At 54.3% G+C, this 57,671-nt stretch carries 47 protein-coding genes (2 of these 47 running past the window's edge); 29 read left to right on the forward strand and 18 right to left on the reverse strand.

Features of this window, described 5'->3' with window-relative positions; genetic code table 11:
- The 7 genes from AC6I8A_RS07180 to AC6I8A_RS07210 form a co-directional block, all read left to right on the forward strand.
- Window positions 1-1,186 carry the 3' portion of a DNA internalization-related competence protein ComEC/Rec2 gene (locus tag AC6I8A_RS07180; protein ID WP_497818249.1) on the forward strand. Its footprint begins 1,073 nt before the window's first position, so only the last 1,186 of its 2,259 coding nucleotides appear in the window; its start codon lies off the left edge, out of view; the stop codon is at window positions 1,184-1,186.
- Between the two features lie 34 nt (window positions 1,187-1,220).
- A complete protein-coding gene (gene msbA, locus AC6I8A_RS07185) occupies window positions 1,221-2,969 on the forward strand; it encodes a lipid A ABC transporter ATP-binding protein/permease MsbA (RefSeq protein ID WP_256696095.1) in 1,749 nt (582 codons plus the stop codon).
- Window positions 2,966-3,967: a tetraacyldisaccharide 4'-kinase gene (gene lpxK, locus AC6I8A_RS07190; protein ID WP_293795957.1), complete on the forward strand. Its 1,002-nt coding sequence runs from the start codon at window positions 2,966-2,968 to the stop codon at window positions 3,965-3,967. The genes msbA and lpxK overlap by 4 nt, the downstream gene beginning before the upstream one ends.
- Before the next feature lie 22 nt (window positions 3,968-3,989).
- A complete protein-coding gene (locus tag AC6I8A_RS07195) occupies window positions 3,990-5,207 on the forward strand; it encodes a winged helix-turn-helix domain-containing protein (protein ID WP_256696097.1) in 1,218 nt (405 codons plus the stop codon).
- Window positions 5,208-5,297: 90 nt separating this feature from the next.
- On the forward strand, window positions 5,298-5,480 hold the full coding sequence (locus tag AC6I8A_RS07200) for a Trm112 family protein (RefSeq protein WP_007887424.1): 183 nt from the start codon (window positions 5,298-5,300) through the stop codon (window positions 5,478-5,480).
- On the forward strand, window positions 5,477-6,226 hold the full coding sequence (gene kdsB / locus AC6I8A_RS07205; RefSeq protein WP_154153026.1) for a 3-deoxy-manno-octulosonate cytidylyltransferase: 750 nt from the start codon (window positions 5,477-5,479) through the stop codon (window positions 6,224-6,226). Before AC6I8A_RS07200 ends, kdsB begins: the two co-directional genes overlap by 4 nt.
- A 110-nt stretch (window positions 6,227-6,336) precedes the next feature.
- Window positions 6,337-7,230 carry a YcbJ family phosphotransferase gene (locus AC6I8A_RS07210; protein WP_256696099.1) on the forward strand — a complete coding sequence of 298 codons (894 nt, stop codon included), beginning with the start codon at window positions 6,337-6,339 and terminating at the stop codon, window positions 7,228-7,230.
- On the opposite strand, the gene elyC is transcribed toward AC6I8A_RS07210, so the two are convergent.
- Window positions 7,210-7,995, reverse strand: coding sequence for an envelope biogenesis factor ElyC (gene elyC, locus AC6I8A_RS07215; protein ID WP_256696100.1), 786 nt, complete (start codon window positions 7,993-7,995; stop codon window positions 7,210-7,212). The genes AC6I8A_RS07210 and elyC overlap by 21 nt on opposite strands.
- Window positions 7,996-8,119: 124 nt before the next feature.
- On the opposite strand from elyC, the gene cmoM reads away from it, so the two are divergent.
- From cmoM to AC6I8A_RS07250, 7 genes are all read left to right on the forward strand, one after another.
- Window positions 8,120-8,890 (forward strand): tRNA uridine 5-oxyacetic acid(34) methyltransferase CmoM, encoded by a 771-nt coding sequence (cmoM, locus tag AC6I8A_RS07220; protein ID WP_497818250.1) that lies wholly within the window; start codon window positions 8,120-8,122, stop codon window positions 8,888-8,890.
- A gap of 11 nt (window positions 8,891-8,901) precedes the next feature.
- Window positions 8,902-10,224, forward strand: coding sequence for a chromosome partition protein MukF (gene mukF, locus AC6I8A_RS07225; RefSeq protein WP_007887410.1), 1,323 nt, complete (start codon window positions 8,902-8,904; stop codon window positions 10,222-10,224).
- Entirely contained in the window at window positions 10,205-10,939 is a 735-nt protein-coding gene (mukE, locus tag AC6I8A_RS07230; RefSeq protein ID WP_256696101.1) for a chromosome partition protein MukE, read from the forward strand. The genes mukF and mukE overlap by 20 nt, the downstream gene beginning before the upstream one ends.
- Window positions 10,936-15,402, forward strand: a complete 4,467-nt coding sequence (gene mukB / locus AC6I8A_RS07235) for a chromosome partition protein MukB (RefSeq protein ID WP_436332274.1) — start codon at window positions 10,936-10,938, stop codon at window positions 15,400-15,402. The genes mukE and mukB overlap by 4 nt, the downstream gene beginning before the upstream one ends.
- Window positions 15,403-15,558: 156 nt before the next feature.
- Complete coding sequence (ldtD, locus tag AC6I8A_RS07240) at window positions 15,559-17,388, forward strand: L,D-transpeptidase (protein ID WP_256696103.1); 1,830 nt, start codon at window positions 15,559-15,561, stop codon at window positions 17,386-17,388.
- Between the two features lie 187 nt (window positions 17,389-17,575).
- The gene (mepK, locus tag AC6I8A_RS07245; protein WP_008102370.1) at window positions 17,576-18,127 is read left to right on the forward strand and encodes a peptidoglycan L,D-endopeptidase MepK; all 552 of its coding nucleotides are present in this window, start codon (window positions 17,576-17,578) and stop codon (window positions 18,125-18,127) included.
- A 36-nt stretch (window positions 18,128-18,163) separates the two neighbouring features.
- On the forward strand, window positions 18,164-18,796 hold the full coding sequence (locus AC6I8A_RS07250; protein WP_497818251.1) for an MBL fold metallo-hydrolase: 633 nt from the start codon (window positions 18,164-18,166) through the stop codon (window positions 18,794-18,796).
- 44 nt (window positions 18,797-18,840) lie between these two features.
- Here the strand turns inward: AC6I8A_RS07250 and AC6I8A_RS07255 are convergent, their stop codons facing one another.
- The 4 genes from AC6I8A_RS07255 to pncB form a co-directional block, all read right to left on the reverse strand.
- Entirely contained in the window at window positions 18,841-20,031 is a 1,191-nt protein-coding gene (locus tag AC6I8A_RS07255; protein ID WP_179451358.1) for an amino acid aminotransferase, read from the reverse strand.
- 199 nt (window positions 20,032-20,230) lie between these two features.
- Complete coding sequence (ompC, locus tag AC6I8A_RS07260) at window positions 20,231-21,352, reverse strand: porin OmpC (protein WP_305961170.1); 1,122 nt, start codon at window positions 21,350-21,352, stop codon at window positions 20,231-20,233.
- 299 nt (window positions 21,353-21,651) lie between these two features.
- Entirely contained in the window at window positions 21,652-23,052 is a 1,401-nt protein-coding gene (gene asnS, locus AC6I8A_RS07265) for an asparagine--tRNA ligase (protein WP_256696105.1), read from the reverse strand.
- A gap of 152 nt (window positions 23,053-23,204) precedes the next feature.
- Entirely contained in the window at window positions 23,205-24,410 is a 1,206-nt protein-coding gene (pncB, locus tag AC6I8A_RS07270) for a nicotinate phosphoribosyltransferase (protein WP_265297439.1), read from the reverse strand.
- A 252-nt stretch (window positions 24,411-24,662) separates the two neighbouring features.
- Here pncB and pepN point away from each other — a divergent pair, with 252 nt between their 5' ends.
- The gene (pepN, locus tag AC6I8A_RS07275) at window positions 24,663-27,278 is read left to right on the forward strand and encodes an aminopeptidase N (RefSeq protein WP_497818252.1); all 2,616 of its coding nucleotides are present in this window, start codon (window positions 24,663-24,665) and stop codon (window positions 27,276-27,278) included.
- Window positions 27,279-27,317: 39 nt separating this feature from the next.
- On the opposite strand, the gene ssuB is transcribed toward pepN, so the two are convergent.
- Genes ssuB through ssuE form a run of 5 tightly spaced genes read right to left on the reverse strand, consistent with a single transcriptional unit; the run spans window position 27,318 to window position 31,584 of the window.
- Window positions 27,318-28,109 (reverse strand): aliphatic sulfonates ABC transporter ATP-binding protein, encoded by a 792-nt coding sequence (ssuB, locus tag AC6I8A_RS07280; protein ID WP_312180809.1) that lies wholly within the window; start codon window positions 28,107-28,109, stop codon window positions 27,318-27,320.
- Window positions 28,106-28,894: an aliphatic sulfonate ABC transporter permease SsuC gene (gene ssuC / locus AC6I8A_RS07285; protein WP_256696108.1), complete on the reverse strand. Its 789-nt coding sequence runs from the start codon at window positions 28,892-28,894 to the stop codon at window positions 28,106-28,108. The genes ssuB and ssuC overlap by 4 nt, the downstream gene beginning before the upstream one ends.
- An 11-nt stretch (window positions 28,895-28,905) precedes the next feature.
- Window positions 28,906-30,051 carry an FMNH2-dependent alkanesulfonate monooxygenase gene (gene ssuD / locus AC6I8A_RS07290; protein WP_008102354.1) on the reverse strand — a complete coding sequence of 382 codons (1,146 nt, stop codon included), beginning with the start codon at window positions 30,049-30,051 and terminating at the stop codon, window positions 28,906-28,908.
- Between the two features lie 2 nt (window positions 30,052-30,053).
- Entirely contained in the window at window positions 30,054-31,022 is a 969-nt protein-coding gene (locus tag AC6I8A_RS07295; protein WP_061717113.1) for a sulfonate ABC transporter substrate-binding protein, read from the reverse strand.
- A 10-nt stretch (window positions 31,023-31,032) separates the two neighbouring features.
- Window positions 31,033-31,584, reverse strand: coding sequence for an NADPH-dependent FMN reductase (gene ssuE, locus AC6I8A_RS07300; protein WP_497818253.1), 552 nt, complete (start codon window positions 31,582-31,584; stop codon window positions 31,033-31,035).
- Between the two features lie 753 nt (window positions 31,585-32,337).
- Between ssuE and AC6I8A_RS07305 the strand changes: the two genes are divergently transcribed.
- From AC6I8A_RS07305 to AC6I8A_RS07325, 5 genes are all read left to right on the forward strand, one after another.
- Complete coding sequence (locus tag AC6I8A_RS07305; protein WP_497818254.1) at window positions 32,338-33,165, forward strand: hypothetical protein; 828 nt, start codon at window positions 32,338-32,340, stop codon at window positions 33,163-33,165.
- A 97-nt stretch (window positions 33,166-33,262) separates the two neighbouring features.
- Window positions 33,263-34,780, forward strand: a complete 1,518-nt coding sequence (locus tag AC6I8A_RS07310) for a lipopolysaccharide biosynthesis protein (protein WP_256696111.1) — start codon at window positions 33,263-33,265, stop codon at window positions 34,778-34,780.
- Window positions 34,781-34,782: 2 nt separating this feature from the next.
- On the forward strand, window positions 34,783-35,784 hold the full coding sequence (locus tag AC6I8A_RS07315) for a glycosyltransferase (RefSeq protein WP_256696112.1): 1,002 nt from the start codon (window positions 34,783-34,785) through the stop codon (window positions 35,782-35,784).
- Window positions 35,785-35,903: 119 nt separating this feature from the next.
- Window positions 35,904-36,914: a quinone-dependent dihydroorotate dehydrogenase gene (gene pyrD / locus AC6I8A_RS07320; RefSeq protein ID WP_256696113.1), complete on the forward strand. Its 1,011-nt coding sequence runs from the start codon at window positions 35,904-35,906 to the stop codon at window positions 36,912-36,914.
- Window positions 36,915-37,061: 147 nt separating this feature from the next.
- Window positions 37,062-37,604 (forward strand): cell division protein ZapC, encoded by a 543-nt coding sequence (locus tag AC6I8A_RS07325; RefSeq protein WP_256696114.1) that lies wholly within the window; start codon window positions 37,062-37,064, stop codon window positions 37,602-37,604.
- Window positions 37,605-37,609: 5 nt separating this feature from the next.
- Here AC6I8A_RS07325 and AC6I8A_RS07330 read toward each other — a convergent pair whose 3' ends face one another.
- Window positions 37,610-38,719, reverse strand: coding sequence for a YcbX family protein (locus AC6I8A_RS07330; RefSeq protein WP_256696115.1), 1,110 nt, complete (start codon window positions 38,717-38,719; stop codon window positions 37,610-37,612).
- Window positions 38,720-38,827: 108 nt separating this feature from the next.
- Here AC6I8A_RS07330 and rlmKL point away from each other — a divergent pair, with 108 nt between their 5' ends.
- The 6 genes from rlmKL to rmf all read left to right on the forward strand — a co-directional run bounded on the left by rlmKL (window position 38,828) and on the right by rmf (window position 46,777).
- Window positions 38,828-40,945, forward strand: a complete 2,118-nt coding sequence (gene rlmKL / locus AC6I8A_RS07335) for a bifunctional 23S rRNA (guanine(2069)-N(7))-methyltransferase RlmK/23S rRNA (guanine(2445)-N(2))-methyltransferase RlmL (RefSeq protein WP_061717099.1) — start codon at window positions 38,828-38,830, stop codon at window positions 40,943-40,945.
- 5 nt (window positions 40,946-40,950) lie between these two features.
- Window positions 40,951-42,861, forward strand: a complete 1,911-nt coding sequence (locus AC6I8A_RS07340; RefSeq protein WP_256696116.1) for an ABC transporter ATP-binding protein — start codon at window positions 40,951-40,953, stop codon at window positions 42,859-42,861.
- A gap of 15 nt (window positions 42,862-42,876) precedes the next feature.
- Window positions 42,877-44,160 (forward strand): membrane integrity-associated transporter subunit PqiA, encoded by a 1,284-nt coding sequence (pqiA, locus tag AC6I8A_RS07345; RefSeq protein WP_256696117.1) that lies wholly within the window; start codon window positions 42,877-42,879, stop codon window positions 44,158-44,160.
- Window positions 44,132-45,775 carry an intermembrane transport protein PqiB gene (pqiB, locus tag AC6I8A_RS07350; protein ID WP_497818255.1) on the forward strand — a complete coding sequence of 548 codons (1,644 nt, stop codon included), beginning with the start codon at window positions 44,132-44,134 and terminating at the stop codon, window positions 45,773-45,775. Before pqiA ends, pqiB begins: the two co-directional genes overlap by 29 nt.
- Window positions 45,772-46,338 (forward strand): membrane integrity-associated transporter subunit PqiC, encoded by a 567-nt coding sequence (gene pqiC / locus AC6I8A_RS07355; RefSeq protein ID WP_497818256.1) that lies wholly within the window; start codon window positions 45,772-45,774, stop codon window positions 46,336-46,338. Before pqiB ends, pqiC begins: the two co-directional genes overlap by 4 nt.
- Window positions 46,339-46,609: 271 nt before the next feature.
- Entirely contained in the window at window positions 46,610-46,777 is a 168-nt protein-coding gene (rmf, locus tag AC6I8A_RS07360; RefSeq protein WP_071531634.1) for a ribosome modulation factor, read from the forward strand.
- Window positions 46,778-46,843: 66 nt separating this feature from the next.
- Here the strand turns inward: rmf and fabA are convergent, their stop codons facing one another.
- A complete protein-coding gene (gene fabA, locus AC6I8A_RS07365) occupies window positions 46,844-47,362 on the reverse strand; it encodes a bifunctional 3-hydroxydecanoyl-ACP dehydratase/trans-2-decenoyl-ACP isomerase (RefSeq protein WP_007887361.1) in 519 nt (172 codons plus the stop codon).
- A 67-nt stretch (window positions 47,363-47,429) separates the two neighbouring features.
- A complete protein-coding gene (locus tag AC6I8A_RS07370) occupies window positions 47,430-49,292 on the reverse strand; it encodes an AAA family ATPase (RefSeq protein WP_256696120.1) in 1,863 nt (620 codons plus the stop codon).
- A 53-nt stretch (window positions 49,293-49,345) separates the two neighbouring features.
- Between AC6I8A_RS07370 and matP the strand changes: the two genes are divergently transcribed.
- Entirely contained in the window at window positions 49,346-49,813 is a 468-nt protein-coding gene (gene matP / locus AC6I8A_RS07375) for a macrodomain Ter protein MatP (RefSeq protein WP_256696121.1), read from the forward strand.
- A gap of 73 nt (window positions 49,814-49,886) precedes the next feature.
- On the opposite strand, the gene ompA is transcribed toward matP, so the two are convergent.
- On the reverse strand, window positions 49,887-50,954 hold the full coding sequence (ompA, locus tag AC6I8A_RS07380) for a porin OmpA (protein WP_256696122.1): 1,068 nt from the start codon (window positions 50,952-50,954) through the stop codon (window positions 49,887-49,889).
- A gap of 350 nt (window positions 50,955-51,304) precedes the next feature.
- Complete coding sequence (sulA, locus tag AC6I8A_RS07385) at window positions 51,305-51,796, reverse strand: SOS-induced cell division inhibitor SulA (protein ID WP_256696123.1); 492 nt, start codon at window positions 51,794-51,796, stop codon at window positions 51,305-51,307.
- Between the two features lie 222 nt (window positions 51,797-52,018).
- Here sulA and AC6I8A_RS07390 point away from each other — a divergent pair, with 222 nt between their 5' ends.
- On the forward strand, window positions 52,019-52,645 hold the full coding sequence (locus AC6I8A_RS07390; protein ID WP_256698391.1) for a TfoX/Sxy family DNA transformation protein: 627 nt from the start codon (window positions 52,019-52,021) through the stop codon (window positions 52,643-52,645).
- Here AC6I8A_RS07390 and yccS read toward each other — a convergent pair.
- Together yccS and AC6I8A_RS07400 are read right to left on the reverse strand one after the other, a co-directional pair.
- Window positions 52,642-54,780, reverse strand: coding sequence for a YccS family putative transporter (yccS, locus tag AC6I8A_RS07395; RefSeq protein ID WP_497818257.1), 2,139 nt, complete (start codon window positions 54,778-54,780; stop codon window positions 52,642-52,644). The two genes, AC6I8A_RS07390 and yccS, sit on opposite strands and share 4 nt — an antisense overlap.
- 9 nt (window positions 54,781-54,789) lie before the next feature.
- The gene (locus AC6I8A_RS07400) at window positions 54,790-55,233 is read right to left on the reverse strand and encodes a YccF domain-containing protein (protein WP_008101434.1); all 444 of its coding nucleotides are present in this window, start codon (window positions 55,231-55,233) and stop codon (window positions 54,790-54,792) included.
- A 123-nt stretch (window positions 55,234-55,356) separates the two neighbouring features.
- On the opposite strand from AC6I8A_RS07400, the gene helD reads away from it, so the two are divergent.
- A complete protein-coding gene (helD, locus tag AC6I8A_RS07405; protein WP_497818258.1) occupies window positions 55,357-57,411 on the forward strand; it encodes a DNA helicase IV in 2,055 nt (684 codons plus the stop codon).
- 3 nt (window positions 57,412-57,414) lie between these two features.
- Here helD and AC6I8A_RS07410 read toward each other — a convergent pair whose 3' ends face one another.
- A protein-coding gene (locus AC6I8A_RS07410) for a methylglyoxal synthase (protein ID WP_497818259.1) crosses the window boundary here: on the reverse strand, window positions 57,415-57,671 show its 3' portion. Its footprint extends 205 nt past the window's final position; the window shows 257 of its 462 coding nt (coding positions 206-462); its start codon lies off the right edge, out of view; its stop codon occupies window positions 57,415-57,417.

Raw genomic sequence — 57,671 nt, forward strand, 5'->3', positions numbered from 1 at the left:
ATGGCTGCTATTGCAATTGCTGCATCTGCAGCTCGGCATGATGATCCTCATGGCTCCGCTACAAATCTTCCTGTTTCAGGGAATAAGCCTGAGTGCTGTATTGGCAAATCTTATTGCGGTGCCGGTTGTGTCATTTGTCACGGTGCCGCTGATATTGCTGGCAATGCTCTTGCCTGTGCCGCCGATTTCAGTGGGATTGTGGTATCTGGCGGACCTTTCTATAGACAAAGTATTGCTGGTGCTGCAGTGGTTACCCGCTGGCTGGTGGGCATGGAGTGATACCTTACCCGCGATCGTGCTGCTTTGGGTGGGATTACTTCTTTGGCGCAGCAAGCTGATTTATTACAGCCTGATGCCGTGTTGTAGCCTGGTACTCGCGATTACCCTCTGGCGGAGTTCTACGCAGCGTGATGACTGGCAAATCGACATGATTGATGTGGGGCACGGACTGGCCGTTGCCATCACTCAGGGCAAAGAAGTGGTGCTCTATGACGTTGGACCCGGCTGGAAGCAGGATGATGCCGGTTCACGCGTCATCCTGCCATGGTTGCGGTATCACAGCAGAAGCCTTCATTCTCTGATCTTAAGCCACAAGCATCTTGATCACCGTGGTGGACTACACTCATTGCTCAAAATTAATCCAGCGGTAGTAATCCGTAGTGCCTTAGCGGAAAAGGGTCATCTGCCATGCTTCCGTGGCCAGCAGTGGCATTGGGGCAAATTGCAATTTACCGCCTTGTGGCCGCCGGAGAGTCAGACCCAGGGACAAAATAACGATTCGTGTGTGGTGCGAGTCGATGATGGGCAATTTAGCGTTTTGCTAACAGGTGATATTGAGTTAGAAGCCGAGAGAAAAATTGTCGCGCTGGAAAAAGATGCACTCAACGCGACGATTTTGCAGGTGCCGCACCACGGCAGCAGGACATCGTCAGGCGCGTTACTGTTACGTAATGTTGCTGGAAAAGCAGCATTTGCTTCGGTGGCGCGATATAACACCTGGCGTATGCCGGCACCAGCCGTAGTACAGCGCTATCGTCAGCAAGGCTATATGTGGTACGACACGGCTCAATCGGGGCAGATTCATGTGGGTATCAGACAAGGTCATTGGCAAATTAAGGGCTTAAGAGAGCAAATAAAGCCTCGCTGGTACCATCAGTGGTTTGGCGTCAAACGCGATTCCAGGTAGAATGAGCGGCTATTTCAAACAGCGTGAATAAATAATGCATCAAGATAAAGATCTCTCAACGTGGCAGACATTCCGTCGACTCTGGCCGATGATTGCGCCCCATAAGGCTGGTCTGTATGTGTCAGCGGTGGCGCTGATACTCAATGCGGCAGGCGATACCCTGATGCTCTCTCTGTTGAAACCTTTACTGGATGATGGCTTCGGTAAAGCTGACAGATCCGTAATGCTGTGGATGCCGCTGGTGGTAATCGGCCTGATGCTGGTGCGCGGCGTAACCAGCTATGTCTCCAGTTACTGCATCTCATGGGTTTCCGGCAACGTGGTCATGAACATGCGTCGCCGTCTGTTCGGCCATATGATGGGCATGCCGGTTACCTTCTTCGATCAACAGTCAACGGGAACGCTGCTATCACGCATCACCTACGATTCTGAGCAGGTTGCCTCTTCTTCTTCAAGCGCACTGGTTACCGTGGTGCGTGAAGGGGCCTCGATCATTGGCCTGTTCATCATGATGTTCTATTACAGCTGGCAGCTGTCTCTGATTCTCATTGTGCTGGCGCCGATCGTCTCTTTTGCCATTCGTACCGTTTCAAAGCGCTTCCGCAGCATCAGTAAGAACATGCAGAACACTATGGGACAGGTGACAACCAGCGCCGAACAGATGCTAAAAGGGCATAAAGAAGTGCTGATCTTTGGTGGCCAGGACGTCGAAGCGAAGCGCTTTTCTCAGGTTAGCAACAAGATGCGTCAACAGGGCATGAAACTGGTGTCAGCGTCCTCCATTTCTGATCCGGTGATTCAGTTAATTGCCTCACTGGCACTGGCATTCGTGCTTTATGCCGCGAGCTTCCCAAGCGTGATGGATACGCTCACAGCCGGTACCATCACTGTGGTCTTCTCTTCAATGATCGCCCTGATGCGTCCGCTGAAGTCACTGACCAACGTCAATGCGCAGTTCCAGCGCGGTATGGCGGCATGTCAGACGCTGTTCTCGATTCTCGACAGTGAGCAGGAAGTGGATAACGGCAAGCGTGAGATGGATCGCGCCAAAGGTGATGTTGAATTCCGTAACGTGACCTTTACCTATCCCGGCCGTGAAATCCCTGCGCTGCGCGATATTAACCTGTCGCTGCCAGCCGGTAAAACGGTTGCACTGGTCGGTCGTTCCGGCTCGGGTAAGTCCACCATGGCCAGTTTGTTGACGCGCTTCTACGACATCGACAGCGGTGAAATATTGCTGGATGGTCACGATTTACGTGAATACACTCTGCGCTCGCTACGTAACCAGGTCGCGCTGGTTTCCCAAAACGTGCACCTTTTCAACGACACCATCGCCAACAACATTGCGTATGCCCGCAATGGCCAGTACACGCGTGAACAAATCGAGCAGGCTGCGACCATGGCGCATGCGATGGACTTTATCCAGAAGATGGATAATGGCCTCGATACCGTGATTGGTGAGAATGGCGTGCTGCTTTCCGGTGGTCAGCGTCAGCGAATTGCGATTGCGCGCGCGTTACTGCGTGACTGCCCAATCTTGATTCTCGATGAAGCCACATCAGCGCTGGATACCGAATCTGAGCGTGCGATTCAGGCCGCACTTGATGAGCTGCAGAAAAACCGTACTTCACTGGTGATTGCGCACCGTCTGTCGACCATTGAAAAAGCTGATGAGATCGTCGTGGTTGAAGATGGTCGCATTGTCGAACGCGGTACTCACAGCGTGCTGCTGGAACAGAAGGGCGCTTATGCGCAGCTTCACAAGCTGCAGTTCGGTCAATGATTGAACGCATCTGGAGCGGGCGCTCGCCGTTGTGGCTATTGCTATGGCCGCTGAGTTTGCTTTATGGGGCGATCACCTGGCTGATTCGCCTCAGCTTCCAGCGCGGGTGGCGAAAAAGCTGGCGCGCACCTTGCCCGGTGATTGTGGTGGGGAATCTCACCGCAGGCGGGAATGGTAAAACGCCCGTAGTGATCTGGTTGGTGCAGGCGCTGCAACAACGCGGCTTACGCGCTGGTGTGGTGTCGCGGGGTTATGGCGGTAAAGCTGAACGTTATCCGCTACTGGTTACCGCTGAAACGCCCACGGCGCAGGCTGGCGATGAACCTGTTTTAATCGCTCAGCGCACGCAGGTGCCGGTCGCGGTTGCGCCGCAGCGGCGTCTGGCGGTAGAAGGCCTACTCGCTGCGCACGATCTGGATGTGATCATTACCGATGATGGCCTGCAGCACTACGCGCTGCAGCGCGATCGTGAAATCGTGGTGGTGGATGGGATGCGTCGTTTTGGCAATGGCTGGTGGTTACCGGCTGGGCCAATGCGTGAACGTGCTTCGCGACTTCAGACGGTGAATGCGGTGATCGTTAATGGCGGTGATGCGCAGGCGGACGAAATTGCGATGACATTGCAGCCCGGTCTGGCGGTAAACCTGATCAGCGGCGCAACCGTAGCGTTAGAACAGCTGCCGGAAATCGTCGCCATGGCCGGTATTGGTCATCCGCCGCGCTTCTTTAACACGCTCAAACAGCAAGGTATTCAGCCAGTGGCAGAAATTGCCTTCGCCGATCACCATGCTTACAGCGAAGACGAATTGCAACGTCTGACTCAGGCACAACAGTGCTTACTGATGACGGAAAAAGATGCGGTGAAATGCCGTGGCTTTGCTCGCCCAAACTGGTGGTATCTGCCGGTAGATGCGCATCTGCAAGGCACGGCGGTGGCAACCTTGTTAGACGATATCACTCATCTCTGCACCAACGCGTGCGACGCCCGTTCGCGCTAACCACCGAAAGGGGAATTGAGTCATGAACCTCGCCGCTTCCCTCTCGTTACAAACTGCTCGTCACCTTCATCTGGCTGCTCAGGGACTGTTACGTCCTTTGGGCCGTCGGGCGCGCTTTACCGATATTCACGCCACTGTGCGTCAAATGTCTTTGCTGCAAATCGATACCATCAATGTGGTGGCTCGCAGTCCTTATCTGGTGCTGTTTAGTCGCCTTGGCGCATACCAGTCCAATTGGCTGGAACAGGCGCTGGCATCTGGCGCGTTATTTGAGTATTGGGCGCATGAAGCCTGTTTTATTCCTGTCGAAGATTACCCACTGCTGCGTCATCGCATGCTGGAACCGCAGCGACTTGGCTGGAAGTACAACCAACAGTGGGTTGAGGAACACCAACAAGAAATCACTGATCTTCTGCAACATATCTCCGCCAATGGTCCGGTACGTGCTGCCGATTTCAGCAATGATAAACAGACCAAACCAGGCTGGTGGGCGTGGAAGCCGCATAAGCGTCATCTGGAGAATTTGTTCAGTGCCGGTCAATTGATGGTGGTGGAGCGGCGCAACTTCCAGCGGGTTTACGATCTGCACAGCCGCGTAATGCCGGACTGGATTGATGAACAGCATGCACTGAGTGAAGATGAAGCAGTGATACAGATGTTGAGTCACAGCGCGCGCAGCCTCGGCATTTTTCGTGACAGTTGGCTAGCAGACTACTATCGCCTCAAACGTGCACCACTCAAGTCGTGGCTCGCGGATGCCGCCGCACGCGGAGAGATAGTTCGCGTTGAGGTCGAGCAACTGGGTGAAATGTGGCTGCACCACGCGTTATTGCCGCTGCTGGAAAAGCCACTCTCGGCCACGCATACCACGCTGTTGTCACCCTTTGATCCGGTGGTTTGGGATCGTCGTCGCGCGCTGGAGCTGTTTAATTTTGATTACCGCATTGAGTGCTACACGCCAGCGGAGAAGCGCAAATATGGTTATTTTGTCTTGCCAGTGCTGCATCGCGGATTATTGAAAGCGCGCATCGACGCCAAAATGGAGCGTCAGGCCCAGCAATTGGTCATTCGTGCATTCTGGCTGGAAGAAGGCACACGCGTCAGTAATGCTTTCCTTAATGACGTACATAAAGCCATTAATCACTTTGCTGCGTGGCAAGGTGCCAACGAAGTGATTATCGAAAATGCGCCTGCAGAACTGTTGGCGGCCTGGTCAAATCGCTGGTCAATGGTTGAATAACACCGCCACTTGTCTGGCTTGAGTGCGCCATTCCTGCGCACGCTATTATGATATGCTAACCGTCTGAATCGGTCCTGAATGGAGAAGATTATGGATCACCGTTTACTCGAAATCGTTGCCTGCCCGGTATGCAACGGAAAACTCTATTTCAACAAAGAGCAGCAAGAGCTGATCTGTAAACCAGATGGCCTGGCTTATCCGGTACGAGACGGTATTCCAGTGTTGCTGGAAGTGGAAGCGCGTACGCTGTCTGTTGAAGAGATCCATCCATGAGTTTTGTTGCCATTATTCCTGCGCGTTACGCTTCAACGCGTCTGCCCGGCAAACCGCTGGTGGATATTCAGGGTAAACCGATGGTGCTGCACGTCATGGAACGCGCGCGTGAATCGGGTGCCGATCGTGTGATTGTCGCCACCGATCATCCGGATGTGGCGGCGGCGGTAACTGCAGCGGGCGGCGAAGTGTGCATGACGCGAGTCGATCATCAGTCCGGCACCGAGCGTTTGGCAGAAGTTGTCGAGAAGTATCAGTTTGCCGACGACACCATCATCGTTAACGTGCAGGGCGATGAGCCGATGATCCCGGCGGAGATTGTACGTCAGGTGGCAGGCAATCTGGCGCAGTCTGAAGCCGGAATGGCGACGCTGGCGGTGCCGATCACCGATGCAGAAGAAGCCTTTAACCCGAACGCGGTGAAAGTGGTGATGGACGCCAAAGGTTATGCGCTTTACTTCTCACGGGCCACCATTCCCTGGGATCGCGAGCGTTATGCTCAATCGCGCGAGCAGATTGGCGACACGCTGCTGCGCCACATTGGTATCTACGCTTATCGCGCCGGTTTTATCCGTCGCTATATCGCGTGGGAACCTTGCCCGCTGGAGCATATTGAGCTGCTCGAACAGCTGCGCGTGCTGTGGTACGGTGAAAAGATTCACGTCGCGGTGGCAAAAGCTATCCCAAGTGTTGGGGTGGATACGCCGGAAGACCTTGAGCGGGTTCGTCTCGCTATGCAGGGTTAATCTCCGACCGGCCAGCGGCTCTCGCTGGCCTTAAAGTTTGATCTGGCGCTAAGCTTTGCGCCGCCATCACCTCCAGCATATTCCAGCCCTTTGACTTCGGAGGATATTGTATGGAACAGCTCCGTTCAGAACTCGCGTTGGTGCTCGGTGAAAGCATCAGCCGTCTCGAAACCATTAGCGAGCAGACGCACACGCGGCTATATGCGCTTTACGATAACGCCGGTAAACCGATGCCGCTGGTGGCAAAGTATTTTCGTCATCAGGGACGCGCGGCGCTGGAAGCCAAAAAGCTGACCATGCTCGGGCATGATGGCTTGATCGCCGTGCCCGCTGTGTTTGGCCTGGTGCTCAGCCAGCAAAAGCCGGTACATGAAATGTTGCTGATGGCGCGCTTTAACGGCGTCTCGGCGGAAGCTCCGGCACGCAGCGCAGCACGCTGGGAACAGCTGTGCGAGCAGATCGTCGAAGGCGTATTGGCGTGGCATCGCATCGACAGTCATGGCTTAGTTGGCAGCGTGGATAGCGTGCAGGAAAATAGCTGGCCCGCATGGTATCGCCAGCGGGTGGATGTGCTGTGGTCAACGCTGGGTTATCTGTCGCCGCCCTTTTTCACGCTGGAAGATCGTCAGATTCTATTTCGCAGCCGTCAGCTATTAGCGCGTCTTTTCAACGGCTTTGACGATCCCTGCGTGCTGACGCACGGCAATTTGCGCTTAGCCAGTATGCTGAAAGATGCGCACAGCGATCAGTTGATTGCGATGATGCAGCCGGGCAACATTCTCTGGGCACCACGCGAATACGATCTGATGCGCCTGGCAGATAGCGGCGCAGAAGCATCACTCCTGCAACACTATCTGCAGCGTGCGCCTGTGGCGGAAGGTTTTCTTTGGCGACGCTGGTTGTATCAGTTGTGGGATTGCGTCGACACGCTGGTCAGCAGCGGACAGTTTGACCGTCCGCGTTTCGATCACGCCCGCGCGCAATTACTCCCCTGGCTGACTTGAGGTGAGATCGTCACCGCGCAGCTTCTGCCAGATCTGACCCAGCGTTTCATAAATCGCGCGCTCACTGTGACCGAGCCACAGCGGTGACGGAATCGCACGTTCCCACCAATTGAGCGGCGATGTCACCGCCAGCTGGTTCGCCGGTGCGGCTAGCGGATTCATGCCGGCACTTTGGAAGAATTGCATCGCACGTGGCAGATGGTTAGCGGAGGTCACCAGTAAAAACGGATGTTCGCCAATCGTCTTTTTCACCGCGCGTGCTTCACCAATCGTATCCCGCGGTTGATCCAACTGAATAATCGCTTTTGAGGGTACGCCCAGACTTTCCGCCACTTCGGCCGCCACGCTGGCGCTGCTGCGTGGGTTTTCGCCTGCCGCTGCGCCCGTAAAGATCATTTTCGCCTGCGGATAGCGCCGCCACTGACGCACGCCTTCGGCCACGCGCGGCAAACTGTTACTGATTAAATTCGAACTCGGCGCCCAATTCGGATTGAAGGTATAGCCGCCGCCGAGCACCACGATATAATCGACCGGCTCGTTACCGTTCCAGGTGGGATAATGATTTTCCAGCGGTGACAGCAGGCGATCCGCAACCGGCTGCAGGCTTAACACCAGCAGCAGCAGCCAACTGCAAGAGATAAGGATTTTGCCGCTTTTTTGCCAGCGGCTGAACCAGAGCAGTAAAAGTCCTGCCGCCATCAGCAATAACAGCAGCGGCAAGGGGAGCAACATCCCGCCAATGACTTTTTTAAATGCGAAAAACATCGAATATGGCCTCTTTTGTCCAAAAAAACAGCTGCCAGACGGTTACTGCGGCATGAAAGGTTCATTCTTGTTGAGCCTGTGACAAAATAGCACAAGTTGAATGCAGCAAAGCGGAGCCATCATCATGCAGGATCGTAACTTTGACGATCTGGCGGACAAATTTTCACAGAACATTTATGGCACGCGCAAAGGGCAAGTGCGCCAGGCGATTGTCTGGGACGAGCTGGAAGCCCTGTTACCGACACTGCCTGCCGGACCTTTACAGGTGCTGGATGCCGGCGGCGGCGTGGGACAAATCTCAAGCGGGCTGGCGGCACGCGGTCATCAGGTGGTGCTGTGCGATCTCTCTGCTGAGATGCTGAAGCTGGCGGAAGCCCATGCGCTCGCCGCAGGTGTGAGCCACAACATGCAATTCAAACAAATTAGCGCCCAGCAGGTGGGCGAACATTTGGATACGCAGGTTGATCTGGTATTGTTTCACGCGGTGTTGGAATGGGTCGCGCATCCGGAAGAGGTGCTCCAAGCGCTGTGGCACACACTCAAGCCCGGCGGCGTGCTGTCGTTGATGTTTTACAACGCGCACGGCTTAACCTTCCGCACCCTGACGCTCGGCAATTTCGGCTATATGCGCGCCAATATGAGCAAACGTAAAAAGCGCACGCTGTCGCCCGATTTCCCGCGCGATCCCGACGATGTGACGCGCTGGCTGACAAACTGTGGATTTGAAATTGAACGGTGTGCGGGCATTCGCGTCTTCTGTGATTACATGAAGCCGCAACCCGGCGCAGGGAAGAGCGTTGAGGAAATCATTGAGATGGAACGGCGTTTCTGTCGCCAGGAGCCCTTTTTGAGTTTAGGGCGCTATATCCACGTGACCGCGCGCAAACCCAGCTAGAAGGATCAACTATGAGCGAATTTTCCCAGACGGTCCCCGAATTGGTGGCATGGGCGCGCAAGAACGATTTTTCGCTTGCGCTGCCGGTAGAACGTCTGGCCTTTTTGCTGGCCATCGCCACCTTAAACGGTGAACGCATGGACGGCGAGATGAGTGAAGGCGAGCTGATTGACGCGTTTCGTCACGTTAGCAAAGCATTCGAACAAACCCACGAAACCGTGCAGGTCCGTGCCAATAACGCCATCAATGACATGGTGCGTCAGCGCTTGCTTAATCGCTTTACCAGCGAGCTGACGGAAGGCCACGCCATCTATCGTCTGACACCGCTCGCCATCGGCATTACCGACTATTACATCCGTCAGCGCGAGTTCTCCACGCTGCGCCTGTCGATGCAGTTGTCGATTGTGGCACAAGAGTTAAAACGTGCCGCAGACGCCGCTGAAGAAGACGGTGACGAATTCCACTGGCATCGCAACGTATTTGCACCGCTGAAATATTCGGTGGCGGAAATCTTCGATAGCATCGACATGACGCAGCGCCTGATGGATGAACAGCAGCAAGCGGTGAAAACCGATATTGCCGATCTGCTCAACAAAGACTGGCGCGCGGCGATCTCCAGCTGTGAAATGTTGCTGTCGGAAACCTCCGGTACGCTACGTGAACTGCAGGATACGCTGGAAGCGGCGGGCGATAAGCTGCAGGCCAATTTACTGCGCATTCAGGATGCGACGCTAAGCAGCCCGGATCTGGGCTTTGTCGATAAGCTGGTGTTTGACCTGCAAAACAAGCTCGATCGCATCATCAGCTGGGGCCAGCAGGCTATCGATCTGTGGATCGGCTACGACCGCCACGTACACAAGTTTATTCGTACCGCCATCGACATGGATAAGAACCGCGTGTTTGCGCAGCGTTTACGCCTGTCGGTGCAAAACTATTTCGATCAGCCGTGGGCGCTGACCTACGCCAATGCCGATCGTCTTTACGATATGCGTGATGAAGAGATGACGCTGCGTAATGACGAGGTAATGGGCGAGCTGCCGCCGGAAATGGAATACGAAGAGTTTAATGAGATTCGTGAGCAGCTGGCCGCGATGATCGAAGAGGCGCTGCAAATTTATAAGCAGGAGCAGAAGCCGCTCCATCTTGCCACGGTGATGCGCGACTATCTGTCGCAGTATCCGCGCGCGCGCCACTTTGATCTGGCGCGTATCGTCATCGATCAAGCGGTGCGACTCGGCGTGGCCGAAGCTGATTTAGCCGGTCTGCCTGCGCAATGGCAGGCCATTAATGATTACGGAGCCAAGGTGCAGGCACATGTCATCGACAAATATTGAACAAGTGATGCCAGTTAAACTGGCATTGGCTCTGGCAAACCCGATTTTCCCGGCGCTCGATAGCCAGTTACGCGCGGGTCGCCACATTGGCATTGAAGAGCTGGATAATCACGCCTTCCTGATGGATTACCAGGAGTATCTCGAAGAGTTTTACGCGCGTTACAACGTTGAGCTGATCCGCGCGCCGGAAGGCTTCTTCTATTTGCGTCCGCGTTCAACCACCTTGATCCCGCGCTCGGTGCTGTCCGAGCTGGATATGATGGTGGGCAAAATTCTTTGCTATCTCTATCTCAGCCCGGAACGTCTGGCGAATGAGGGGATTTTTACCCAACAAGAGCTGTATGACGAACTGCTGTCGCTGGCCGATGAGAGCAAACTGCTCAAGCTGGTCAATCAGCGTTCCACCGGTTCCGATCTTGACCGCGCCAAGCTGCAGGAAAAAATGCGTGCGTCGCTGAGCCGCCTGCGCCGTCTTGGCATGGTGTGGTTTATGGGCAACGACAGCAGCAAATTCCGCATCACCGAATCGGTGTTCCGCTTTGGCGCCGACGTGCGCAGCGGTGACGATGCGCGTGAAGCACAGCTGCGCCTGATTCGTGACGGTGAAGCGATGACGCTGGAAAGCGCGCCAGCTGCGGCAGAAAACGATGAAGCAGATAACGATTTTGACGCTGAAAGCGACGCGAGTGATAACGCGGAGGATGAACAAGCATGATTGAACGCGGTAAATTTCGTTCGCTAACGCTGATCAATTGGAACGGCTTCTTTGCCCGTACTTTTGATCTTGATGAACTGGTCACCACGCTTTCGGGCGGTAACGGTGCGGGTAAATCCACCACCATGGCCGCCTTTGTGACGGCGATGATCCCTGACTTAACCTTGCTGCACTTCCGTAACACCACCGAAGCGGGTGCAACTTCCGGTTCGCGCGATAAAGGCCTGCACGGCAAGCTGCGCGCCGGTGTCTGCTATTCGGTGCTGGATGTGGTTAACTCACGCCATCAACGCGTGATTGTTGGCGTACGTCTGCAGCAGGTGGCGGGACGCGATAAAAAAGTCGATATCAAGCCATTCAGTATTCACGGCTTGCCGAGCGATTCGCAGGCTACCGATATGCTGACCGAAATCCTTAATAACCGTCAGGCGCGCGTGTTGCCGCTGACGGAAGTAAAGGAGCGCGTGGAAGCGCAGGAAGGCGTGCAGTTCAAACAGTACAACTCGGTCACCGATTATCACGCGGTACTGTTCGAGCTCGGCGTGGTGCCGCGTCGTCTGCGTAACGCCAGCGATCGCAGCAAGTTCTATCGTCTGATTGAGGCGTCTCTTTACGGCGGTATTTCTAGCGCCATTACCCGCTCGCTGCGCGATTACCTGCTGCCAGAAAACGGCGGCGTGCGTAAAGCCTTCCAGGATATGGAAGCCGCGCTGCGGGAAAACCGCATGACGTTGGAAGCGATTCGCGTCACCCAATCGGATCGCGACCTGTTTAAGCATCTGATCTCGGAAGCCACCAGCTATGTTTCCGCCGACTACATGCGCCACGCCAACGAGCGCCGCATTCATCTCGACGGCGCGCTGCAGCTGCGTAATGAGCTGTTTACCAGCCGCAATCAGCTGATTTCCGAGCAGTATCGCCATATTGAAATGGCGCGTGAATTGTCGGAGCACAACGGTGCCGAAAGCGATCTGGAAAGCGATTATCAGGGCGCCAGCGATCACCTGAATCTGGTGCAAACCGCCATGCGCCAGCAGGAAAAAATCGAGCGTTATGATGCCGATCTGGAAGAGCTGACCTATCGCCTCGAAGAGCAGAATGAAGTTGTAGCTGAAGCGCGTGAAGTACAGGAAGAGAATGAAGCGCGCGCCGAAGCGGCTGAAGTGGAAGTGGATGAGCTGAAAAGCCAGCTTGCTGACTTCCAGCAGGCGCTCGACGTGCAGCAAACGCGTGCCATTCAATATCAGCAAGCCTTGCAGGCGCTGGAGAAAGCACGCACGCAGTGTCAGCTGCCCGATTTATCTATCGATAACGCCGCTGAATGGCAGGAAACCTTCCAGGCGCGTGAAGAAGAAGCCACCGAACGCCTGCTGCGTCTCGAACAGAAGCTGAGCGTCGCCGAAGCGGCGCACAGCCAATTTGAGCAAGCGTTAGCGTTAGTCACCAGCATTGCCGGTGACGTGGGTCGTCAGGACGCGTGGCAAGTGGGGCGCGAATTACTGCGTGACGCCGGCAATCAACGCCATCATGCTGAACAACTCTCCTCGCTGCGTCTGCGCCTCAATGAATTAGAAACACGTCTGCGTGAGCAGCATGATGCCGAGCGTTTGCTGGCGGATTTCTGCAAACGTCAGGGCCAGCAATACGATGCGGATGCGCTGGATGGCTTGCAGCGTGAACTCGAAGCGCAGATTGAACAGCTGAATAGCAGCGTTGCCGATGCCGGTGAACGCCGCATGTTGATGCGTCAGGAGCTGGAGCAGCTGCGTGAACGCATCACTGCGCTGACTGCACGTGCACCACACTGGCTGGCGGCGCAGGAAATTCTGACGCAGCTGAGCGAGCAAACCGGTCAGGAGCTGACCAGCAGCCAGCAGATCACTGAATTTATGCAGCAACTGCTGGAGCGCGAGCGTGAAACCACGGTTGAACGCGACGAGCTGGCCGCGCGTAAGCGTGAAGTTGAACAGCAGATTGAACGTCTGAGCCAACCAGGCGGCGCGGAAGATGCGCGCCTGACGCAGCTGGCGGAACGTTTTGGCGGCGTGCTGCTGTCGGAAATTTATGATGACGTTACGCTGGATGACGCGCCGTACTTCTCGGCGTTATACGGCCCATCGCGCCATGCCATCGTGGTGCCCGATCTGTCGCTGGTGCGCGACCTGCTCGACGGTTTAGACGAGTGCCCGGAAGATCTCTATCTGATTGAAGGCGATCCGCAAGCCTTTGACGACAGCGTATTTAGCGTCGAAGAGCTGGAAAAAGCAGTGGTGGTGAAAGTGGCTGAACGTCAGTGGCGCTACTCTCGCTTCCCGAAAGTGCCGTTGTTTGGACGCGCGGCGCGTGAAAACCAGCTTGAGTTGCTGAATAACGAACGTGAACAGCTGGCTGAGCGTTATGCCACACTGTCGTTTGATGTGCAGAAAACCCAGCGTCTGCATCAATCCTTCAGCCGCTTCATCGGCAGCCATTTAGCGGTGGCGTTTGATGAAGATCCAGAAGCGCAGATTCGTCAGCTTAACAACCGCCGTGGTGAGCTGGAGCGGGCGCTGGCGCAGCATGAAAATGACAATCAGCAGCAGCGTGCGCAGTTTGAACAGGCAAAAGAGGGCGTCAGCCAGCTGAACCGCCTGTTGCCACGCGTGAATCTGCTGCTCGACGACACGCTTGGCGATCGCTGTGAAGAGATCCGCGAGCGCGTGGAAGAAGCGCAGGAAGCCGCGCGTTTCCTGCATCAGCACGGCAGCAAACTCAGCAAGCTGGAGCCGCTGATTTCTGTACTGCAAAGCGATCCGCAGCAGCACGATCAGCTGCAGCGTGACTATCAGCAGGCACAGCAGCAGCAGCGCGATGCGCGTCAACAGGCCTTTGCCCTGACCGAAGTGGTGCAGCGTCGTGCACACTTCAGCTACGAGAGTTCGGCGGGCATGCTGGGCGGCAACAGCGATCTCAATGAACAGCTGCGCCAGCGTCTGGAACAGGCGGAAGGCGAGCGCAGCCGCGCACGCGAACGTCTGCGTGGACATCAGGCGCAGCTGACGCAGTATTCGCAGGTGCTGGCATCGCTGAAAAGTTCTTACGATGCCAAACGCGACATGCTGAAAGAGTTGCAGCAAGAGATGCAGGATATCGGCGTGCATGCCGATGCCAGCGCAGAAGAGCGCGCGCGCATTCGTCGTGACGAGCTGTACAGCGCGTTGAGCCACAACCGTGCGCGTCGCAACCAGCTGGAAAAACAGATCACCTTCTGTGAAGCCGAAATGGACAGCCTGCAGAAGAAACTGCGCAAGCTGGAACGCGATTATCATCAGATTCGTGAGCAGGTGGTCAGCGCGAAAGCCGGCTGGTGCACGGTGTTGCGTCTGGTTAAAGAGAATGGCGTTGAGCGTCGTCTGCATCGTCGTGAATTGGCCTATCTCAGTGGCGATGAGCTGCGTTCGATGTCGGATAAGGCGCTGGGTGCGCTGCGTCTGGCGGTAGCGGATAACGAGCATCTGCGCGATGTGCTGCGCATGTCGGAAGATCCGAAACGTCCGGAACGCAAGATTCAGTTCTTTATCGCGGTTTACCAGCATCTGCGCGAACGTATTCGTCAGGACATCATTCGTACCGACGATCCCGTTGAAGCCATTGAGCAGATGGAAATCGAGCTGAATCGTCTGACCGAAGAGCTGACGGCGCGTGAACAGACGCTGGCAATCAGCTCACGCAGCGCGGCGAACATCATTCGCAAAACCATTCAGCGCGAGCAGAACCGTATTCGTCAGCTGAACCAGGGCTTGCAGGCGGTGAGCTTTGGTCAGGTGCGCAGCGTGCGCCTCAACGTGAACGTGCGTGAAGCGCACTCAACGCTGCTGGATACACTGTCGGAAGAGCATGAACAGCATCAGGATCTGTTTACCAGCAACCGCTTAACCTTCTCGGAAGCGCTGGCGAAACTCTATCAACGCCTGAATCCGCAGATTGATATGGGCCAGCGCACGCCGCAAACCATCGGTGAAGAGCTGCTCGATTACCGCAACTATCTTGAGATGGAAGTGGAAGTGAACCGTGGCTCCGACGGCTGGCTGCGTGCAGAAAGTGGCGCGCTTTCGACCGGTGAAGCGATCGGTACCGGGATGTCGATTCTGGTGATGGTAGTGCAGAGCTGGGAAGAGGAATCCCGTCGTCTGCGCGGCAAAGACATCTCGCCGTGTCGTCTGCTATTCCTCGATGAAGCGGCACGTCTGGATGCGCGTTCAATCGCCACGCTGTTTGAGCTGTGCGAACGTCTGGAGATGCAGCTGATTATCGCGGCACCAGAGAACATCAGCCCGGAAAAAGGCACCACTTACAAACTGGTGCGCAAGATGTTCAATAACACCGAACACGTACATGTGGTCGGTCTGCGCGGCTTCTCGGCGGATCCCGCACCGAGCAAAGATCAAAGTCCTACGGTCGGTCTTGAATATGAGAATTCATAACGCTTAATCTGGTTAAAAAACAGCACTACGTTTAATCTGTATGCGGCATCTGCACTTAGAGGCAGATGCCGTTTTTTATTCGTATACTCAACATTAAGAGTATGGCTGTACATGGCGATCACAGGGCGCTATGTCATTGGTGAGAAGGGGGCAGGGATGTTGCTAAACAAAAAGCGCAAAATGAGTCGTGCTGCAGTAGCACTCGGTTTGTCAATGGTATTATCGCCGCTGGCTGTCAGCCATGCGGCCATCACCTCCACGCTACCCAACTCGACGCATCACAGCTCGATGTCGGTTTCTGCCAGTCAGCAACAGATTCAGCAGGCGTTTAGTGCCACTGAACAACCCTTCTATCTACCAGGCTTGGCCGGTATTTATGCGTCGCGCGACATGGCACCGCTGTGGCAGGACCCGCAAGCGGTGCAGGCCTTCCAGCAGCAGCTTGCGGAAGTGGCTCTCTCAGGCGTGCAGCCGCAGTTCACCCGCTGGGTGGAGCGGCTGACCAATCCGAACATTAAAGGTCTGGCGCGCGATATCGTGCTCAGTGATGCGATGCTCGGCTATCTGCAATTTGTTGCCAATGTCCCGACACAAGGCGAAAACTGGCTTTACAGCAACGTGCCGTACAAGCTGACCATGCCATCGCTGGCGGCCATCAATCAGTGGCAGAATGCGGTGAATGGCGGTGGCAGCCGTACTTTCGTGGTGTCACTGCAGCCGCAGCATCCGCAATATGCACCGATGCACAATGCCTTGAAAACGCTGCTAAACGATCATCATCCGTGGCCACAGCTGCGTGATACCGCTACGCTGCGCCCAGGACAAATCAGCAATGATGTGCCGGCACTGCGTGAGATTCTGCAACGCACCGGCATGTTGACCACCAGCCACAGCACTACGCCAACGCCAGCGGAAGATGCGGTACCAACAGCGCCGGTTCCGGTGAGTCAGAGCAATCAGCCGGTGGCGGTGAGCCCATCTGCGGCAAACTTTGATGATATTGATGCGGCTCCGGCACTCGCTGCTACGCCTGAAGTGGCCAATAATGTGGCTACCAACCCAACGGCAACCGGTCCCAACGTCTATGACGCTGGGCTGGTGGAGGGCGTCAAACGCTTCCAGCACTGGCAAGGCTTGGCCGATGACGGCGCGATTGGTCCGCGCACCCGTGAATGGCTGAATGTGCCGCCGCAGATGCGCGCCTCGCTGCTGGCGCTTAATATTCAGCGTCTGCGTCTGCTGCCGGATGATATGCATAACGGCATCATGGTAAACATTCCCAACTATTCGCTGACCTACTACAACAATGGCGCCACCATATTGTCGTCACGCGTGATTGTGGGTCGTCCCGACCGCAAAACGCCGTTGATGCGCAGCGCGCTAAATAATGTGGTGCTGAATCCACCGTGGAATGTGCCAACCACGCTGGTGCGCCAGGATATTGTGCCGAAGGTGAAGCAGGATCCGAGCTATCTGTATAAGCACGGTTATACGCTGCTCTCGGGCTGGAGTGCGGATGCGGAAGTGATCGATCCTTCAATGATTGACTGGCATATGGTGTCGGCGGCGAGCTTCCCGTATCGCATTCGTCAGGCGCCAGGCGCGACTAACTCACTGGGTCGCTACAAATTCAATATGCCGAGTTCGGATGCGATCTATCTGCACGATACGCCAAACCATACTCTGTTCCAGCGCGATATTCGTGCGCTCAGTTCGGGTTGTGTGCGCGTCAATAAAGCCTCTGAATTGGCCGATCTGCTACTGCAGGATGTGGGCTGGAATGATGGACGTATTTCGGACACGTTGAAAGAGGGGAATACCCGTTATGTGCCGATTCGCCATCGTATCCCAGTGAACCTTTACTACCTCACCGCCTGGGTTGCAGATGATGGGCTCCCGCAATATCGTACAGATATTTACAATTATGATAACCCTGCGCGTTCCGGCAGTCAGGTGCTGTATAAAGCCGGTCAATTGTTACTCTAGTACTTGATTTAGCTGTTTTCTCTTCACATGAATTTAACCAAGACCAGTCTCGAAAATTTGATTTTGAGCTGGTTTTGGTCTTCTGCAACATATTCTGGGTTGACTGAGTCTTAGGCGGACGTTAATGTTCGGCCTTGTGTATTTTTCGCACATATTTTATCCGCTTTAGACTAGGTAACCTCGCTTCATGGCTAACATTGATTCTCAACGTCGTCGATTACTCTTGATTGGAGGCGCAGCTGCAGGATTATCACTGCTTCCTGGCTCCGCTCTGGCTTCGCTTTCCACCGCCCGCCCTCGAGTATTGACACTTAGTAACCTTCACACCGGTGAAACCCTTAAAACGGAGTTTTTTAACGGTAAGCGTTATGACAAGGATGAGTTAGCCCGCTTAAATCACTTTTTCCGTGATTACCGCGCCAATCAGGTGAAGAACATCGATCCCCATCTTTTTGATCAGCTTTACCGCCTGCAAACGTTGCTGGATACGCGTAAGCCGGTGCAGTTGATTTCGGGTTACCGCACGTTAGCGACTAATACCATGCTGCGTGAATCGGGTCCGGGCGTGGCGAAAAAAAGCTATCACACCAAAGGACAAGCGATGGATTTCCACATTGAGGGAATTTCATTGAGCAATGTTCGCAAAGCGGCGTTATCTATGCGCGCCGGTGGTGTAGGATATTACCCGCGCAGCAACTTCGTACACATAGATACCGGGCCTGCAAGGCACTGGTCCTGATACCGGCAGCGCTGCGTGTGTCGGTCATGGAGCGCTATGAATTACCAAATTATTCCGGTTACGGCTTTTTCCCAGAACTGTTCAGTTATTTGGGATGACGAAACCCAACAAGCCGCATTGGTCGATCCCGGCGGCGATGCGGAAACCATCAAAGCCGTGCTGGCAGAACGTGGTTTAGTGCCGTCGCAAATCCTTCTCACACATGGACATCTCGATCACGTCGGTGCCGCTGCCGAACTTGCGGCACATTATCAGGTGCCCATTGTCGGTCCGCATCCGCTTGATGCTTTCTGGTTAGACAATCTGCCTACACAGAGCCGAATGTTTGGATTACCCGAATGCGCGCCGCTGACGCCCGATCGCTGGCTGGAAGAGGGTGAAACTGTTCAGGTTGGAAATGTCGTGCTGGAAGTACTGCTTTGTCCGGGCCATACGCCGGGACACATCGTGTTCTTTGATCGTGCAGGACGTCTGCTGATTTCAGGGGATGTAATTTTTAACGGTGGAGTCGGACGTTCCGATTTCCCGCAGGGCAGTCACAGCGACCTAATCGATGCGATTAAAGCCAAGCTGCTGCCGCTAGGCGATGATGTGACTTTCGTGCCGGGTCACGGGCCTATCTCAACGCTAGGCCGCGAACGCCTCAGCAATCCGTTCCTGCAAGAATAAAAAATGGGCCATTTCGGCCCATTTGTCGTTATTCGCCGCCTGATTTATAACACCGCGACAATCGCTTCACACAGCGCCGACATGTTATCTGGCGTCATGCCTGCCACGTTAACGCGACCAGAGTTCACAGCATACACACCAAACTCTTCACGCAGACGTACCACCTGATCTTTGGTCAGGCCGCTGAACGAGAACATACCGTTCTGCTTGATGATGAAGCTAAAGTCTTGATTAGCACCTTTCTCCGCCAACGTGTTCACAAATAGCTGACGCATGCGCTGGATGCGCTGACGCATATCGGTCAGCTCCTGAATCCAGATGGTACGCAGCGCGTCGTTGCTCAGAATAGTGGCTACCACCGCCGCACCGTGTGACGGCGGATTAGAGTAGTTGGCGCGAATGGTATATTTCACCTGGCTAAACGCGGTTTTGGCCACGTCGCTGCTCGCAGCGACCAGCGTTAATGCACCAACACGCTCGTTATATAAACCGAAGTTCTTCGAGTAAGAGCTGGCAACGATCAGTTCCTGATGTGAAGCGGCGAAAATACGCAGCCCTTCCGCATCTTCGTCCAGACCACGAGCAAAGCCCTGATAGGCGAAATCAAACAGCGGCAGCCAGCCTTTCTCTTGCGATAGCTGCGCTAACTGCTGCCATTGCTCTGCAGAAGGATCAACGCCGGTTGGGTTGTGGCAGCAGCCGTGGAACAGGACTACATCGCCCGCTTTGGCTTCCTGCAGTGATGCCACCATAGCGTCGAAATCCAGGCTGTGGCTTGCTGCATCGTAGTAATCGTAATCACACACTTCAAGGCCAGCGGCGTTGAACACATTGTTATGGTTCGGCCAGCTTGGGTTGCTCACCCAAACACGCTTCACGCTGGTCTGGTTTGCCAGAAAATCTGCCGCAACGCGCAGGGCACCGGTGCCGCCTGGCGTTTGTGCGGTGCAGGCGCGACCGGCTGAAATCAGTGCGCTCTCTTTGCCGAACAGTAACTCCTGCGTGCAACGTGCGAAATCCGCCAGACCATCAATGCTCAGGTAGTTCTTGGTGGTTTCATTTTCCAGCAAATACTGCTCAGCTTTTTTAACACTGGTGAGGACCGGCGTTTTACCGGTTTCATCTTTATAAACACCAATGCCAAGATTGATTTTATTCGTGCGGTCATCGGCACGAAAAAGGTCAGCCAGTCCCAGAATAGGATCGGCGGGTGCGGCAGAGATCGATTCAAACATGAGTCAGTTCCGTTTGGGTGAACTTTAGCGAAATGAGCTATCAGGTTAACGTCAGTCGGCACGCTTGCCAACCGCTGATATAAAAAAGAAATATGTCGGCAGGATAAAGTAGAAAAGCTAATTGCGAAGCCGATCACTGAAATGCAAAACGGAGCCCGAAGGCTCCGTTTTTAGGTATTACGCAAATCTAATCGGGTGATTAGAACTGGTATACCAGACCAACACCAACGGTGTCATCAGTAGAGATGCCAGCCGCGCGGGTGAAGTCGTTTTCGTCCATCAGGTTGATTTGATAATCAACATAGGTAGACATGTTTTTGTTGAAGTAGTAGTACGCGCCAACAGAAACGTATTTATAGATGTCTTGATCACCCCAGGTCTCGATGTCCTTACCTTTAGACTGGACGTATGCCAGGGATGGACGCAGACCGAAGTCGAACTGGTACTGAGCAACTGCTTCGAACTTCTGCTCTTTATTGATTGCGCCGCCTCGGGCTGGAGCAATATCGGTAGCATCAGTTGAAATCCAAGTTGAATTACGGGTTTCACCGTACATTGCTGCCAGGTATACGTTGTTCGCATCATATTTCAGAGCGGTTGACCATGCGTCAGCTTTTTTGCTGCCGTTGCCATAGAAGGATGCTTCCTGGCCATTAGTACGGTCTGAAGAGGTGTATGCAGCAGAAACGCCAACACCGATGTCAGAGGTATAAGTCAGAGAAGTACCCCAACCGTCGCCATTAGCACGGCTCAGGCTACGGCTGTTAGCGTTAGTGCCTTCTTCATTTTTGCCCTGATACTGAACAGCAAATGCCAGTCCATCAACCAGACCAAAGAAATCATTGTTACGGTAGGTTGCCAGACCATTAGAACGACCAACCATGAAGTTATCAGAGTAACCCGAGTCACCACCGAATACTGGCAGAACGTCGGTCCATGCCAGTGGGTCGTAACCTACACCGTAGTTACGGCCATAGTCGAACGAACCAACATTGGCAATTTTCAGACCGGCAAAGCCCAGACGGGTTTTGTTGCCATTTTGAGCATCGCTAGCGCCTTCAGAGTTGTTAGCCTGAATGTTGTATTCCCACTGGCCGTAACCGGTCAGTTGGTCATTAATCTGAGTTTCACCTTTGAAACCGAAGCGAACATACGTTGCATCGCCATCGCTGCTGGCATTATCAGAGAAAGTGTGGCGCGCATCGACTTTACCGTACAGGTCCAGTTTGTTGCCGTCTTTATTATAAATTTCTGCTGCGTTTGCTGCACCAGCAGCTAACAGAGCTGGAATAACCACTGCAAGAATGTTGCGCTTCATCATTATTTATTACCCTCATTGGAGTTATTTGGACATCTGCCACTGCTGCCAAGAAATCTTTACAGAACCTTGAAAGAAGTTTGATGTCTCCTGTGTCTGCACGCATCTTTCCATCACAGGGTTGCTAATTCTAGCCCGAAAATGATTCAAATCTCTCGATTGGGTATCAAAAGGAAAATATGTATTACAAAATGTAAAATATCGGGAACTTTGTGAGAGAACTCTAAATTTACAAAAATAAAAAAAGGCCGGCTAGGCCGACCTCTTTATATATATGAATTACTTATAATTAATCGCTAAATTTAGAAATTCGCGTTGCGTGGCGTACGTGGGAAGGGGATAACATCCCTTACATTTTGTACGCCGGTGACATAGGCGATTAATCGTTCGAAACCTAATCCGAAGCCAGCATGTGGCACGGTGCCGTAACGACGCAGGTCACGATACCACCAATAATCTTCTTTATTGAGGCCCATTTCTGCCAGACGCGCATCCAGCACATCCAGACGCTCTTCACGCTGTGAACCACCGATGATTTCACCGATGCCCGGTGCGAGAACATCCATCGCCGCCACGGTTTTGCCATCTTCGTTCATACGCATATAGAAGGCTTTAATGTCTTTCGGATAGTTTTTCACTACCACTGGCGCTTTGAAATGCTGCTCTGCGAGGTAACGCTCGTGTTCTGATGACAGATCCACGCCCCATGAAACCGGGTTTTCGAAGGTCTGACCGCTTTTCAGCAGAATATCAACCGCATCGGTGTAATCCACCTGAGCAAAGTCGGTAGTCACGAACCGTTCGAGACGCGCAATCGCATCTTTATCAACACGCTCGGCAAAGAAGGCCATGTCATCAGCACGTTCGTTGAGAACGGCCTGGAACACGTATTTCAGCATAGATTCAGCCAGAGCTGCGGCATCATCCAGCGTCGCAAAAGCAATTTCCGGCTCCAGCATCCAGAATTCCGCCAGATGGCGGCTGGTGTTGGAGTTTTCTGCGCGGAAAGTCGGGCCAAAGGTATACACCTTCGACAGCGCGCAGGCGTAGGTTTCGGCATTGAGCTGGCCGGATACGGTCAGGAACGCTTCTTTACCGAAGAAGTCTTTATCGAAATCGATTTTGCCCTGCGGATCGCGCGGCAGATTTTCCAGATCCAGCGTCGAAACGCGGAACATCTCGCCAGCACCTTCGGTATCCGAAGCGGTGATCAGCGGAGTCGAAACCCAGAAATAGCCGTTTTCGTGGAAGAAGCGATGCAGCGCCTGCGCCAGCGTATGACGCACGCGCGCCACGGCACCCACCAGGTTGGTGCGCGGACGCAGGTGCGCCACTTCACGCAGGTATTCGATGCTGTGACGTTTCGCCGCCATCGGATAAGTATCCGGATCGTCGACCCAACCGGTGACTTCAACCTTGGTTGCCTGCAGCTCGAAGGCCTGGCCTTCGCCTGGCGATTCGACAACTTTGCCGGTAATGATCACCGAGCAACCGGTGGTCAGACGCAGCACTTCATCCTGATAATTATTCAGAGAATTATTGACGACGGCCTGAACGGGATTAAAGCAGGAACCGTCGTAAACGGCGATAAAGGAAAGACCAGCTTTGGAATCTCTTCGGGTACGCACCCAACCACGTACGGTGACTTCACTGTCAACCGCGACACGGCCGTGCAGTACATCCGCTACAGGCACAACGCTCATAAAGTTCTCTCTATATATAAAAGAAGGTGGATAAAAGCCCTTTTCCAGGGTTTTGCTATGTTACTTGCGAGCCGACAGGAAACAAGCAAAATTGCCGTGTAAACAGGAGATTTGTTGCGTGAGAGCAGGGTGCAAGCACCCTGCAATAAGAATCAGCTGGCTCTTTTAACCAGCGGCAGATCGAAGGCTTTGCGCAAGGCGCGCACGAAGGCTTTATCCTGGCAAATGGTTTTGCCGGGACTGTCGGAGAGTTTTGCTACCGGTTTGCCATTGCAGCTCACCAGTTTGATCACGATATTCAGCGGCGTCACGCCAGGAATATCGCAGGACAAGCGCGTTCCGATACCGAACACCACGTTGGCCCGTTGGCCAAAGTGACGATAGAGCGCCAGCGCTTTGTCCAGATTGAGGTTATCCGAGAACACCAGCGTTTTGCTTTTTGGATCGATATCCAGACGCTGATAGTGCGCAATGGCTTTTTCACCCCATTCCACCGGATCGCCAGAGTCATGGCGTAGGCCTTGGTAACGATGAGCAAAGCCAGGACCAAAGTCGCGCAGGAAGGCATCCATGGTGATGCAGTCGGTTAAAGCGATGCCTAACTGATCGTCATACTCGTCCAGCCAGGATTGCAGTGCCGCACGTTGGCTGTTCGCCAATACCGGGCTGATTTGCTGGTGCGCCTGGAACCATTCGTGCGCTTGCGTACCTACCGGATTTAGCTGCAGGCGACGCGCCAAATCGTAGTTGCTGGTGCCAACCAGCCACGGAAACTCCGCTTTGAGCGTCGCGACAATCGCTTCCTGCACCGCTTTGGAGTAACGACGACGCGTACCGAAATCCATCAGCTGGAAGCGTGACATATCCAATTCGCCGACCTGCTGACGGAAATCCACCAGCTTATGCTGCAAGTGCGCAACCGCCTGATCCACACCCATCTGCGGCGTGCGATGGCGATGCACCACCTCACTGATCAGCGCCAGCAGCGGCACTTCCCACAGAATCACTTCACGCCACGGCCCGCTGATCTGAATCGTCAGATGGCCGTTGTTGTTACGCACGTTGACTTGTGAAGGATCGAGGCGGAACTGACGCAGCCAGTTAAGGTAATCGCTCTGGAAGAAAGGCAGCCCGCTGAGATAGTGATACTCATCGTCGCTCAGGGCGAGCGTTCGCAGGGTTTCAATTTGTGCGCGGATCTCATCCGCATAAATACCGAGCAGTTCGTCGCCACGGCAGCGAAATTCCGCCGTAACCGGGACATCATAATAGCGATGATAGACGGCCTGCTGCATGTGAAGCTTGTACGCATCGGTATCAAGCAGCGTGGTCAAAATCGGGGAAGCATGTCCAGTCATGGTGCGTTTCAGCATCCTCTTCCGCGGAGCAGAGCCCGGTGTTCAATAAGGTCATAAAGACGCAGGAGTATAAAACAGTAATGACCGCGATCACACCACAATTGCGGGTGGCAGGTCGAGGGGCATTTGTGCCATTGTTAATGAATTGTAGCCTTTTCAACGAACGCACGCATTGACCGTGGCAACCGAGGCACAACCCGCTTAGACTTTGACGGGTCAACATATTAACGAATAACGATGCGAGAAGGACTTATGACGCAACAGCCGCAAATTAAATATCGCCACGACTACCGTGCGCCGGATTACACCATTACTGATATCGACCTGACTTTTGATCTGGATGCAGCTTCGACGCGCGTTACGGCGGTCAGTCAGGTGAAGCGCATTGGCGCTGCCGATGCGGAACTGCGTCTGGATGGTGAAGATCTTACGCTGGTATCGCTGGCGGTGGATGGCAATACGTGGTTGCATTACCGCGAAGAAGAGGGCGCATTGTTCATCAGCCAGCTACCGGATAACTTCACTCTGACCATCATTAATGACATTCATCCGGATAAAAACACCGCGCTGGAAGGTTTATACCAATCTGGCGAGGCGCTCTGTACCCAATGCGAAGCCGAAGGTTTCCGCCACATTACGTGGTATCTCGATCGCCCGGACGTGCTGGCGCGCTTCACCACCACCATCATTGCCGATGCCGCGCGTTATCCTTATTTACTCTCCAACGGCAACAAGCTGGAGAGCGGTCGCCATGAAGATGGCCGCCATTGGGTGAAGTGGCAGGATCCGTTCCCGAAGCCGTGCTACCTGTTTGCGCTGGTGGCGGGTGATTTCGACGTGCTACGCGACAGTTTTACTACCCGCTCTGGCCGCGATGTGGCGCTGGAAATCTTTGTTGATCGCGGCAACCTCGATCGTGCTGACTGGGCGATGACTTCGCTGAAAGCCAGCATGAAGTGGGATGAAGAGCGCTTTAACCTTGAGTACGACCTCGACATTTTTATGATCGTCGCGGTGGATTTCTTCAATATGGGCGCGATGGAGAACAAAGGCCTCAACGTCTTCAACTCCAAATATGTGCTGGCGAAAGCCGAAACCGCCACCGACAAAGATTACCTCGGCATTGAAGCGGTTATCGGTCACGAATATTTCCACAACTGGACCGGCAACCGCGTGACCTGCCGCGACTGGTTCCAGCTCAGCCTGAAAGAGGGTCTGACGGTGTTCCGCGATCAGGAGTTCAGCTCCGATCTCGGTTCGCGCGCAGTGAACCGTATCGATAACGTACGCGTAATGCGCGGTGCGCAGTTCGCGGAAGACGCCAGCCCAATGGCGCATCCGATCCGTCCGGATCAGGTGATCGAGATGAACAACTTCTACACCTTAACGGTGTATGAAAAAGGTTCAGAAGTGATCCGCATGATGCACACCTTGCTGGGCGAAGAGAACTTCCAGAAAGGCATGCAACTCTATTTCGAACGTCACGACGGCAGCGCCGCCACCTGCGATGATTTCGTGCAGGCGATGGAAGATGCGTCTAACGTTGACCTGTCACAATTCCGTCGCTGGTACAGCCAGGCTGGCACGCCAATTCTGACGGTACGTGATGACTACAATCCAGAGCTGGAGCAATACACGCTGCACGTCACTCAGCGCACGCCGGCCACCGCCGAGCAGAAAGAGAAGTTGCCGCTGCACATTCCACTGGATATCGAACTGTACGATAACGAAGGCAAAGTGATTCCGCTGCAGCATAATGGTCATCCGGTGCATCACGTGCTGAACGTTACCGAAGAGTTCCAGACCTTTATTTTCGATAACGTTTATTTCCAGCCGGTGCCGTCGCTGCTGCGTGAATTCTCTGCGCCAGTGAAGCTCGACTACAAATGGAGCGATGCGCAACTCACTTTCCTGATGCGCCACGCACGCAACGACTTCGCGCGCTGGGACGCGGCACAAAGCCTGCTGGCAACCTATATTCGCCTCAACGTCGCGCGTCATCAGCAGGGCCAGCCGCTGTCGCTGCCGCTACATGTGGCCGATGCGTTCCGCGCGGTATTGCTGGATGAGCAGGGCGATCCGGCGCTGAAAGCGTTGATTCTGTCGCTGCCGTCTGAAAATGAAATCGCCGAGCTGTTTGATGTTATCGATCCGCTGGCGATTTCGGCGGTGCGCGATGCGCTGGTGCGCACGCTGGCTAAAGAGTTGAGTGACGAATTCTTTGCGCTCTATCTGGCCAACCAAAGCAGCGAATACAAAATTGAGCATGCGGAGATTGGCAAGCGCACGCTGAAAAACGTCTGCCTCGGCTATCTGGCGTTTGCCGATGCGGCACAGGCCGACAAGCTGGTGCAAGCGCAATATCAGCAGGCGAATAATATGACCGACGCATTAGCGGCGCTGGCTGCAGCGGTAGCGGCGAACCTGCCGTGCCGCGATTCACTGCTGGCGGCCTATGATGAGCGCTGGCATCAGGATGGTTTAGTGATGGATAAATGGTTTGTGCTGCAAGCCACCAGCCCAGCGGCGGATGTGCTGAGCAACGTGCGTAAGCTGCTGAATCACCGTTCGTTCACCATGGGCAACCCGAACCGTATCCGTTCACTGATTGGTGCGTTTGCCTCAGGCAATCCAGCGGCATTCCATGCCAAAGATGGCAGCGGTTATCAGTTCCTGGTGGAGATGTTGACCGATCTCAACACGCGCAACCCGCAAGTGGCTGCACGGATGATCGAGCCGCTGATTCGCCTGAAACGCTACGATGCCGATCGTCAGGCGCTGATGCGTAAGGCGCTGGAAACCTTGAAAGGGCTGGATAAGCTTTCTGGCGATCTGTACGAGAAGATCACCAAGGCGTTGAACGCGTAAAAGTAACCGTAGGGTCGCCATTTGTGGCGACCTCTATCATTAACTCTGCTGCGCAAACTTCAACGGCTGTTCCGACGAACCGCGCTTCATAACCCGATCCAGCACTTCCGCTTCCAGCTCTGCAAGTCGTGCCGATCCGCGACGGCGTGGGCGTGGCAAATCGACGATCAAATCCAGGCCAATCTGTCCTTCCTCGATGAGCAGCACACGATCGGCAATCGCCACCGCTTCGCTGACATCGTGCGTCACCAGCAGCACGGTGAAGTTATGCTGTTGCCACAGCGACTCAATCAATCCCTGCATTTCGATGCGCGTCAACGCATCCAGCGCACCGAGCGGCTCATCGAGCAGCAGCAAACCTGGGCGATGAATCAGCGCACGTGCCAGCGCCACACGCTGTTTCTGTCCGCCGGACAACGCGGCAGGCCACTCGTTGGCGCGATCCGCCAATCCCACGGCTTCCAGCGCGTCCAGCGCGGCGGCGCGCCATTCGCGGCCTTTCAGTCCCAGCCCAACGTTATCAATCACCTTTTTCCACGGCAGCAAGCGTGAATCCTGGAACATCAAACGCGTATCTTCGCGTGCCTCGGATAACGGCGCATTGCCCGCCAGTAACTCACCGCGCGTGGTCGATTCGAGTCCCGCCAGCAGACGCAGCAAGGTACTTTTCCCGCAGCCGCTGCGGCCGACGACGGCGACAAACTGTCCGGAGGGAATGTGCAGATCGATATTATTCAGGATGGTGCGGTCGCCATATTGCTTGCTGACGCCATTCACACCCACCGGCGTACCGCGATTTAAACGCGCCGGATTCAGGGTTACGTTGCTCATGCGTTCTCCTTCAATTGGTAGGCCGGATGCCAGCGCAGCCAGACGCGCTCCAGCAGTTGTGCCGCAACGTCGGCGAGTTTGCCGAGCAGGGCATAGAGAATGATGGCAACGACCACCACGTCGGTTTGCAGGAATTCACGCGCGTTCATCGCCAGATAACCAATGCCGGAGTTAGCGGAAATGGTTTCGGCCACAATCAGCGTCAGCCACATCAGGCCAAGGGCAAAACGTACGCCAACCATAATCGAAGGCAGCGCACCCGGCAGAATCACCTGAATGAACAGGCTCCAGCCAGACAAGCCGTAGCTGCGCGCCATCTCAACTAAACCTCGATCAATGTTACGAATGCCGTGATACGTGTTGAGGTAAATCGGGAACAAGGTGCCCAGCGCCACGAGGAAAATTTTGGCGGATTCGTCGATGCCAAACCACAAAATCACCAGCGGAATCAGCGCCAGATGCGGCACGTTACGCAGCATTTGCACCGAGGTATCCAGCAAGCGTTCACCGACGCGCGAGGTGCCGGTAATCAATCCCAGAATCAAACCAATCGAGCCGCCAATGGAGAAACCGATGGCGGCACGCCAGCTGCTGATCGCCAGGTTTTGCCACAGTTCACCGCTGGCAGTCAGTTTCCAGAAGGTGATGAGGATATTTTCTGGCGACGGCAAAATGCGCGTCGACAGCCAACCCACTTGCGATGCCAGTTGCCACACCGCAATCAGCACCACTGGCAAAACCCAGGGCAGCACGGCATTACTCAGCTTTGTTTTAACGTTCGCCATGATCGGCTCCTTTAGCTCTGTGACACTTTTTGCGGCGTGAAATCGTTAGCCACCGCTTCACCGTGCGCTTGTACCACACGCGGCTTCGGTACTTCCGGAATCGCCAGATCGAGGTGCGGGAACAGCAACTCGCCCACGCGATAAGCCTCTTCCAGATGCGGATAGCCGGAGAGAATAAAGGTCTCGATGCCGAGATCCTGATACTCCTGCATGCGCGCCGCCACGGTTGGGCCATCGCCCACTAACGCGGTGCCTGCGCCGCCGCGTACCAGACCGACACCGGCCCACAGATTTGGGCTGATCTCCAGCTTGTCGCGACGTCCGCCGTGCAGTGCCGCCATGCGCTGTTGGCCCACCGAATCGGTGCGCGCAAACGCGGCCTGCGCTTTAGCAATGGTGGCATCATCGAGATGGGCAATCAGGCGATCCGCCGCTTGCCACGCTTCTTCATTGGTTTCACGCACAATCACATGCAGACGAATCCCGAAGCGCACGGTGCGGCCTTGTGCTGCCGCTTTGGCGCGCACTTGCTCAATCTTCTCTTTAACTAAGGCGGGCGGTTCGCCCCAGGTGAGATAAACATCAACCTGCTCGGCGGCCAGATCCTGCGCGGCATCCGACGATCCGCCAAACCACAGCGGCGGACGCGGTTCCTGCACCGCTTTAAACATCAGACGCGCACCGCGCACCTTCACATGCTTGCCTTCGTAATCGACGGTTTCGCCTTCGCTAACGCGACGCCAGACGCGGGTAAACTCGGCCGATTCTTCATAGCGTTCGCGGTGATCGAGGAACACGCCATCGCCGGCCAACTCTTCCGGATCGCCGCCGGTAACCAGATTAAACAGCGCGCGACCATTCGACAGACGATCCAGCGTGGCGGCCTGACGCGCCGCTTGCGTCGGCGAAATCACGCCCGGTCGCAGTGCAACGAGGAAACGCAGACGCTGCGTCACCGGAATCAGTGATGCTGCCACCAGCCAGGCATCTTCACAGGAGCGGCCGGTGGGGATCAGCACGCCGCCGAAGCCAAGGCGATCCGCTGCCTGCGCAATCTGTTGCAGGTAACCATGATCAACCGGGCGCGAACCTTCCGCTGTGCCAAGATAGTGACCATCGCCGTGCGTCGGGAGAAACCAAAATACGGATACGCTCATGATTAATTTCCTTTGGGCTGGGCGGATTGTGGATGCCAGATGCGGTCAGCGATATTCACTTTGACCGGCATCAGATGATTGGCATAAAACAGATCGGCCGTTTGCTGTTGGGCCTGCGCGGTATGGGCGCTGACCGGCGTAATGGTGGTGGGTGGACGATGGTCGAGATAGCTGGCGATCACCGGTTTCGGTAAGCCCATGGCGTTTGCCAGCAGATCGATACTCTGGTCGCGCTGACTGCGCGTTAATGCATCGGCGTCGCTGAAGGTATTCAGTACCTGCTGCACGAAGGCGCCGTTCGCCTCGGTGTATTTGCGCGTGGCTAAATAGAAGGAACCGGTTTGATTGAGTTTGCTGCCATCGGCCAGCACGCGCACGTTGCCTTGCAGTAGGGCGGCTGAGTAGTAAGGATCCCAAATCGCCCAGGCATCGACGTCACCTTGCTGGAACGCGGCGCGTGCATCGGCGGGCGTAAGATAGGTTGGCTGAATATCTTTAAAGCTCAATCCGGCCTGTTCCAGCGCCCGCAACAGCAAGTTGTGCGAGCTGGAGCCTTTCTGGAACGCCACTTTATGACCTTTCAGTTCGGCCACGCTGTGAATCGGGCTATCTTTCGGCACCAGAATCACTTCGGCCTGTGGCTTGGGTGGCTCCGAGCCGACATAAAGCAGATCGGCACCCGCAGCTTGGGCAAACAGCGGCGGGATGTCGCCGGTGCTGCCCAAATCGATGCTATCGACGTTAAGCGCCTCGAGCATCTGCGGGCCCGCCGGGAATTCTACCCACTTTATATTGGTATGCGGGAAGCGCTGCTCCAGCAGCTTGTGGGTTTTCGCTAAAACCATGCTCACCGAGCCTTTCTGATAACCGATGCGCAACTGTTCGGGTGCATCGGCAGCCTGTGCACTCACGCTCAAGGTGAGCAGTGCCGCTACGGCTGGCATAAGTAAACCCGTCAATATCCTTTTCATCTCTCTTCCTTTATACCGCTTGTGCGTAAGGTTGGTGGCGACGATGCAGCGCGTGCCAGAAGGTATCCAGCGCCTCGTCAATGCGTTGCGACAGCAGCGGATCGAGCAGCGGCTGGCGATCGTAATCAGTAATCTGGCTGTCAGTGGCGAACACGCCGTGCAACACTTCCTGCGCCTTCAGCGCATTCAGCACCGGCTTCAGCGCGTAATCCACCGCCAGCAGATGTGACGCGCTGCCGCCGCTTGCCAGTGGCAGCACCACTTTATGCTCCAGCGCGCGCTCTGGCAGTAGATCGAGCAGGGTTTTCAGTGCGCCGGAAAACGAAGCCTTGTAAATAGGCGTGGCGACAATCACCCCATCCGCCAGCGCCAAATCGGCTTTCAACGCGGCTAAGGCAGGTGAATCGAAGCGTGCATAGAGCAAATCTTCAGGCTGGAAGTTGTGAATATTCCACGGAATCACGTCAACGCCGCGTGCTTCCAGCGCGTGCTGGCAAAGTCTCAGCAGCGCAGTAGAGCGTGAAGGGTAGCGAGGGCTGCCCGCCAGCGTAATAATCCGCATGGTCACTCCTTATAACTGAAAGTTATTGATTATCTGATATTCAGAACTGATGTGTTCAATACTGTCAGAGCAGGCAGCGAGGCTTAAATGATTTATCTGGTAATCCTAAGTCGCAAAATGGGATAGTCCGGAACAGATAAAGGAAGAATAAAAACCAGCGGAATTGATGCTTAGGGTTAATCTGAAAAGCACTCGAGCAATCGAGCAGTTATATAAGTTACTGCATCGCGTTTTACTGCGCCATTAGTTAAAGCGCTTAATGCATGACCTTAATTGAGGTATCAATAAAGAAACACATCCCCATAGCTCGTAACATCCTGTGATGAAGGTTGTTGCGAACTTTGAAATAAAAGAAGAAAAATGATGATTCTGATTTATTCTAAAGTTTGGGAATCAGATTTGACTTAGAGGGAGTGAAAGTTATTCTATTTATTTATGGTTTTTATTTGAGCTAACCGTTGAGATGGCGCGAGTAAATGTTAAATACAAGACGGGTCTCATGCTCGTCTCCAAAAAATATTGTTACTTTTTGCGCCCTGATTTACGTTTTACTAAAGCAATGCTGAACAATTAAAAGTTGTATTGATAAAACAACGGTGATCGTCGTTGGAATCAGAACGCTAAGCCTGTTTATAATTGGTTGAGCTAATTTCCGCTAGAACACGATAACGATATTTCACTTATTTATTTACGCCCGCGTTTTGTGGCGTGAACTGCCGTTGCGGCAAGCTACTTTATTCTTAGGGAGAAAATATGGGTAGTTCTTCATTTGCTCAGGATTTAACTGAGCAGCAGGTCGTGCCTGCCACCTTCAATCGCATCTCACCCTCACCTAAACCAGAAGAAGAGCTGGTGTGTTATTGGCTGCAACCCGATGCCGCAGGCGCGCATCTTATTTCTTCATTGCTGCCAACCTTCCCGCACAGCACGCCTGCTGAAGATGATTTCCTGCTGTTCAGCGCGGAGCGCAACGCCTTGCCGGCCAGCCTGCTGCAGGACGTGGCGAAGCTCAGTGACCAGCGTCCAGAGCTGAACTGCTTTATTGTCTCGCTGGCAAAGCGCGAGCTGCCAAACGGCTTACACTCGTCTCTGCAGCTGTTTCAACAGTTGCATGCGCAGCGCTGGTGGCAGGAGGGCGGCTTTGCGGTGATCTTGCGTGCTGGCCTGGCCCGCGTGGGTGCGCCGCTGACGCGTATTCAGGATGTGATGCTCGCCGGATTACTGCATACGCAAACGGCGTGGGTGCTCGATTACGCCAGCGAAGCCTCGCTGACCACCAAAGCCGATGCATCGCCGCGCTTAACTTATCAGCAATTTATTACTGATTATGAAAAACTCACGCGTTTGTCACACTATATTCCGGAGCGAAACCGCTATCGCGAAAGTTATTTACGCAGCGGCTTATTACAATTAGTCCAGCAGGAGTTGAAGGGCGCGGCGAAATTCTCAGATAATACCCGCCACGCATTAACCTACTTTGCGGAAAACTTCCCGGCCAAAGGTGCAATGGAAAAACTTATGTTGAAACAACCTGACATCTATTTCGCTATCATGAAAATGAGAAAAAGGCTGGGCGCTTAGCACCAAGGTTAATTTTAAGAATAACTCCGGTGTGCGCGTGAATACTTTTATGTCACGCTTAAGGCCACTGAGATAATCCCCAGATGCCAAAACACCTATGTCTATAAAACGTAACGCGATTGCCAACTATGTTGGTCAAATCTATCTGACGCTGTCAGGTATTTTGGTTGTACCACTTTATATTCAACACTTAGGAATGGAAGCCTACGGTTTAGTGGGCTTCTTTTCGATCTTATTAACCTGGTTGCAATTACTGGATGCCGGTGTTTCTACTACCTTAATGCGGGAAGCGGCGCGTTATCGTGCCAATCAGGCGGAATTCGTCTGGTTCCCAGCGCTGTTTGCCACGCTGACCAAATTCTTCCTGTGCTCCACCATTGTGCTGGTGGTATTGGGTTGGCTGGCAACGCCATGGATTGCCACGCACTGGCTGGATGCACGTCATCTGCCTGCGGGTGATGTGGTGATTGCCGTGGCGATTATGGTGATCACCGCCGCGATTCGCTGGCGCACCAGTCCGTATCGCAGCGTGATTGTCGGCTTCGAACATCAAGTGTGGCTGAACGGCGTCAACTTGATCATCACCACCTTGCGCACTTTCGGCGCGGTGCTGGTAATCCAGTTCTTCTCCAATCCGGTATTGGCGTTCTTTATCTGGCAGCTGCTGGTGTCGATTGCTGAAGCGGCCTGCTGTATCTACAAATCCTGCCAGCTGATTCCCAAAGCGGCGCGCAAAGAGAAGCGCGGCGATCTGAAAGAGGTGCTGAAACCCTTTATTCGCTTTGCCCTCAGCGCGGCATTCTCCAGTGCGGTGTGGACCTTTATTTCGCAAATCGACCGATTGGTGCTCTCCAAAACGTTGCCGCTGAGCGAATACGGTTCGTTTACCGTGGTGGCGACGGCCGCGACCGGCATTTTGCTGCTCAGCAGCCCGATCATGCAGGCGATTGTGCCACGCATGACCGGCATGAAAACCCGTAAAGAGGGCGATGCGGAGTCGCTGAAACTCTATCGCTACACCACGCAGGCGGTGGCCATCTTTATGGCGCCGCTCAGCATTACTATTGCCTGTTACGCCGGCCCGCTGCTGTGGGCATGGACGCAGAAGAGTCAGATTGTTGATGAGATGTCGTTTGTTCTCAGCCTGTACGCATTGGGCAGCGGCATTCAGGCCATCTGTGGCTTGCTCTATCACCTGCAATACATCAACGGCAACCTCAAGCTGCACATGAAAGGTTTCACCTGCTTTGCCGTGCTGCTGGTGCCGCTCAACATCTGGTGTGCCGTTCACTACGGCGCATTGGGTACCGGTTGGTTGTGGCTGGGACAAAACATCTTCTATCTGGTGGGTTGGGCATGGTTGGTGCATCGCCGCTTCGCGCCGGGCATTCATTTCACCTGGTTAACCCGCGACGTGATGCTGATTTGGGCGGTTTCCGCCGCCATCGCCTGGTTGAGCACTTTCTTGCCTATCGAGTGGAATCAAAATCGCTGGATCAACCTGCTGTGGCTCGGCTTGATTGGCGCATTCAATCTTGGTGTCTGCTGCCTGCTGCACAGCGTGGTGTTGAAGCGTCTCAGAATTCCGTTGTTTAACGTTGAGGAAAGAGGATGAGCATGATGTCATCTCACCGTATCCCTACGGTTTCTGTCATCATACCGAACTGGAATTGCGCGCCCTGGCTGCCAGAAGCGATGAGTTCTTTGTTGCGTCAGTCATCGCCGCCCGAACAGATCATTGTCATCGACGATGGCTCCAGCGACAGCAGCGTGGCCTGGCTAACGGCGTTTGCGGCCCAGCACCCGCAGGTGATGCTGCTGAGCGGCGAGCGCGGCGGCGTCAGCGCGGCGCGTATGAAAGGGCTCGCTGTAGCAACCGGCGATTTTGTTTACTTCATGGATGCGGATGATTTTGTCTCCACCGACTTGTTTGCCGACTTCCGTCGCGTGCAGGCGCGCCATGAGGATATTGACCTGTTCTGCTTTGGCGCAAAGATGTTCTTCGATCTGCCCGCCGCGCAGCGCCACTATCAAACCATTCACCAGCGTCATGTCAGTGGATTATTGCCCGGCGGCAGCACCAGCTTGCGTACGCTGATGCAGCATCAGTCGGCGCACCGCGTAGTGTGGAGCAGCATCATTTCGCGTCGCTTGATTGATCAACTGGCGCTGCAGTTTCTGCCGATCCAGAACCATGAAGATGCACCGTACATGTTCGCGCTCTATCTGCAGGCGCGTAATATTTATTGCACTAGCCAAAGCTACTACTACAAACGCTTTATGGTGACCTCGTTGTCGCAGAGCACGCGCGATTTTTCCTATGTGAAAAACTACTTCATTGCGCGCCAAAGCAGCGAACAATTCCTGCGTGAACAGCAACTGCCGGTGGATGCGGCCTTGCTGGATAGCTATTACCAAACGGTGATGCACAGCTGTCTGGCGCAGATCCGCAAAAATCATATGGTGATCCCGACAGACTGGCAGCCGCAGGTGAATCAGCTGGTGCGTAATGTGTTGCAGCACAGCGCGCGTCTGAAGCTGATGTGGTATTGCCCGACGATTTACAGTGGCCTGCAGGCGTGTCGTGAACAGCTTGGCCGCTATTCTGCACGACGCTGATAACGATCAAATTGTGATGCAGTAGAACAATTTACTTTTGCGCCAGAGCACCTTACCATTCTGGCGCACATTTTCCCGTGCACCCCGACTTCCCTGGTTTCCGTCATTGAGGAGAGTGCATGTTATATCCTATCGTCCGGCCGGCGCTGTTTAAGCTTGATCCTGAGCGTGCGCACGAACTCACCTTTCAACAACTGCGTTTTATCAGCGGCACCCCGCTGGAAGGGCTGATTCGCCAGTCGCTGCCATCCCGTCCGGTCACCTGCATGGGATTAACCTTCCCGAACGCGCTCGGCTTAGCCGCCGGCCTCGACAAAAATGCCGAGTGCATTGATGCCTTCGGCGCGATGGGCTTTGGTTTTGTCGAAGTGGGAACGGTAACGCCGCTGGCGCAACCGGGAAATGATAAACCGCGTATGTTCCGCTTAGTGCCTGCGGAAGGGATTATTAACCGCATGGGGTTTAATAATCACGGCGTTGATCATCTGATCGCCAACGTCAAAAAGTCGCGCTTTAAAGGCATTCTCGGCATCAATATTGGCAAAAATAAAGATACGCCGGTTGAGAATGGTAAAGACGATTATCTGATTTGCATGGAAAAGGTATATGCCCACGCCGGTTATATTGCCATCAATATTTCCTCACCGAACACGCCAGGATTACGCACGCTGCAATATGGTGAAGCGCTGGACGATCTTCTCTCCGCCATCAAATTAAAACAGCGAGAGCTGCAAGAACGGCACCTTAAATATGTGCCGGTGGCGGTAAAGATCGCGCCGGATCTTACCGAAGAAGAATTGATCCAGGTTGCCGACAGTTTGGTGCGCCACAATATTGATGGTGTGATTGCCACCAATACCACGCTCGATCGTTCGCTGGTGACCGGCCTTAAATATGCCGAAGAAGCGGGCGGATTAAGTGGTCGTCCGGTGCAGTCACGCAGTACCGAAGTGATTCGCCGCCTGGCGCAAGAGCTGCAGGGCCGCTTACCTATTATTGGCGTCGGTGGTATTGATTCCCTGGTTTCTGCGCGCGAGAAAATTGCCGCAGGTGCAACATTAGTGCAGATATACTCCGGATTTATTTATAAAGGCCCAGGCTTAATTAAAGATATCGTGACCCACCTCTAAGACATTTCCCACTTTACTGCGCCGAGGGGTTTATTTATCCCTTCGGCTCGTTTATATTTTGTCCTGCTGGTGCATTTTTCAGCTTTTTCTCAGATTTATTTTTTAATTAAGCGCCATTTAGCGCAGCGATAAACCACAGGGCAGATCATGAAAATCAAACCTGATGACAACTGGCGTTGGTATTTCGACGCAGAGCATGACCGCATGATGCTGGATTTAGCCGACGGCATGTTATTTCGCTCGCGCTTCTCGCGCAAAATGCTGACGCCTGATGCATTTAATGTCAGCGGTTTTTGCGTTGATGACGCCGCGCTCTATTTTACTTTTGAAGAACGTTGCCGTCAGAGTGGATTAAAAGGCGATCAGCGTGCCGAATTAGTATTAAACGCGCTGGTGGCCAGCCGATTTCTCAAACCCCTGATGCCTAAAAGCTGGCACTTCACCAATCACGCACACAGCTGGCAGCCGGCTGCAGGCGATATGGTGGCGGTGACGCTGGCCGATAGCGGCGAAAAGGCACAACTGTTTGTGGTTGAAAGCGGTGAAAATGCGGCGCTGTGCTTGTTGGCGCAAAACGCGTTAAGCGTGGCGGGTAAAGGTATGCAGCTGGGTGATGCGATCAAGATCATGAACGATCGTCTGCGTCCACAGCAGCAGGAACAAACCGCCCACTTCGCGCGGGCGGTGTGATCGGCTTACGCCAGTTCGATATCGCCTGCCGGAATACAGCTGCAGCTTAAGATCGTGCCATCTGCGCGCACCGCGCTTTTCTTCAGTGCTTTCACTTCACCCGCGACCAACGTCACTTTGCAGCTGCCACAAAGTCCGGCGCGGCACGAGTAGGGAATGCGGAAACCCTGCATCTCCAGTTGTTCCAGCAACACTTGCTGATTGTCGCCGCTAAAGCTCGCTCCCTGATAATCGATAGTTACTGCGCTGTGGCTGCTAGCGTCAGGTGCCAGCGTTTCGACCACGGCGCCCGCACCGTATGCGCGCGGCGTTTGCTTCTCTAAAATGGTCACCGCATCGCCAACGCGAATAATGCCGCTATTGAGCGCAATCAAATTCAGGCCGAAATCAATATCGCCGCTGCCATCCTGCGCGCTGCGGAAACCCTGCAAGGTGGTGAGCGGTTCGCCATTAGGATGTTTTTGACCCGTTTCGGTGCCGACGGTGGTAAACACGCAGCGGCTGCACGGCTTCGGCATCTCAAAGGTAATCTCGCCAATTTGCAGACGTTTCCAACTATCTTCTTCCCATGCGGCCGCGCCGCTTACGACCAGATTGGGTCGGAACTGCTCAACACGCACGCTGGCCGGACAGCGTTGTTGCAGATCCTGCAACGAGGCCATGTTCACCAGCAAGTAGGGAAAACCGTCAGCAAAGCTCAGCGGCACATGATCAAAACGCTTCACACGGCGCGTCGGTTCCGCGCCGGTCCAGCGCAGTTGCACCGGACGCGGGAAGAAGGTGCTCAACCAGCTATTAATCGTTTCCGGTGCAATACGCGCGGTGAAATGGTTGCCCCATACTTCGGTAGGTGACTGCTCAGCGGTAAAATCATTAAAGCGGATCAGCGCCTGCGATCCATCTGGTGCTTGTAAAAACAGGCCATCCGGCAGCAGCGCAGGCGTGAAACGCACCATTTCCGGAAACTGGCGCGCGGTGACAAACGTGCCGTCCAGTTCGGTCACCATAAAGATGCGATCAAAGCCCAGACCGCTTTCCAGCACCTGCGCATGCGACAGTTGCAGACCGCGCATAGATTTAACGGGATGGATGTAAAGGCGTGAAAGCGTAATCATCACCACTCCAGAAACAGGGTCATAAGTTTAAAAGAAGCTAACTTTATGACATAGCACGCTGATTCGCTATAATGCGCAGCAATTTAAGCAAGAGTAAAAAGTGACGATATGAATTCTCTGTTTGCCAGTACGGCGCGTGGGCTCGAAGAGCTGTTGAAAAGTGAGCTAGACGCGCTGGGTGCGCAGGATTTGCAGGTGGTGCAGGGCGGCGTCCACTTTCAGGCCGACGACCATGTAATGTACCAAAGCCTGCTGTGGAGCCGTTTGGCTTCGCGCATTTTGCTGCCGCTGGGAGAATTTGGCGTCTGGAGCGATCTCGATCTTTACGTGGGTGCGCAAAGTATTCCATGGACCGAGATGTTCGACAGCAACACCAGTTTTGCCATCCATTTTAGCGGCACCAATGAGGTGATCCGCAACAGCCAGTTCGGTGCGTTGCGTATTAAAGATGCCATCGTGGACAGCTTTACCCGCCAGAATCTGGAACGCCCGAACGTTGATCGTGAACAACCGGGCATTCGCATCAATGCGTGGCTGAACAAAGATCGCGTCAGCATCGCGCTGGATCTGAGCGGTGATTCACTGCATCAGCGCGGCTATCGCCAGCAAACCGGCGCGGCGCCGTTAAAAGAAACCTTAGCGGCGGCGATTGTGATGCGTTCGGGTTGGCAGAGCAGCACGCCGCTGGTCGATCCAATGTGTGGTTCCGGCACGCTGCTGTTGGAAGCGGCGCTGATCGCCTGCGATCGCGCGCCTGGCCTGTTGCGTACCCATTGGGGCTTCAATCGCTGGAAGAAACACAATCAGGCGGTCTGGCAGGAAGTTCATGCTGCCGCGAAAGAGCGCGCACGCGTGGGTACCGCTGCGGCGACCGCCCGTTTCTTTGGCTACGATAATGACAGCCGCGTGCTGGAATCGGCGCGCGCCAATGCTCGTCGTGCCGGCGTGTTCGAGCTGTTCACCTTCGCGCAGCAGGATGTGATCAAGCTGAAAAATCCGCTGGCGGGCAAAGAGATTACCGGCACGGTATTAAGCAACCCGCCGTACGGTGAACGTCTGGAAAGCGAACCGGCGCTGATTGCGCTGCACAGCCAGTTGGGCCGCATCATGAAGCAGAATTTCGGCGGCTGGAATCTGTCGCTGTTCAGCGCCTCGCCGGAGCTGCTGAGTTGCTTGCAACTGCGTGCCGATCGCCAGTTCAAAGCCAAAAACGGCCCGCTCGAGTGCGTGCAGAAAAACTATCAGCTGGCTGCGACCAGCGCAGAAGGCGGCGCGCAGATTGCGGAAGATTTTGCTAACCGCCTGCGTAAGAATCTGAAGAAACTGGATAAATGGGCGCGCCAGTCGAATATCGACTGTTATCGTCTGTATGACGCCGATCTGCCAGAGTACAACGTGGCGGTCGATCGTTACGCTGATTGGGTGGTGATCCAGGAGTATGCGCCACCGAAAACCGTGGACGCCAACAAAGCGCGTCAGCGTCTGTTCGATGTAATTAGTGCAACGCTGAGCGTGTTGGAGATCCCGGCGAATCGTCTGGTGATGAAAACCCGCGAGCGCCAGAAAGGCAAAAGCCAGTATCAAAAGCTGGGCGAGAAGGGCGATTTCTTCGAAGTGCAGGAATTTGATGCGCGCCTGCTGGTGAATCTCACCGATTATCTGGATACTGGTTTGTTCCTCGATCACCGTATCGCACGCCAGATGCTGGGCAAAATGAGCGCAGGCAAAGATTTCCTGAATCTGTTTGCCTACACCGGCACCGCCAGCGTGCACGCCGGTTTGGGTGGCGCGAAAACCACCACCACCGTAGATATGTCGCGTACCTATCTCGAATGGGCCGAGCGCAACCTGCGTCTTAACGGTTTAACCGGTCGTCAGCACCGCCTGATGCACGCGGATTGCCTGAGCTGGCTGCGCGAGAGTGACGAACAGTTCGATTTGATTTTTATCGATCCGCCGACGTTCTCTAACTCTAAGCGCATGGAAGACGATTTCGACGTGCAGCGCGATCACATGATGCTGATGCAGAACCTGAAACGTCTGCTGCGTCGCGGTGGCACCATTATGTTCTCCAACAATAAGCGCGGCTTCAAAATGGATCTCGACGGCTTAGAACGTCTGGGTCTGCAGGCGCAGGAAATTACCCAAAAAACGCTGTCGCAGGATTTCGCGCGCAACCGTCAAATTCACAACTGCTGGCTGGTTAGCCACGCCGGTAAGGAATAAGTTTTATGTCACTGATCAGTATCCATGGCGCTTACCTCTCGTTCAGCGATGCGCCGCTGTTGGATAACACCGAACTGCATATCGAAGAGGGCGAACGCGTCTGTCTGGTTGGCCGTAACGGCGCCGGTAAATCGACGCTGATGAAAATCATCAACGGCGAACAGCCGCTGGATGATGGCCGCATCATTTATGAGCAGGATTTGGTGGTGGCGCGTCTGCAACAGGATCCGCCACGCAACATTACCGGCTCGGTTTACGACTTCGTTGCCGAAGGCGTGGCCGAGCAGGCTGAGCATCTCAAGGCTTATCACGCGATTTCCCATCTGGTGATGGAAGATCCGAGCGAGAAGAACCTCAACGAGATGGGCCGTCTGCAAACCATTCTTGACCATCAAAATCTGTGGCAGCTGGATAGCCGTATTAACGACGTGCTGCTGCAGATTGGTTTGGATGCGGATACCGAGTTGTCCTCGCTTTCCGGCGGCTGGCTGCGTAAAGCGGCATTGGGCCGCGCGCTGGTGAGCAACCCGCGCGTGCTGATGCTCGACGAACCGACGAACCACCTCGATATCGAAACCATCGACTGGCTGGAAACGTTCCTCAAGACCTTTAGCGGCAGTATCGTGTTCATCTCGCATGACCGTTCATTTATCCGCAACATGGCAACGCGTATTGTCGATCTCGATCGCGGCAAGCTGGTTTCCTGGCCGGGCAACTACGATCTGTTCCTGACCGGTAAAGAAGAAGCGCTGCGCGTCGAAGAGATGCAAAACGCCGAATTCGACCGCAAGCTGGCGCAGGAAGAAGTGTGGATCCGTCAGGGCATCAAAGCGCGCCGCACGCGTAACGAAGGCCGTGTACGTGCCTTGAAAGCGCTGCGTAACGAGCGCTCTGCTCGTCGTGAAGTGATGGGCAAAGCCAATATGCAAGTCGGCGAAGCGGCACGTTCAGGCAAAATCGTGTTTGAGATGGAAGATGTCAATTACAGTGTGGGTGGCAAAACCCTGGTGAAAGACTTCTCTACTCAGGTGCAGCGCGGCGACAAAATCGCCCTGATTGGCCCGAACGGTTGCGGTAAAACCACCTTGCTGCGTTTGATGCTGGATCAGCTGAAAGCCGACAGCGGCCGCGTGCATTGCGGTACCAAGCTGGAAATCGCTTACTTCGATCAGCACCGCGCTGAGCTGGATCCGGATCGTACCGTGATGGATAACCTCGCTGAAGGTAAACAGGAAGTGATGGTTAACGGCAAACCGCGCCACGTGCTCGGTTATCTGCAGGACTTCCTGTTCCATCCGAAACGCGCCATGACGCCAGTGCGCGCCTTGTCTGGCGGTGAACGTAACCGCCTGCTGCTGGCACGTCTGTTCCTTAAGCCAAGCAACCTGCTGATTCTCGATGAACCAACCAACGACCTCGACGTCGAAACGCTGGAGCTGCTGGAAGAGCTGGTGGATGGTTATCAGGGCACCGTGATGCTGGTGAGCCACGATCGTCAATTCGTCGACAACACCGTGACTGAATGCTGGATCTTCGAAGGCAACGGCGAAATCGGTACCTTTGTGGGGGGCTATCACGATGCTCAGCAGCAGCGCGCCGCGTATAAGCAAGGCAAAGCCACTCAGGCCAAACCGGCTGCACCGACGAAAACAGCAGAGAAAAGTGACGTCGCCAAACGTCCAGCCAACAAGCTAAGCTATAACCTGGCACGTGAGCTGGAACAGCTGCCGCAAAAACTCGAACAGCTGGAAACCCGCATCGGTGAGTTGCAGGCTAAAATGAGTCATCCGGACTTCTTCAGCCAGCCACACGATAAAACCCAGCCCGTTCTGGATGCGTTAGCGCAAACCGAGCAGGAACTGGAAGTGGCGTTTGAACGTTGGGAAGAGCTGGAAGCGCTGAAAAACGGCGCGTAATCGGAAGGAGTCAGCATGTGTGCAGCGGATCAAGCGCATCAGTGGAGTCTTTGTCCACAGTGTGATTTAACAGTAAAGCTGCCCGCTGTACCGGTCGGCAGCCGTGCGCGTTGCCCGCGTTGTCACACCACGCTGCAAGCCAACTGGCAGGAGCCGCGTCGACGTCCGACCGGCTACGCCCTTTCGGCGCTGTTTATGCTGGTGCTGGCCAATCTGTTTCCTTTCATCAATATGCACGTCGCGGGATTGAGCAGCCAGATATCGCTGCTCGAAATTCCGCAGGTGATGGATCGTGAAGATTACCGCAGCCTGGCAACGCTGTTTCTGCTGTTTGTGCAGGGCATTCCCGCCTTCTGCATGATCACCATTATCCTGCTGGTCAATAACGTTCGCATGCCGCATAACCTGCGGCTTGGATTGGCGCGCGTGCTGTTTCAGCTGCGTAGCTGGGGCATGGCGGAAATCTTTATGGCCGGCGTGCTGGTCAGTTTCGTCAAGCTGATGGCGTATGGCGAGATTGGCCTCGGCAGCAGTTTCTGGCCGTGGTGCCTGTTCTGCGTGCTGCATTTGCGGGCGTTTCAATGTGTTGATCGCCGCTGGGTGTGGCAACGTATCGATCCGTTACCGCCGCTGCCGAAAGTGCCGCTGGCCGGTGTTAGCGGCTTAAAGCAGGGTTTGCGTAGCTGCCCTTGTTGCACCGCTATTCTGCCCGCCGACCAACTGGCGTGTCCGCGTTGTGGTGTGAAGGCGCATGCGCGCCGCAAGCACAGTCTGCAATGGACGCTGGCGCTGCTGATCACCTCGGTGATGCTCTACATTCCCTCCAATATCATGCCGATCATGGTGACCGAAACGCTCGGTTCGCAATATCCCTCGAACATTATGGCCGGGGTGATTTTGCTGTGGAGCGACGGTTCGTGGCCGGTAGCGCTGGTGATCTTCATCGCCAGTATCATGGTGCCTTCGCTGAAAATGCTGGCGATTGCCTGGCTGTGCTGGCACGGCAGCGGACGCGGCGGACGCGATGATGAAAAGATGCACGTGGTTTATGAGGTGGTTGAGTTCGTTGGCCGCTGGTCAATGATTGATGTGTTTGTCATCGCCGTTCTCTCCGCTCTGGTGCGCATGGGACGACTGATGAGTGTGTATCCTGCGCCGGGTGCGCTGCTGTTTGCCATGGTGGTGATTCTCACGATGTTTGCCGCCATGACCTTTGATCCGCGCCTACTGTGGGATCGACAACGAGAAACTGAACGTAAGGAGCCGCGTCTTGACGGACAACCATCACGGGACTGCTAAGGTCGACCAGATTAAACGCTGGTCACCGGTCTGGATTGTACCCATCGTCACGCTGTTAATCGGCGGATGGATTCTTTTTTATCACTTCAGCCATCAGGGTCCGGAAGTGACGCTGATTACCGAGAACGCGGAAGGCATCGAAGCCGGTAAAACCGCCATTAAGAGCCGCAGCGTTAACGTTGGCGTGGTGGAAAGCGCGGTTCTGACCGATGATTTGCACCACGTTGAGATTAAAGCGCGTCTCAACTCTGGTATGGAAAAGCTGCTGCAAGGCGACAGCGCATTTTGGGTAGTTAAACCGCAAATTGGCCGCGAAGGTATTTCCGGTTTAGGCACATTGTTATCGGGTGCTTATATCGAACTGCAGCCGGGCGCGAAGGGTGATAAGCCAGAGAGATACCAATTGCTGGATGCACCGCCGTTAGCACCGCCGGATGCCAAAGGGATTCGTGTCACGCTTGACAGTAAAAAAGCGGGACAGTTGAATCCGGGTGATCCGGTGCTGTTCCGGGGTTATCGTGTCGGCTCGGTGGAAACCAGCACCTTTGATACCGATAAACGTATGATGGCTTATCAGCTGTTTATCTCGGCGCCCTACGATCGCCTCATTACCACCAATGTGCGCTTCTGGAAAGACAGCGGCATTGCGGTGGATATGTCGGCATCCGGCATGCGCGTAGAGATGGGATCGCTCACCACACTGTTCAGCGGCGGCGTCAGTTTTGACGTGCCGGACGGCGCTGAGCTGGGCCGTGCTGCGGAGAACAAAGCGGAATACCATCTGTACGACGATCAGCGCAGCATCCAGGATTCGCTTTACAGTGCTCACACCGATTTCCTGCTGTTCTTCACCGATTCGATTCGTGGCTTGCAGGTTGGCGCACCGGTTGAGTTCCGTGGCATTCGTCTGGGTACAGTGTCACAAGTGCCTTACATGATTCCGGGTGTGAATCAGGCGCTGAATACTGACTATCGCGTGCCGGTGCTGATTCGCATTGAGCCGGATCGTTTTGTTAATCGTCTGGGCGGAGATTTCAATCTTGAGCAGCATCTGCAGGAAGGCAAAAAACGCGGTCTGCGTGCGACGCTGAAAACCGGCAACCTGCTGTCTGGCGCGCTATTTATCGACCTCGATTTCTACGACAATGCACCGGCATATAAAGGCCCGAACGAAGTGGCGGAACTGGAAGTGATTCCAACCGTCAGCGGTGGCCTGGCGCAGATTCAGCAGAAATTGATGGCGGCGCTGGATAAGATTAACGGCTTGCCACTTAATCCTTTGCTGAATGAAGCCACCGGTACCTTGAAAGAGAGCCAGCGCACGCTGCAACAGCTGCAGAAGACGCTGGATAATCTCAATCAGATCACCGCAAACCCAGCGATGAAAACGCTGCCTTCAGACATGCAGCAAACCCTGCGTGAACTGAATCGCAGCATGAAAGGGCTGCAGCCAGGTTCACCGGCTTACAGCAAGCTGGTGGGCGATATGCAGCGGCTTGATCAGGTGCTGCGTGAGCTGCAGCCGGTGCTGAAAACGCTGAATAGCAAAAGTAACGCGCTGGTGTTTGAAGCCAAGCCGGGCCAGGATCCACAGCCAAAGAGGGCGAAACAGTGAAAAAAGGGCTAATGATCGGGGCGCTGTTGCTGCTAACAGGCTGCAGCAGCACCGTTGAAAATACCTATTATCAGCTGCCGACAGGCAATAATGTGGCGCGCGTTGAAAGTGCCGCTGGCACTGGACAGCCGATGATTTGGGTCGAGCAGGTGACAGTGCCGGATTATATGGCGGGCAATGGCCTGGTGTATCAGACCAGCGATGTGAAGTACGTGATTGCGGCCAATAACTTGTGGGCCAGTCCGCTCGATCAACAGCTGCAGCAAACGCTGATCATTAATCTCAGCAAAGCGCTGCCTGGCCGTTTGGTTGCTGGTGCTCCGCTGGGCGATAGCCACGACACGCTCTCCGTCAATGTCACCGGTTTCCAGGGACGTTACGATGGGCAAGTGGTGGTGAGTGGCGAATGGTTACTGCAGCATCAAGGGCGCCTAATCAAACATGGCTTTAATCTGACGCTGCCGCAAACTGAAGATGGCTATGATGCGTTGGTGCGTACTCTGGCTCTCGGCTGGCAGCAAACGGCGCAACAAATCGCAAATAGTGTCGTTTCGCTAAATTAAGATTTGTTCGATGCTTATGCTAAGTCCTTGATTTGCTGTAGTGTGATCGCAGTCAAATCAGGGGCTTTTTTTATTGCCTAATCAGCCAGATAGACATTCCACTGACAATTCTACATGGCACTTTAACGTCAAAAACATGACATTGGCGTGAATTTTGCGCATTGACCTTTCTTCTGCATCGGGTTAGAACATTACTGTGGTTGAACATTATATCGCCACTCTTTCTTTCCACCCAGATTCCACCAGACCTGAAAAATGAGGGAAACGAGGCATGAAGAGACAGAAGAGAGACCGCCTGGAACGAGCACATTCACGAGGCTACCAAGCCGGGATTACAGGGCGTTCAAAAGAGATATGCCCTTATCAATTGATCGATGCACGGTCTCACTGGTTGGGAGGTTGGCGTCAAGCCATGGAGGACAGGTCAGCGGTGGCCTAGCACTGCTGGATGTCTATCATTATGGAAGAAACCTCCGCTGCGTGCGGAGGTTTTCGTTTGGAAGGATTAGAAAGCGGAAGTGTCTTTGAACAGACCCACTTTCAAATCCGTAGCAGAGTAAATCAGGTTCCCGTCAACAAAGACTTCACCATCTGCTACGCCCATCACCAGTTTACGGTTGATCACACGCTTGAAGTGGATTTTGTAGGTCACTTTCTTCGCGGTAGGCAGGACTTGTCCAGTGAACTTCACTTCACCTACGCCTAATGCGCGGCCTTTACCTTCTGCGCCCAGCCAGCCGAGGTAGAAGCCAACCAGCTGCCACATCGCATCAAGGCCGAGGCAACCCGGCATCACCGGATCGCCAATGAAGTGGCAGTCAAAGAACCACAGGTCGGGGCGGATATCCAGTTCGGCTTCTACGAAACCTTTATCGAATTTACCGCCGTCTTCAGTCATTTTGACCACGCGGTCCATCATCAACATGTTGTTGGATGGAAGCGGCGGTCCATTTTCGCCAAACAGTTCGCCGCGACCCGAGGCAACCAGGTCTTCTTTACTATAGGATTCGCGTTTATCTACCATGTTCTCAATATGCCTTCTTTTAGTGAAGCCCGAATATTAGCGAACAGTTGTACGCTGAGCAATCTTATCAACTGTGGTTGAACCAGTTGAGCCAACGTAATGGCCATGGACGCAGGCGAGCTTCCTGCTGGTTCAACTGGGTAATGCGTTCCTGAATGGTGCTAAGCAGTGATTCGCCGCTTTCACTCTGCCAAACAATGCCGGTCAGCAGCGGCAGCGCTTCATCTACGCTCTCAATGGCCCAAAGATGGAATTGTCCGGCTTTAACCGCTTCCACTACGTCCTGATTCAAACTGAGATGGCGCGCGTTACTGGCAGGGAAAATCACACCCTGCTTGCCGGTCAGTTCACGTGAGTTACAGATGTGGAAAAAGCCTTCAATTTTTTCATTCAGGCCACCGACGGGCTGCACGTTACCAAACTGATCCACTGAACCAGTTACCGCAATCTGCTGATTAACCGGTTGATTAGCCAGCGCGCTGATTAACGCACACAGCTCGGCCAGCGAGGCGCTGTCGCCATCCACTTCAGAATAGGATTGTTCAAACACCAGCGAAGCCGAGAAGGGTAACTGTTGCTCCAGCTCCAGTTCGGCAATCAGATAGGCTTGCATGATCATCATGCCTTTTGCATGAATGTTGCCACCTAACTCAGCTTTGCGCTCTACATCGGTGAATTCGCCATCGCCGGGATGTACCACACAGGTAATGCGTGAAGGTTCGCCCCACGGACGCGGATGACCCGGGAACTCAACCACCGAAAGGCCATTGATTTGGCCGACCACTTCGCCTTCAGTCTCAATCATGATCTGATTAAGCAGGATTTCATCGCGCATGCGATCGGCGAGGAAGCCTTCACGCCACTGGCGTGCTTCCAGTGCTTCTTTCAACGCTTCGGCATTGATGCTGTCGCCATGCAGCGCCGTTTCCTGTAGTTGACGACGAAGCCAGCGTGGGCAAAGCGGTAAGGTGTCTTGATCACCGGTCATGCGTGCCGCTTCGGTGATCAACAATGGCCAGAAATCCGCTTCAGGCTGGGCTAACCCAGCTTGTTCAGCTTGTGTTAGCGTCCACTGGCACCATGAAGTCATGTCGTCTTCGTCGAGAATCTGTAAGCTCTCTTCAAATTCGCTGTACAGCGCCATCTCATGAACTTCGACGTCCATTTCCTGGAAGGCGGCCAGTGCATCACGGTCGCCACACAGTACCAGACGCAGTTGCAGCGGTAGCGAGGGAATGGCGACGGGCAGCGGTTGACGCTCATCCTGTGAATACCAATCGAAGCGACCTTGCTCAATGCACTTACGCAGACGCAGCCACAACAGCGGCTGTGCCAGCAAAGTATTGACCGCAAGTATTAACGTGCCGCCATTGGCGCGATGCAGTAGGCCCGGTTCAGGCTGCACACGGTCTTTATATTGACGTACGCAACCGAACAGTTGCTCAGCTTCAATCCAGTCGGCGAAATGCACGCCGCCCTGGCTGGTGAACGGGCGATTGATATCGGTTGGCGCGAGCAGGCTAACGTTATCGCCCATCACATGATAGTCACCACCGTAGAGAGCAATCTCATCCGGCTGGAAACGTTGCGCTGCATCGGCGATGCAGGCCAGGTAATCGCTGTTTTCCTGACTGCGCAACAGCAGCAGTGGGAAACCCAGGGTTTGATGATGCAAATGCGCCAGCGCATTCAGCAGACGCGGCTGAACCGCGGCAAGACTATCGCAATCTTCCAGTGAGACGTTCGAGAAAATGGATTGGTAGCGGTCGCTATCCGGCTGCAGGGCTTGCCACGTAATTTGAGTGCTGGTCAAAATATTCGCATTAGTCTGATTTAGGAAAAGCGCGATTATACAGGAATCAACCCGGTTAATCACGGCGGAGTTCCGGCCCGGATTGTGACGGCTGCAACATGTTTTTCCTTGCTGCATCCAGGAAAAAAGCTGTTATTCTTAGTTTGTTACGTGATCACGATGAGATTCCGATGAAATACCAGCAACTCGAAAATCTTGAAAGTGGATGGAAGTGGAAATACCTGGTGAAAAAGCATCGGGAGGGTGAACTGATCACCCGTCATCTTGAGCTTAGCGCGGCGCAAGCTGCGGTTGATACGCTGCTATCGATGGAAAACAGCCCGGTTGAGGTTAACGAGTGGATCGCCCAGCACATTCATCCTGATTTGGAGAATCGTCTCAAGCAGACGATACGTGCGCGCCGTAAGCGTCACTTTAATGCCGAGCATCAACATACGCGTAAGAAATCGATCGATCTGGAATATCTGGTGTGGCAGCGACTGGCGGGATTGGCGCAGCGTCGCAGTAATACGCTGTCAGAAACTATCGTCCAGTTGATTGAAGATGCTGAACGCAAAGAGAAGTATGCCAGCCAGATGTCTACGCTGAAACAAGATCTTCGGGCGATCCTTAGGAATGGTGGTTCGGAAAAAGAGTAGAGTTCTTTTCGTTCTCATTACATTCAGCCATAAAAAAACCCCGCCTAAGCGGGGTTTTTTACTGCGTGATAACTTAAGCCTGTGGCTGAGTTACAACGTCTTTGATACCTTTCACGTCGATTTCAACGCGACGGTCTGGCGCCAGGCAGTCGATCAGGGCATTGCGGCCTTTCACGCTGTCACAGGTGTTGCCAGTAACTGGGTTAGATTTGCCCATACCGCGTGCAGAGATCTTGTTAGAAGGGATACCTTTAGATACCAGGTAATCAACTACAGACTGAGCGCGTTTCTCAGACAGTTTCTGGTTGTACTGCTCTGAACCGATGCGATCGGTGAAGCCCAGTACTACAACAGAACCGTCTTTCGGATCCATTGAGCTCAGCTGGCTGTACAGCTGGTCCAGAGCCTGCTGACCTTCTGGCTTCAGAGTTGCCTTGTTGAAGGTGAACAGAACGTCAGACTTCAGAGTGAAACGCTTGGTTTCAACAACTGGCGCTGGAGCTGGAGCCGGAGCGACAACTGGCGCTGCATCATCTTCCTGACCGAAACGGTAAGAAACGCCGACGCTCAGCATGCTGTTGTCTGGACGTGTACCAACGGTACCTGCGTCACCGATGTTGTTAACCCACTGATAGTCCAGGCGAGTCGCCCAGTTTTTGGTCAGCGCATATTCAACACCAACAGCAGCCAGCGGAGAAACGCCGGTGTCGTGGTCGCTGTGACGAACGCCATCGGTGTTCTGAGTAGAGTCTGCGCGCCATACCATACCACCCAGACGGGTGTAGACATCGAAGTCTTCGGTGATTGGGTAGCTTAGTTTAGCAGCCAGCTGAACGCCTTGTGCTTTGAACGCGCCATTGGTCACGTTGCCTTTGTTAGGCATACGGCCCAACCAGTCGTAGCCCAGCTCGAAGCCCAGGTACGGGTTAGCTTGGTAACCAGCGAATGCACCAGCACCCAGCTGTGATTCGTGAGTTGGACCGTCGTTGTTCGCGTAACCGTTACCGTAGTAACCAGTATCGTGATACTGAGACCAGCCCAGTTTAGCACCGGTATACCAGGTGTTATCTTTAGGTGCGGCCTGCGCTACGGTAGCGAAGCCAGCCAGTGCCACTGCAATTGCGATAGCTGTCTTTTTCATTTTTGCGCCTCGTTATCATCCAAATAGGCAATGAGCAAAAAGGTTGCTCTTTGTGTTAATCCTTCGCCGGGTCTAAACGCTCGCTTTTGACTCTACCGAAAAAACGGAGGTTATTGAGCACCCTGGCGAGCTAAAGTCTACAACGAGATTGGAAACTTACAAGTATGATGTGACGCCGGGCAGCAAAAAAACAGCGATTTATACACACATTTTAACAAATCACCTGGCTAAATCTTCGGTATTAGAAAACAAAAAAGCGTCTAAGCCATTGTCATAGCTGGCGGGAAAAGAATCAGTAGCTTAGATGCAACTTATGCAAAAAAAATGCTGAGAAAATTCCTGGAATTTACTTAATGAAACAATTCAGACGGAATTTTTGCGGAGTTAGGTTGTCTGGAAGGGGCGTATTGACCTCCCTGCGGACGCAAAATCAGACCGAGTGCTTCACCTTCTGCCGCGGCTTTTTCCAATTCTAGACGCTCTTCATCGCTCAATTCGTACGGAATCCAGGCTAGAACCACGCTGTAATTGCCTGTACGTAATGCCTTCACCATACTTTCCACGGTGTTAAAACGCTCAGATTCGGTGATATGCATACTCTTTTCTAACGGCAATCCTGACTGCTGCATCCAGCTACGATTCAACTTATGCGCTGGAGTGAGCCACAGCTGCCAGCGCGATTGCTCGCTCAGCTGTTTCAGTACCGGCAGCAGTATAAGTTGCATCATTCCAGGTTGTTCGCTGGAGCGCAGTTCAGTGATTCCACCCAGCGAAGGTTGCGCTAAGCTGGATGAAGCGAAACGATGTGAACGGTCAGCAGAGCCAGAGAAATGAGTACGCATAATTTAATCACTCAGTAATGAACTGTATGGATGTACAGTAATGGCTTCCTGGATAAAGATCAACCTCAATTTCTGAAAACGCCTCGCAATTTCTGCACAAGATACCTCCCGTCTGCTTTTATTCATTGAACAGCTAAATCGTTTTTTTTATCTTCTAACCAGATGAATCTGCGAGCTTTTATAGGAAATTTCCCGCGCATGGAATCCATTGAAGGGGGCGTTATGAAGAGATATAACCCGGTAGTTGAACAATCGAAAGCGCAGTTGGCGGCATTAGGTAAAATTGAATCGCGCACGCAATTTGGTGGTTATGCACTGACTGTTGAGAAGGTGATTTTTGCGTATATCAATGAGGATGCACTCTATCTTCGAGCTAGCGAGGCGCTTCACGTCTATAACGCACAGCGTTCACTGGAACCGCTAGTGTACCGTAAGCGTGGCGTGCCGGTGACACTGAGCTACTTCAAAGTGGATACGCAATTGTGGCAAAACCCTGAACAGTTATTGCAGCTGTCAGCATGTTCTCTGCGTGCCGCACAGGACGAAGCAGCGACCAGACTTGTCTCGCTGCGTTTGAAAGATCTGCCGAATTTAAGCCTGCGATTGGAGCTGATGCTGCATAAGGTAGGGATCAGTTCGGTGCAATTGCTGTGTGAAACAGGCTCGCGACAAAGCTGGCTGAAACTACGCGCGGTGAATAAGCACATTGGGTTAAAAACGCTGTTGGCGCTGGAAGGTGCAATATCAGGACATCATGAAGCGGCGTTACCCAGCGCCATCAGGCAAGAGCTTTACACCTGGTATCTAAAAATGCTCCGCCAGCACGCGGCGGAGCATCAATCGCTTTAGTCATTGATGAGAGTACGGCGTAGACGGGCAATTTCAGGCAGCAGCGCGACTAACAAGCCCAATTGCTGAATCACTAATGGTGCGCGTGTATCCGGGCTGTTTTTCATCTCGTTCATGCGCTGCATTAGCGCCTGCTGCATCTCAGTGGCTTGAGTATCCGTAACCCGGTCGATCTGCAGCACATCTTCAATGAAGCAGACTGCGTCATCCAGTAAGTTCAGTAAAGTAGTATCCGCGAGATGTGCGCGGTGCGCTCCCAGTGCGGAGATATAGCTGAGGAAGGAGTGGTTCAGACATAACAGTCGAAACGCATTCTCACGTAGCGGCTGTTGTAGCTTGAGTTCACCACTGATGTTTGACACCACTGACGCCAGCTCGGCATCGGCATTATGCGCATCGCGGCGTGCCACGCGATAAGCGAGACGATTGTCTTTGCCTTGGTGATATTGCTCCATAATCGCATCCAGATAGCGGCAGTTGGCATTCAGTGTGCGATCGGCAACAGCAGTGATTTTGCGAAAACGCCAGTCTGGCCAGACAAAGGCCACGGCCAGCCACGCCAGTCCGCAGCCCAGTAAGGTATCCACCACGCGCGGCAGCGCCACTTCAAATCCTTCGCCCAGCAAGTTGAAGCACAGCAGAACCAGCAAAGTGATAAACAAAGTGGCTTGCGCATACTGAATCTGGCGGAAGGCGAAGAACAGCACGCCGCTCAGTACAATCAGCACCAACTGGCCTTCAATCGAGGGCACCAGCCACAATACCGGCAGGCCGATGGCAATGCCGGCTAAGGTACCGCCAATACGCAACGCCAGGCGTCGTCGGGTGGCGTTGTAATTGGGCTGACAGACGAACAGGCTGGTCAGCAAGATCCAGTAACCGCGATCGACGCCGGTGATTTGAATAAAGGCGTAGCCAACACACAGCACTAGCGACATACGCACTGCATGGCGGAACAGGGCCGATTGTGGGCTGAGATGGCGACTCAGGCGTAAGCGGATATCCGCCCAGCCGCTGAGCCCTTCGCGTGACAGATGGTGATCGCTCTGCGGGGACGGTTCGGCCAGCATCTGTTCTGATTCAATCGACGCCAGTTGCGCATCAATGGCGCGCAGATTACGCAGCAGCCAAAACAGTGCATGAATGTGTGGATCCTGCGGCTCGTTCTGCTGAAGGCGTTGCAGCGCGGTTTCCAGCCGTTCAAAGGTGCGTTCAAAATGGCTGTCGTGATGCCACGGCTGACGCAGCAAAATGGTCTCCGCCAGTTGCCGACACGCGCGCGCTTGCATGTTCATCAGACGCTGGAAACGGAATAGCACTTCGTTGTAACGCCAGTTATCACGCAGCAGATGGTATTGCAGATGCGAGGAGCTGGCGCGCTCATGGATATCCTGCGCGACAAAATAGTAGTGCAGGCTGCGGCGCGTGCTGCGTGAACCGCGGTCGCCGCGCAAACGGCTTTGAATAGTGCTTTTAGTAAGATTTAGCTGTGCTACCAACTGGCTGTTAACCATTGCCGTCGCAACCAGCGTGGCGTCATCCTGATCGCCGCCATCGGGATCAAACAGGTTCGCTTTGGCTTCCAGATAGCGCGCCAGCTGGGAAAAACTGCCTGCCAGCTGTTCCTGTACCGGGCGCACCGGGAACATCAAATGACCGATAAAGGTCAGCAAGTTGTACCAAAGAGCACCGATCAACAGCAGCGCTGGTTGCATCCACCATTGGGGAAACAAGCCGATGCCCAGCATGGTGTAAACCGCAATCAGCAGCGCACCGAAGGCGATAGTGGCATAACGCTGTCCCAACGCACCGAGCAAAATAAAGCCCCAGCTGGAAAGCGCCAGACCCAGAGCAAACGCCCACGGATGGGGGAACAACAGTTCCACCGACACCGAAGCAATACAGAAACACACCAACGTGATCAACAGATTGCGCACACGCCCAATCCAGCGATCGTCGAGATCCGCCAGCGCCGCAGCGACGACACCCAGCGTCAGCGGAATGGTCCACTCTATTTGGTGCAGCCACCACGGCACCGCCGCGCATCCGGTCAAGGCAAAGAAGATGCGCAGCAAATAGCGCAGGCTGCTGTTAAACAGATAACGTCGCCAGCCTGGCAAGGCGTCATGAATCATTGAACGGCCTCAGTAACGGCGACGCGCATTAGCTTCACGCGCGGCCTGGGCTTCTTCAACGGAGACCACGCGACGGCCGACCGGCCACAGCGCAATCGCGGCGATTTTGAAGTTGGCGATGCCAACAGGAATGCCGATGATGGTCAGACACTGCACGATACCGGCCGAGATATGCGCCAGACATAACCACCAGCCAAACAGTATCAGCCAGAAGATGTTGAGGAAGGTGCCGCCGGTATTCATCACATGGCTTTTGCTGTCGGGGCGCAGCACATCGACATGCACCGCTTCGTTGCCAAAAGGCAGCAGAGACAGCTTGGTGATTTCCCAGCAGGAACGCGTCAACGGCAGCGTAAAAATCAGTACGATGCTCACCAACGTGGCGAACAGCCAGCTGAGAGTGGTGAAGAAGCCGCCGAGAATGAAATTAAGAATATTAAGTACGGTACGCATAAACGTGATTTTCCTTTTGCAATCCGCAATATGTGGCGCCAAGTTTAGCTCTTTTTAAGGCTGGAGCGCCAAGAGTCTGACAGGTAAACTGCGCGATATCGAATTCCACATGACGGTGCGGACATGGAACTGAAAGCAACATCAATGGGTAAACGTCTGGCACAGCATCCCTATAATCGGGTGCGCTTGCTGGCCGCCGGCGTGGAAGTCAGTGGCGATCGCCATGAATATCTGATTCCGTTTAACCAGTTGCTCAACATTGCCTGCAAGCGCGGCATGGTGTGGGGCGAACTGGAGTTTCTACTACCAGATGAAAAAGTGGTGCGCCTGCATGGTACCGAATGGCAGGAAACGCAGCGCTTTTTCCACTACTTGCAGCACGCCTGGCAGCAGTGGAGCGAGGAGATGAGCGAGGTGAGCGCCGAGGTGCTCGCCGCGCTGGAGCAGGAAATCCTCGCCTTTACGCAGCAGGATCGCTGGTTGAAACGCAGTGAGCTGAGCGCGGTGAAAGAGGGCATTACGCGCCAGTTTTCTGCCTTGCCGTTGCCCCTCGCGCGTATTGCCGAGTTTGACAACTGCCGTGAACGCTGGGAATTTTGCCAGCAATGGCTTGAGCAGGGTGAAACGGCCATTCGCCAACGCAATTGTGAATGGACCAGCAAGATCCTCAGCGATTATCACGAATTCTTCTCCACGGTTGAAACCACGCCGCTCAATCCATCGCAATGTGAAGCCGTAGTGAATGGCGAAGATGCGCTGCTGGTGCTGGCGGGGGCAGGCAGCGGCAAAACCTCGGTGCTGGTGGCGCGCGCAGGTTGGTTGCTGAAACGCAAACTGGCGCAACCGGATCAAATTCTGCTGCTGGCGTTTGGTCGTCAGGCGGCAGAAGAGATGAATGACCGCATTCAAACGCGTCTTGGCGAGAGCGCGATTCAGGCGCGTACCTTCCATGCGCTGGCGCTGCATATCATCCGTGAAGGCAGCAACAAACAACCGGTTATCAGCAAGCTGGAGAGTGACAGCAAGGCGCGGCGACAGCTGCTGATTGAGACGTGGCGCGAGCAGTGCAACAGCAAAAAAGCGCAGGCCAGCGGCTGGCGTCAGTGGTTGCAGGATGAGCTGGAGTGGGAAATTCCCGAAGGTCCCTTTTGGCAAGATGACAAACTGGCGCAGCGCATCGCATCGCGCATGGAGCGCTGGCTGGGCTTGATGCGCATGCACGGCGGCGCGCAGGCGGCAATGATCGCGGATGTGGCAGAAGCGCAGCGCGATAATTTCAGCAAGCGTGTCAAACTGATGGCGCCACTGTTGAAGGCATGGAAAAGCGCGCTGAAAGAGGAGGGCGCGGTTGATTTCTCCGGGCTGATTCATCAGGCGATTGCCATTCTGGAGAAAGGGCGCTTTATCAGCCCGTGGAAGCATATTCTGGTCGATGAGTTTCAGGACATCTCACCGCAGCGAGCCGCACTGCTAACGGCGTTACGTCAGCAAAACAAGCGAACCAGCCTGTACGCGGTGGGCGATGACTGGCAGGCAATCTATCGCTTCAGCGGTGCCGAAATGAGCCTGACCACCGCGTTCCATCACTATTTCGGTGATGGCGATCGCTGTGTGCTGGATACCACTTATCGCTTTAACGATCGCATTGGTGAGATTGCCAATCGGTTTGTGCAGCAAAACCCGCATCAGCTGCGCAAGCCGCTAAACAGCTTGAGCAAGGGCAATAAAAAATCGGTGACCTTGCTGCCGCAGGATCAACTGGAAGCGCTGTTCGATAAACTGAGCGGCTATGCTAAACCCGATGAGCGCGTGCTGCTGCTGGCGCGTTATCACCATTTGCGCCCGTCAATCCTTGATAAAGCCAAAACGCGCTGGCCAAAGTTACAACTGGATTTTATGACCATTCATGCCAGCAAAGGCCAACAGGCGGATTTCGTTATTGTGCTGGGGCTGCATCAGGGACGCGACGGTTTTCCCGCAGAAGCGCGTGAATCGATTATGGAAGAGGGTTTGCTGCCGCAGCCGGAAGATTTCCCGGATGCGGAGGAGCGGCGGCTGGCGTATGTGGCGATGACGCGCGCGCGCCAGCAGGTATGGCTAATGTTTGATAAAGATCGGCCTTCGGTATTTGTCGAACACCTGCGCGAGTTGGGGGTGCCGCAAAGCCGTAAGGCCTGATGATTAGGGTTTCAGACGTTCGGCGAGATAACGCTGATAATCTGGAATCTGAATCTCAATCTGCTGGGCAAATTTCGGTGACTGAATAATAAAATCTGCGGTGGTGCGGTTATTGGCCACCGGGATATTCCACACCGTAGCAAGGCGCAGCAGTGCTTTGACATCCGGATCGTGCGGCACCGCATTCAGCGGGTCCCAGAAGAAAATCAGCACATCAATTTTGCCTTCCGAAATCAACGCGCCCACTTGCTGATCGCCGC

This window comes from Pantoea sp. X-Soil-ISGK-275 (assembly GCF_059730795.1).

What these genes read in the sequence shown, in the direction of transcription:
- msbA (WP_256696095.1), top strand. Translation starts at nt 1,221, where the DNA reads ATGCATCAAGATAAAGATCTCTCAACGTGGCAGACATTCCGTCGACTC.
- lpxK (WP_293795957.1), top strand. Translation starts at nt 2,966, where the DNA reads ATGATTGAACGCATCTGGAGCGGGCGCTCGCCGTTGTGGCTATTGCTA.
- AC6I8A_RS07195 (WP_256696097.1), top strand. Translation starts at nt 3,990, where the DNA reads ATGAACCTCGCCGCTTCCCTCTCGTTACAAACTGCTCGTCACCTTCAT.
- AC6I8A_RS07200 (WP_007887424.1), top strand. Translation starts at nt 5,298, where the DNA reads ATGGATCACCGTTTACTCGAAATCGTTGCCTGCCCGGTATGCAACGGA.
- kdsB (WP_154153026.1), top strand. Translation starts at nt 5,477, where the DNA reads ATGAGTTTTGTTGCCATTATTCCTGCGCGTTACGCTTCAACGCGTCTG.
- AC6I8A_RS07210 (WP_256696099.1), top strand. Translation starts at nt 6,337, where the DNA reads ATGGAACAGCTCCGTTCAGAACTCGCGTTGGTGCTCGGTGAAAGCATC.
- elyC (WP_256696100.1), bottom strand. Translation starts at nt 7,995, where the DNA reads ATGTTTTTCGCATTTAAAAAAGTCATTGGCGGGATGTTGCTCCCCTTG.
- cmoM (WP_497818250.1), top strand. Translation starts at nt 8,120, where the DNA reads ATGCAGGATCGTAACTTTGACGATCTGGCGGACAAATTTTCACAGAAC.
- mukF (WP_007887410.1), top strand. Translation starts at nt 8,902, where the DNA reads ATGAGCGAATTTTCCCAGACGGTCCCCGAATTGGTGGCATGGGCGCGC.
- mukE (WP_256696101.1), top strand. Translation starts at nt 10,205, where the DNA reads ATGTCATCGACAAATATTGAACAAGTGATGCCAGTTAAACTGGCATTG.
- mukB (WP_436332274.1), top strand. Translation starts at nt 10,936, where the DNA reads ATGATTGAACGCGGTAAATTTCGTTCGCTAACGCTGATCAATTGGAAC.
- ldtD (WP_256696103.1), top strand. Translation starts at nt 15,559, where the DNA reads ATGTTGCTAAACAAAAAGCGCAAAATGAGTCGTGCTGCAGTAGCACTC.
- mepK (WP_008102370.1), top strand. Translation starts at nt 17,576, where the DNA reads ATGGCTAACATTGATTCTCAACGTCGTCGATTACTCTTGATTGGAGGC.
- AC6I8A_RS07250 (WP_497818251.1), top strand. Translation starts at nt 18,164, where the DNA reads ATGAATTACCAAATTATTCCGGTTACGGCTTTTTCCCAGAACTGTTCA.
- AC6I8A_RS07255 (WP_179451358.1), bottom strand. Translation starts at nt 20,031, where the DNA reads ATGTTTGAATCGATCTCTGCCGCACCCGCCGATCCTATTCTGGGACTG.
- ompC (WP_305961170.1), bottom strand. Translation starts at nt 21,352, where the DNA reads ATGATGAAGCGCAACATTCTTGCAGTGGTTATTCCAGCTCTGTTAGCT.
- asnS (WP_256696105.1), bottom strand. Translation starts at nt 23,052, where the DNA reads ATGAGCGTTGTGCCTGTAGCGGATGTACTGCACGGCCGTGTCGCGGTT.
- pncB (WP_265297439.1), bottom strand. Translation starts at nt 24,410, where the DNA reads ATGACTGGACATGCTTCCCCGATTTTGACCACGCTGCTTGATACCGAT.
- pepN (WP_497818252.1), top strand. Translation starts at nt 24,663, where the DNA reads ATGACGCAACAGCCGCAAATTAAATATCGCCACGACTACCGTGCGCCG.
- ssuB (WP_312180809.1), bottom strand. Translation starts at nt 28,109, where the DNA reads ATGAGCAACGTAACCCTGAATCCGGCGCGTTTAAATCGCGGTACGCCG.
- ssuC (WP_256696108.1), bottom strand. Translation starts at nt 28,894, where the DNA reads ATGGCGAACGTTAAAACAAAGCTGAGTAATGCCGTGCTGCCCTGGGTT.
- ssuD (WP_008102354.1), bottom strand. Translation starts at nt 30,051, where the DNA reads ATGAGCGTATCCGTATTTTGGTTTCTCCCGACGCACGGCGATGGTCAC.
- AC6I8A_RS07295 (WP_061717113.1), bottom strand. Translation starts at nt 31,022, where the DNA reads ATGAAAAGGATATTGACGGGTTTACTTATGCCAGCCGTAGCGGCACTG.
- ssuE (WP_497818253.1), bottom strand. Translation starts at nt 31,584, where the DNA reads ATGCGGATTATTACGCTGGCGGGCAGCCCTCGCTACCCTTCACGCTCT.
- AC6I8A_RS07305 (WP_497818254.1), top strand. Translation starts at nt 32,338, where the DNA reads ATGGGTAGTTCTTCATTTGCTCAGGATTTAACTGAGCAGCAGGTCGTG.
- AC6I8A_RS07310 (WP_256696111.1), top strand. Translation starts at nt 33,263, where the DNA reads ATGTCTATAAAACGTAACGCGATTGCCAACTATGTTGGTCAAATCTAT.
- AC6I8A_RS07315 (WP_256696112.1), top strand. Translation starts at nt 34,783, where the DNA reads ATGATGTCATCTCACCGTATCCCTACGGTTTCTGTCATCATACCGAAC.
- pyrD (WP_256696113.1), top strand. Translation starts at nt 35,904, where the DNA reads ATGTTATATCCTATCGTCCGGCCGGCGCTGTTTAAGCTTGATCCTGAG.
- AC6I8A_RS07325 (WP_256696114.1), top strand. Translation starts at nt 37,062, where the DNA reads ATGAAAATCAAACCTGATGACAACTGGCGTTGGTATTTCGACGCAGAG.
- AC6I8A_RS07330 (WP_256696115.1), bottom strand. Translation starts at nt 38,719, where the DNA reads ATGATTACGCTTTCACGCCTTTACATCCATCCCGTTAAATCTATGCGC.
- rlmKL (WP_061717099.1), top strand. Translation starts at nt 38,828, where the DNA reads ATGAATTCTCTGTTTGCCAGTACGGCGCGTGGGCTCGAAGAGCTGTTG.
- AC6I8A_RS07340 (WP_256696116.1), top strand. Translation starts at nt 40,951, where the DNA reads ATGTCACTGATCAGTATCCATGGCGCTTACCTCTCGTTCAGCGATGCG.
- pqiA (WP_256696117.1), top strand. Translation starts at nt 42,877, where the DNA reads ATGTGTGCAGCGGATCAAGCGCATCAGTGGAGTCTTTGTCCACAGTGT.
- rmf (WP_071531634.1), top strand. Translation starts at nt 46,610, where the DNA reads ATGAAGAGACAGAAGAGAGACCGCCTGGAACGAGCACATTCACGAGGC.
- fabA (WP_007887361.1), bottom strand. Translation starts at nt 47,362, where the DNA reads ATGGTAGATAAACGCGAATCCTATAGTAAAGAAGACCTGGTTGCCTCG.
- AC6I8A_RS07370 (WP_256696120.1), bottom strand. Translation starts at nt 49,292, where the DNA reads ATGCAGCAAGGAAAAACATGTTGCAGCCGTCACAATCCGGGCCGGAAC.
- matP (WP_256696121.1), top strand. Translation starts at nt 49,346, where the DNA reads ATGAAATACCAGCAACTCGAAAATCTTGAAAGTGGATGGAAGTGGAAA.
- ompA (WP_256696122.1), bottom strand. Translation starts at nt 50,954, where the DNA reads ATGAAAAAGACAGCTATCGCAATTGCAGTGGCACTGGCTGGCTTCGCT.
- sulA (WP_256696123.1), bottom strand. Translation starts at nt 51,796, where the DNA reads ATGCGTACTCATTTCTCTGGCTCTGCTGACCGTTCACATCGTTTCGCT.
- AC6I8A_RS07390 (WP_256698391.1), top strand. Translation starts at nt 52,019, where the DNA reads ATGAAGAGATATAACCCGGTAGTTGAACAATCGAAAGCGCAGTTGGCG.
- yccS (WP_497818257.1), bottom strand. Translation starts at nt 54,780, where the DNA reads ATGATTCATGACGCCTTGCCAGGCTGGCGACGTTATCTGTTTAACAGC.
- AC6I8A_RS07400 (WP_008101434.1), bottom strand. Translation starts at nt 55,233, where the DNA reads ATGCGTACCGTACTTAATATTCTTAATTTCATTCTCGGCGGCTTCTTC.
- helD (WP_497818258.1), top strand. Translation starts at nt 55,357, where the DNA reads ATGGAACTGAAAGCAACATCAATGGGTAAACGTCTGGCACAGCATCCC.